The following is a 55,885-nucleotide window of genomic DNA, read 5'->3' on the forward strand; positions in this document are numbered from 1 at the left end:
ACCGGTACAGCGCCGTACCATCGTCCTATGGCTACGGAAGACGCGGTGCGCGAGGCACTGGCGACGGTGAACGACCCCGAGATCCACAAGCCCATCACCGAGCTCGGGATGGTCAAGTCGGTGGAGATCGGCGCGGACGGGGCGGTCGGGGTCACCGTGTACCTCACGGTCTCGGGCTGCCCGATGCGGGAGACGATCACGCAGCGCGTGACCGACGCGGTCTCCGCGGTCGAGGGCGTCACCCGCGTCGACGTCACGCTCGACGTGATGAGCGACGAGCAGCGCAAGGAGCTGGCCAGCGCCCTGCGCGGTGGCCAGACCGAACGCGAGGTCCCCTTCGCCAAGCCGGGCAGCCTGACCCGCGTCTACGCGGTCGCCTCCGGCAAGGGCGGCGTCGGCAAGTCCTCGGTGACGGTCAACCTGGCCGCGGCGATGGCGGCCGACGGCCTCAAGGTCGGTGTCGTCGACGCCGACATCTACGGCCACTCCGTGCCGCGCATGCTGGGCGCCGACGGCCGTCCCACCCAGGTCGAGAACATGATCATGCCGCCGTCGGCGAACGGCGTGAAGGTCATCTCGATCGGCATGTTCACCCCGGGCAACGCCCCGGTCGTCTGGCGCGGCCCGATGCTCCACCGTGCCCTCCAGCAGTTCCTCGCGGACGTGTACTGGGGCGACCTGGACGTGCTGCTCCTGGACCTGCCGCCCGGCACCGGCGACATCGCGATCTCCGTCGCTCAGCTGGTTCCGAACGCGGAGATCCTCGTCGTGACGACGCCTCAGCAGGCGGCGGCCGAGGTCGCCGAGCGCGCGGGCTCCATCGCCGTCCAGACCCACCAGAAGATCGTCGGCGTGGTCGAGAACATGTCGGGCCTGCCCTGCCCGCACTGCGACGAAATGGTCGACGTCTTCGGCACGGGCGGCGGTCAGACGGTCGCCGACGGCCTGACGCGCACCACCGGCGCGAACGTCCCGGTCCTCGGCAGCATCCCCATCGACGTCCGCCTGCGCGAGGGCGGCGACGACGGCAAGCCGGTCGTCCTCACGGACCCCGACTCCCCGGCGGGCGCGGCCCTCCGGGCGATCGCGGGCAAGCTGGGCGGCAGGCAGCGCGGCCTGTCGGGCCTGTCCCTGGGCATCACCCCGAGGAACAAGTTCTAGATCGAAACGCCCTTGGGGGCAGCCCCCTCAGGAACGCCCTTGGGGGCAGCCCCCTCAGGGGCGCGGGGAACTGCGCGACCGGCCACATCGCACCCGCAGCCGCAACCGCCCACGAAGCGAGGAACCCACGGCGAAGGGGCGCCGAAAACCCGGCGCCCCGGGGGAACTCACGCGTAAGCGGCGATGTCCTTCACCACGGCGAACCCGAGCCCGTACGCACTCATGCCCCTGCCGTACGCCCCGACGTGAACCCCCGCCGACGTGGACCCGGCGAGCACCCAGCCGAACTCGGACTCCCGGTAGTGGAACGCCGTGGGCACCCCGTCCACGGGCAGCGACAGCGTCGACCAGTCGGCCCCGTCCAGATCGTCCGCCAGCACCCACGCCGTCTCGGTCTGCTGCTCCAGCCAGTCGTCCCGCAGCGCGTGGTCCATCTGCCCCGGCCAGGTGAAGGACAGCAGTCCGACGCCCGCGAGCCACGCCGCGGAGGACACCGAGGTGGCCTCGAGGAGCCCCGTCCCGTCCGACGTGCGCCGTGAGGGATTCGCCGCGACGGTCACGACGACCGCGAACTTCTCCTTGGCGTCCGGATCGCCCCCGGCCGCGTGCTCGTTGCGAATGGTGGGTTCGTCCCCGTGCCCGATCGACCCGTGTTCCACGGCCCCGTCGGCCGTCGTACCCACCTGCATCAGCCGGCGCGGTCCCGTGAAGGCCTCGTCGAGGCCGTACCACGGGAAGGGCGCACGCAGGTAGTCGTCGACCGTACGCCGGGCGAAGGGGGCCTGTTGTCCGCCCTCCGCGGCCGGCGTCTGCGCGACAGCCCGACTCGTCGTCTCCATGTGCCCGGACGCCTCCTCGCTCTAGTCGGACCGGAACGGCCCGCCCCCCTTCGGGCGTACTCGTCACGGTCCGCACAACAACTCGGCAGCATAGCCACACCGCTGCGAGCAGCAGGGAAACCGCCCGGCGCGTGGGCCGCACGGGCGCCCGGATCGGGCCGTACACAGCCCGACCGGAGTATGAAACGCGTCACGCACCCGGGGCGTACGCCCCTGGGCGTGTCCCTCAGGTGGCGTCCGCGTCGAAGGGCGGCCGGTCGTCCGGGTCGGGCGTCTCGGGCTTCTTCGTCATGTCGATGCGACCACCGGACGAACCGGCGGCACCCCCGGCCGCAGCGGAGGAGGTGTCGGAGTCACGGCTGTGGACGGCGTCGGTGACCTCGGCCATCTCCTTCTTCAGGTCGAAGCCGTTGCGGATCTCCTTGAGCCCCAGGTCCTCGTTGTCCAGCTGCTTGCGGATGAACGTCTTGGGGTTGAGGTCCTCGAACTCGAAGTCCTTGAACTCCGGGCCGAGTTCCTCCCGGATGTCGTTCTTGGCGCTCTCCGAGAACTCACGGATCTTCCGGATCGTGCGCGTCACGTCCTGGATGACCTTGGGGAGCTTGTCCGGACCGAAGACGAGCACGGCAAGGACGATGAGCGTCACCAGCTCGAGTGGTCCTATGTCATTGAACACCTGAAGCTCCTAGCGATGTCCTCGGTCCTCGGCCCTCGTGGTCGGTGCGGGTCTTGCCGTGGTCCGGGCCGGATCCACGGTACCCGGCGATCCTGTCCGACCGGTACTGTCCCGGGACCTCCGCGTGCGGGAGGTGGGAGCGCTTTCCCGATCGTTTGCCTCGCCGGTCCGTTGTGAGGCCTGATGAGACGCCCTCCCGGGGCCCGGACCTCATGTCTCAGCCATCCGACGACCCGAGGACGAGCGAGACCTTGCGCTCCTTGCCGCCGCGCTCGACGGTCAGCTCCAGCCGGTCGCCGGGGCGGTGCGCCCGGGTCTTGACGATCAGTTCCTCGCCGGAGTGCACCCGCGCGCCGTCGACCTCCGTGATGACGTCGCCCGACTTGATCCCCGCCTTGGCGCCCGGGCCGCCGGCGGTGACGGGCGGTCCGCCCTCGCTGCCCTCGGCGGCGACGCGGGCGCCGTCGCCCGTGTAGTCCATGTCCAGCGTGATGCCGATGACCGGGTGGGTGGCCTTCCCGGTGTTGATCAGCTCCTCGGCGACGCGTTTGCCCTGGTTGATGGGTATGGCGAAGCCGAGGCCTATCGAACCGGACCGGGCGCTGTCCTGTGTGGAGCCGCTGTCCGCCGAGCGGATGGCCGAGTTGATGCCGATGACCCGGGCCCGGGCGTCGAGCAGGGGCCCGCCGGAGTTGCCGGGGTTGATGGGCGCGTCGGTCTGCAGCGCGTCGACGTACGACACGTCGCTGCCATCGCCCTTCTCGCCGCCGGCCGTGATGGGCCGCTGCTTGGCGCTGATGATGCCGGAGGTGACCGTGCCGGCCAGATCGAAGGGGGCGCCGATGGCCACGACCGGGTCCCCGACCTGCACGTTGTCCGAGTTGCCCAGCGGCAGGGGGGTGAGTCCGCTGACGCCCTTCACCTTCACGACGGCGAGGTCGTAGCCGCTGTCCCGGCCGACGACCTCGGCCTTTGCGGTCTGCCCTCCGTTGAACGTCACGGTGATCTCGCCGCCGGATCCGGCGGGCTGTACGACGTGGTTGTTGGTGAGGATGTGCCCGCGGGTGTCGAGCACGAAGCCGGTGCCCGTGCCCTGCTCGCCGGCGCCGCTGACATGCAGGGTGACCACGCTGGGCAGGGCCCGTCCGGCGATCCCGGCCACGCTGTCGGCGTCCCGCGCGGAGGCCTCCTTCCCGGCCTGCGGCAGCTCGACGGTCCCGACACCCCCGTTGCGCTCCAGATACGTCCCTACGGCGCCTCCGAGCCCCCCGGACACGAGCGCGAGCAGTACGGCACCGAGCACGAGGGACTTCCTGCCCCGCCTGCGCCGCTGCTGCGTGCTGAGCACGGCGGCGCCGTTCTGCTGGAAGGGTCCCTGTCCCCCGGCGGGGCCGATGGCCGCCCAGGGGTCGTAGCGCTGCCAGGGGTCGGGGACGGGGGCGGCTGCTGGAGCACCGGCGTGAACCGGCACGGTCGGCATGGGCTCTGGGTCGCCGAGGGCGGCGGGGGCACCGGGAGCACCGGAAGACGCACCGGGAGCACCGGAAGACCCACCGGGGACGCCTGGGGCACCGGGGTGCGGCGTCTCGGCCGACGGGTGAGCGGGAGGCGCGGGATCGCCGGTGGCCGGGGCGGACGGTGTGCCGTGCGGCTCGGGCGGCGACGGCACGACTGCGGTGCCCGGCACGGCCGGCTGCCCCGGTATCGCCACGCCTTGCACGGGGAGCGTCGCCGGGTGCTGGACGGGCGGCGCGGGCGCCCAGGGGCCGGGTTCGCCATAGGGCGGGGTGCTGTACGGGTCGGGGTCGTGCAGCGGCCGGGGAGCATCCTGCACCGGCCCGGCGGGCGGGTGCACCGGCCGGGAAGCATCTTGCACCGGCCCGGCGGGCGGGTGCAGCGGCCGGGGAACATCCTGCACCGGCCCGCCGGGCGAGGCCGGGGCAACGGGGACGCCCGGTCCCCCGGGCGCCGACGCCGTCGGCTCTCCGGCGCTCTCGGTCACAACCGCCTCGGGGCGCCTCAACTCGTAGTCCCCGTCTCCGTCGTGCCGAGGCGCGGGACGGGGCAGCTCGAAGTCCCCGTCGGGGCCGGTCGAGGCCGGGGCCGTCACCGGCCCGGGCACACCGTTCCCGCCCGGGTCCTCCGCCACGACCTGGTCCCTACCCTCCGGCTCCCCCGCAAGATCCTGCGGCCGTGGACGGCTCCACCACTTCGCTTTCGTGGGCTTCCCCTCGTTCATGCTCTCCCCACAGCCGCGGCACGGCTCGTCGCGTTGGCCGCAGTTCCTCGAACCGGCGCCCGGCCACACCTCGGCCGCGGGCGACAACCCCCGGATTCAATCAGGTTCGCGGGCCGGTGCGCAGAGGCCGGTCAGTGAGCCGTGCGCGAGGAAACGGGGGAAGAGGGGGACGAGGGGGGCGAGGTCGGGACCGCGAGGGGCACGGCGAGCAGCGGAGCCGTGATCTCGGGGACCGCGGACCACGAGGTCAGGGCGGCGGGAGTGGCCGCCTCGAGCGGACGTATCAACGGGGACATGACGGCGGCTCCGGCCACCACCGGGGCGGTCAGCGCGTGGAACGCGTGGTGCCGGGCGGCGGACGGCACTCCGGGCAGCAGCGGGGCCGAGACCTCGGTCGGGGCGACCGGGGCGCGGCCGAGCATGCTCTCGCCGTGCACCGGCCCGAGCTGCGGCGCCGTCCGGCGGCGCTGGGACTCGGGCGTCGTCGCGGCGCCGGTGCCCTGGGTGCGCATCGGTGTGACGTTGCTCCCCGTGCCCTGGCCACCGCGGGCCTCCGCGTCGGCCGGGGTGCCGGTGGTGATGCCGCCCAGCGCGATCGCCGCCAGGGACACGGCACCGGCGGCCACGAACGCGAATCGCAGCCGCGAGGACGACCGGTCGCCGTCGTGCCGGCCCACGTCGTGGATGCGGAAGCCCCTCTCCGGGGACAGGCCCCGGTGGCCGGGCAGGAGGCCGCCGGTGTCGGAGGGGAGGCCGGGGTTTCCGCCCGGGGACCCGGGCACCACGGGCAGGTGCGACCGGGACGGGGCGTACCCGAACTCGAACCGCTCGCCGCGTTTCACACCGAAGGCCCCGGACGATCCGAACCGTCCGGACAGTCCTCCGGGCAGCCCTCCTCCGCCCGGCGGTGTGATCTCACCGTCCGGGCCGCCGCCCGCGGGTAGTCCCTGCAGGCGGGCCAGGAAACTCTCGGAAGGGGGCGGCGGGGCCGCCTCCGCGAAGACGTTCTTCAGCCGGCGCTGGGCGTCCACCTCCGCCTTGCACTTCGGGCAGGTGGCCACGTGCGCCAGTACGCGCTCACGCGCGTCATGACCGAGCTCTCCGTCCACCAGGGCGGAGAGTCGGTCTCCCAGATGCTGCTCTGCGAGGTGACCCTCGGAGGCTTTCGGCCGAGATCCGCTCACGCGCTCGCGCCCCCTCCTCCCAGGGCGGGAACACGGGGCACGAAGGAGCGGCGCTCGGCGCGGGCCTCCGGGGAGCGGTGCGCGAGAGCCTTGCGCAGCTGGGAGCGTCCGCGGTGGATCCGGGAGCGGACCGTGCCGAGCTTGACGCCGAGGGTCGCCGCGATCTCCTCGTACGACAGTCCTTCGATGTCGCACAGGACGACCGCGGCGCGGAACTCGGGAGCGAGGGTGTCGAGGGCCTGCTGGACGTCCGCGTCGAAGTGCGCGTCGTTGAAGATCTGCTGCGGCGTGGGCTCCTTGCTGGGCAGGCGCTCGGCCGCGTCCTCGCCGAGCGCGTCGAAGCGGATGCGCTGCTTGCGGCGGACCATGTCCAGGAAGAGGTTCGTGGTGATGCGGTGCAGCCAGCCCTCGAAGGTGCCCGGCGTGTAGGTCGACAGGGAGCGGAAGACGCGGACGAAGACCTCCTGCGTGAGGTCCTCCGCGTCGTGCTGGTTGCCGGTCAGACGGTAGGCGAGCCGGTAGACCCGGCCGCTGTGCGTGCTGACGATCTCCTCCCACGTGGGCGGAGTCCACGCCTGCCCGTCCGCGTCGGTGGTGAAGGTCGCGGTCTGGGCGAAGTCAGCGGCGTGACTGTGGTCAGCAGCGGTGTCGTTCACAGATGTCGGCCTGCCTGCCGGTCCGAGGAAGCGCCGGAGCACTCCTCCGCGATCCACAGGCGCAGCCGCACCTCCCCTGTCAGCTCTGGTGGTGTCCAGTGGAGCCCCTACCATAGCCACCTCGCCCGTTAGGACCGGATAAGTGGTTTTACGAGAGTTTGATCTGGGCTGATACGCCTCGTACTGCTGCGTGGGCCCTCGCTCGGCGTCCTGATCCACTGCCCGTCCCCCCGTCCCGGCGCACGCCGCTCGCTCTTCCCTTTAAACGACCGGTCCCATCTGCGGGTTCCCGTGCCCAACGGATACAGTCACGCCCAGGCATTCACGGGGACAGGAGAGGGTCATTACCGGCAACCGGCAGACGAGCTGGGCGTTCGCCGACGCCTATGTCGCCGAGGACGAAACGCTGCACTGGGCCCGGGACCGGGCCCGTGAGGCAGGGTTGCGCTCGGTGACGCCCGGCACGGGCGCCGCGCTGCGGTTGCTGGCCGCGTCGGTCGACGCGAAGGCCGTCGCGGAGATCGGGACCGGCTGCGGTGTCTCCGGAATCCATCTCCTGCACGGTATGCGGCCGGACGGTGTCCTGACGACCGTGGACCCCGAGCCGGAGCACCAGCAGTTCGCCCGTCAGGCCTTCCGTGCCTCCGGCTTCGCCAGCAACCGGGCCCGCTTCATCCCGGGCCGCGCCCTGGACGTGCTGCCCCGCCTCGCGGACGCCGGTTACGACCTGGTCTTCTGCGACGGTGATCGCCTGGAGGTCATGGACTACCTCGCCGAATCGTTGCGCCTGCTGCGTACCGGCGGGCTGGTCGTCTTCGAGGGCGCCTTCGCGAACGGCCGCACGGTGGATTCCGGTCCGCAGCCCACGGAGGTGCTGCGGCTGCGGGAGCTGCTGCGCGCGGTGCGCGAGAGCCAGGAGCTGGTGCCGTCGCTGCTGCCGGTGGGCGACGGGCTGCTGTGCGCGGTGAAACGCTAGCCGGGCCGCACGTTATCGGAGCGGGAGCCGGGGCAGGCGAGTGTCATCGGCGGGAAAACAGCCGCCCCGGCACCGAGGTGATGCCGGGGCAACTGAAAGGGTATGGTCGCTTCCGCGTCAGCCGACGACCTTCTTGAGGGCGTCGCCGAGCGCGTCGGCCTCGTCAGGGGTCAGCTCGACGACGAGCCGACCGCCGCCTTCGAGCGGAACGCGCATGACGATGCCCCGCCCCTCCTTGGTCACCTCGAGCGGGCCATCACCCGTTCGCGGCTTCATGGCCGCCATGCTCGTTCCCCTTCCTGAAACCCAGCTCATCGTCAAAGCCGACGGCCCCTGAGAAGGGCACACGTGCGGCCCTTGTGGCAGGACACGCGACACCGGCATCGAACACATTGCTTCCAAGCCATTATCCCGCATCTCAGGACCCGATGACCAACATCAGTCGGCATCGCTTGGGCAACGCACGCGAGCAAAACCACTCAATTCGGCGATGAGGCTGCGATACTCCGCCACCGCACACACTTCCGCCGAACCAATCCGGACGAGAATTGTTTGACGCAGGTCACACGTCCGGTCAGGTTCCCGGCCCGCGATCTCCGTCATGCTGTCCTGCAGACCCGGGGCGTACCGGCCGGTACGTCCCCGTTCCGCGACCCGGAGGGGATACGCCATGGCCGACACCGTGCTCTACGAGGTGAGCGACGGACTCGCGACGATCACGCTGAACCGCCCGGAGGCGATGAACGCGCTGAACGTGGAGACCAAGGTCGCCCTGCGGGAGGCGGTCGAGTCGGCGGCGGGCGACGCCGCGGTGCGGGCGGTGCTGCTGACCGCCGCCGGTGACCGGGCGTTCTGCGTCGGGCAGGACCTCAAGGAGCACATCGGGCTGCTGGCCGCGGACCGGGAGGCCGGGTCGGGGCAGACCATGAGCACGGTGCGGGAGCACTACAACCCGATCGTGCGGGCGCTGGCCGGGGCGGCGAAGCCGGTCGTCGCCGCCGTGAACGGGGTCGCGGCCGGGGCGGGCTTCGGCTTCGCGCTCGCCGCGGACTACCGGATCGTGGCGGACTCGGCGGCGTTCAACACCTCGTTCGCCGGGGTCGCGCTGACCGCCGACTCGGGCATCTCCTGGACGCTGCCGCGGGTGGTCGGCCCGGGGCGGGCCGCCGACCTGCTGCTCTTCCCGCGCAGCATCAGTGCGCAGGAGGCGTACGAGCTGGGCATCGCCAACCGGCTCGTGCCGTCCGCCGAGCTGCGCGCGGAGGCCGAGAAGGTGGCGCGGGCGCTGGCCGAGGGCCCGACGGTGGCGTACGCGGCGCTGAAGGAGTCGGTGGCGTACGGGCTGACGCACTCCCTGGAGGAGGCCCTGGAGAAGGAGGACGAGCTCCAGACCAGGGCCGGCTCCTCCGAGGATCACGCGATCGCGGTGCAGGCCTTCGTCAACAAGGAGAAGCCGAAGTACTTGGGCCGGTGAGTTCGGGGCGGTCGCGCCGTGGGGCTGCGGGTCCTATGTGGTTGATCGCGCCCCCGCGGCGGAGCCGCACATCGACTCAGCCCCGCGTCCCGGCGAGGCCCTTCTGGCCACGCAGGACTGCAGGTGATCGTCCACCAGGCCGCACGCCTGCATCAGGGCGTACGCCGTCGTCGGCCCGACGAAGCGCAGGCCCCGCTTCTTCAGGGCCTTGGACAGGGCCGTCGACTCGGGAGTGACGGGCGGGACGTCGGACAGGGTCTTCGGAGCCGGGCGGCCGACCGGATCGGGGGCGTGGGACCAGATCAGTCGGTCCAGTTCGCCCGGGGTCCATTCGGTCAGCGCACGCGCGTTGGCGAGGGTCGCGTCGATCTTGGCGCGGTTGCGGATGATGCCCGCGTCGGCCAGGAGGCGCTCGCGGTCCTCCTCGGTGAAGGCGGCCACCGAGGCGATCTTGAAGTCGGCGAAGGCGGCGCGGAAACCGGGCCGGCGGCGCAGGATGGTGATCCACGACAGGCCGGACTGGAAGGCCTCCAGGCTGAGCCGCTCGAAGAGCGCGTCGTCGCCGTGGACGGGGCGGCCCCACTCCTCGTCGTGGTAGGCGACGTACTCCGGGGCGGAGAGGGCCCAGGGGCAGCGCAGTGAGCCGTCCGGGCCGGCCAGGGCGGCGCCGTCGCTCACGGCCGGTCCTCCCGCTTCGGCTTGTCCATGGAGACGTGGTTCTCCTCGGCGGCGGGCACCGGCCCGTGGGCGGAGGCCGACCGGGCACCGGCCAGGGCGGACTCCAGGTCGGCGATGCGGGCGTCGCGCTCGGCGAGCTCGGCACCCAGGCGGCTGAGGGCGTCGTCCACGTCCGCCATGCGGTAGCCGCGGGCGGCCGGAGGGAAGCGCAGGCCTTCGACGTCCGCACGGTTGACCGGCCGGTCCGGGGGCAGCGGGTCCCGCAGCCGCTCGGGGGCGGCCTCGGGCAGCGGGCTGTTCTCGCCGCCGCCCACCACGGCGAGCGTCACCGCGGCGACCACGACGGCGAGCGCGACGACCAGGAACAGGAACATAACCATCGCGGGGCCCCCACGGTCGGACGGATCGGACGCTGCGGACGTCCTTCGAGTCGGATGTTGTCAGGCTCCGATCGTGCCATGCGAGTCCGACGGTTAGGGTCGCAGGCGGCGGAAGACGGGACGTACCCAGGAAAGGTCACAGGGGATGCTCAGGCTGGGCAAGCGGGAATTCGGACCACAAGAGCCGGTGATCATGGCGATCGTGAACCGCACCCCGGACTCCTTCTACGACCAGGGCGCCACCTTCCGCGACGAGCCGGCCCTCGCGCGTGTCGAGCAGGCGGTGGCCGACGGGGCCGCGATCATCGACATCGGCGGGGTCAAGGCCGGACCTGGCGAGGAGGTCACGGCCGAGGAGGAGGCCCGGCGGACGGTCGGGTTCGTGGCGGAGGTGCGGCGGCGGTTCCCGGACGTGATCATCAGCGTGGACACCTGGCGGGCCGAGGTCGGCGAGGCAGTGTGCGAGGCCGGGGCCGACCTGCTGAACGACGCGTGGGGCGGGATCGATCCAGGGCTCGCGGAGGTCGCCGCGCGCCATCGGGTGGGGCTGGTGTGCACGCACGCCGGCGGAGCGGAGCCGCGGACGCGGCCGCACCGGATCGAGTACGACGACGTCATGGCGGACATCCTGGGCGTGACGGTCGGCTTGGCCGAGCGGGCGCTCGCGCTGGGGGTGCCGCGAGAGTCGATCATGATCGATCCGGGGCACGACTTCGGGAAGAACACCCGGCACAGCCTGGAGGCGACGCGGCGGCTGGACGAGATGGTCGCCACGGGGTGGCCGGTGCTGGTGTCGCTGTCCAACAAGGACTTCGTCGGGGAGACGCTGGACCGGCCCGTGAAGGAGCGGGTCGTGGGGACGTTGGCGACGACGGCGGTGTCCGCGTGGCTGGGGGCGCAGGTGTACCGGGTGCACGAGGTCGCCGAGACGCGCCAGGTGCTGGAGATGGTGGCGACGATCGCGGGGCATCGGGGTCCTGCCGTTGCCCGGCGCGGGTTGGCCTGACTGAGGTACCAGGGGGCTCCGCCCCCTGGACCCCCCCGGGCCTGTGCCCACCCGCCGCCCGACACGGCCGGACAGGAGGCCGGGCTCGAAAAGACCTCTACCTGCCCGCCTCCTTCGACACGAGGGCCACCGCCTCGTCCACGTCGTCCGTCACGTGGAACAGCAGCAGGTCCTTCTCCGCCGCCTTGCCCTGGGCGATCACCGTGCCGCGGAGCCAGTCGACCAGGCCGCCCCAGTAGTCGCTGCCGAACAGGACGATCGGGAAGCGGGTGACTTTCTGGGTCTGGACCAGGGTGAGGGCCTCGAAGAGTTCGTCGAGGGTGCCGAGACCGCCGGGCAGGACGACGAAGCCCTGGGCGTACTTGACGAACATCATCTTCCGGACGAAGAAGTAGCGGAAGTTCAGGCCGATGTCGACGTACGGGTTCAGGCCCTGCTCGAACGGCAGCTCGATACCGAGGCCGACGGAGATGCCCTTCGCCTCGAGGGCGCCCTTGTTGGCCGCCTCCATCGCGCCCGGGCCGCCGCCCGTGATGACGGCGAAGCCCGCGTCGACCAGGCCCTGCCCCAGCCGCACGCCCGCTTCGTACTCGGGTGAGTCCGCCGGGGTCCGGGCCGAGCCGAAGACGCTGATCGCGGGCGGGAGTTCGGCGAGCGTGCCGAAGCCCTCGATGAACTCCGACTGGATGCGCAGCACGCGCCAGGGGTCGGTGTGGACCCAGTCGGAGGGGGCCCGCTCGTCCAGCAGCCGCTGGTCGGTGGTGCTGGCCTGTACCTGGTCCCGCCGCTGGAGGACCGGGCCCAGGCGCTTTTCCTCCGGCGGCTGCTTCTTCCCCTCGGGGTTGCCGGTCGCCATGTGCGCTCCCTCCGTCGTGCCTGTCTTTCCACCTCAGCGTAGATCTACGCGGGTTACGAACGAGGGACGTGAGCATGTCCGCGATGGAGCGCCGTAAACCCGAGGGGCGTCCGGCAGGCTCAGGCGGTCAGCCAGTTCCGCAGCCGCTCCTCGCCCGCGAGGATCTTGGCGATCTCCACGCGCTCGTCCCGCTTGTGCGCCAAGTGGGGGTTGCCGGGGCCGTAGTTGACCGCCGGGACGCCGAGCGCGGAGAAGCGGGAGACGTCCGTCCAGCCGTACTTCGGCATCGGGGTGCCGCCGACCGCCTCGATGAACGCCTTGGCCGCCGGGTGGGACAGGCCGGGCATCGCCGCGCCGCTGTGGTCGACGACCTCGAACTCGGCGACTCCGCAGTCCGCGAAGACCTCCCGGACGTGCGCGACGGCCTCCTCGGGCGTGCGGTCGGGTGCGTAGCGGAAGTTGACGGTGACGACGCACTCGTCGGGGATGACGTTGCCGGCCACTCCCCCGCTGATGCCGACCGCGTTCAGGCCCTCGCGATACTCCAGGCCGTCGATGACCGGCCAGCGGGGTTCGTAGGAGGCCAGCCGGGCGAGGATCGGGGACGCGGCGTGGATCGCGTTGGAGCCCATCCAGCCGCGCGCGGAGTGGGCCCGCTCGCCGGTGGTCTTCAGCAGGACCCGCAGCGTGCCCTGGCAGCCGCCCTCGACCTGGCCGTCCGACGGCTCCAGGAGCACCGCGAAGTCGCCCTCCAGCCACTCGGGGTGCGCCTCGGAGACGTGCTTGAGGCCGTTCAGCTCGGCGGCGACCTCTTCGTTGTCGTAGAAGACGAAGGTCAGGTCGCGGTTGGGGGCGGGGACCGTGGCCGCGATGCGCAGCTGCACGGCGACGCCCGACTTCATGTCGCAGGTGCCGCAGCCCCACAGGACGCCGTCCTCGTCGAGCCGGGAGGGGACGTTGTCCGCGATCGGGACGGTGTCGATGTGCCCGGCCAGGATCACCCGCTCCGAGCGGCCGAGGTTCGTGCGGGCCACGACGTTGTTGCCGTACCGGTCGACCGTCAGATGGGGCAGCGCGCGCAGTGCGGTCTCGATCGCGTCGGCGAGTGGCTTCTCGGTGCCGCTCTCGGAGCGGAAGTCGACGAGCCGGGCGGTGAGCTCCGCGGCGTCCAGCGTGAGGTCAAGCGAGGTGTCGGCCATGCCGTCGACCCTAACGCGCCAGACCGTGGCCTCACCGTCCCCACCCTGCTCATGCCACCCCGTACTCTCCAGTACCTTGTACGGCGTGCCAGAGCCGTCCTCTCCCAAGCGTCGTGGCCGCCTCTTCCGATGCGGAGCCGCCTTCATGGCCCTGCTCGCGGTCGCCGGTTACCTCGTCGTGCAGTACGTCACCGGCGGCTCGGGCGGACCGGGCTGCAAGGTCGTCTCCGGCAAGGGCGACGGGGCGTCGTACGAGTTCACGCCCGAGCAGGCGGTGAACGCGGCGACGATCACCGCCGTGGGGACCGGGCGCGGTCTGCCCGAGCGGGCCGTGACCATCGCGCTGGCGACGGCGCTGCAGGAGTCGGCCCTGCGCAACATCAAGCACGGCGACCGGGACTCCCTCGGCCTGTTCCAGCAGCGGCCCTCGCAGGGCTGGGGAACGCCGAAGGAGATCATGGACCCGACGTACTCGGCCGGTGAGTTCTACGAGCATCTGGTCAAGGTGCCCGGCTACACCCGGCTGCCGCTCACGGTCGCCGCGCAGCGCGTGCAGCGCAGCGGTTTCCCGCAGGCCTACGCCAAGCACGAGCCGGACGCCGCGCTGCTGGCCGCGGCCCTCACCGGGCAGTCCGCGGCCACGCTCACCTGCGACGGCCGCCCGGCCGCGACCCGGGCGTCGGGCCCGGACGGGGTGCGTGCCGCGCTCGTGCGTGACTTCGGGCGCGTCGTACTGGACCCGGCCGGCGCCGAGGTGGGCGGTGCGCCGAGGGGCACGCCCACGCCGTCCCCGAGCGCCACGGACGGGGACGGCGGGCGGACCGTGACACTGCCGGTGACCGCCGACACCACTGCGGCGACCGGGCGGAGCCCGGGCCTGCGCGGCTGGCAGCTGGCGCACTGGGCCGTGGCCAACGCCTCCGAGCTGCACATCGCGCGCGTCACCTACGCGGGGCGGGAGTGGGTGGCGGGGAACACCGCCAGCCAGTGGCGCAGCGCCACGGAAAAGGGCACCGCGGGTGCGGAACGCGCCGCGGACGCCGTCCGTATTGTCACGATGCAGTAGATCGCGCAGGGGTACGGGAACTCACCCTTGGGCGTTATGCGTGCGCCTGTGAACCGAGGGTGTGCGCAGGTTTTCGCAGCCTCACCCGGGAACTCCTGAAAACCCTTGGGCGCACAGGGCCGGAAGGGATGGGGCGGCCTTTCCGGCGGGGGCCTTTTCGCCCGTTTGTCCGCAGCCGATTATGCGACGCATTACCAACTCTTTACGTTCCCTCGCCGCAACCTTCGCGGGTTTCAAGCGGTAGTCACTGCGTCCGAGCCGGGGGTCGATCACAGCCAGTCGATCAACGCCCGGTGCCGGTCGGACACTTCACGAACCTCTGTTCTCTCCCGTTGAAGGAGCACCATGTCCCTCCCCCTGACCCGCCGTATCGCCCGTGCCGCGCTGATCGTCGCTGCGGGAGCGGCTGCCGGGGTCGGTGCGGCCGGCTCCGCCAGTGCGGCCCCCGAGCTGCCGGCCAACCCGAACCTCGGCGGACTGACCGCCCTGGACGGGGCGAATGTCGGCAGGACCGTCGACGGCGCGACGACGGACGTCTCCAAGTCCGCGGGTGACACCGGCAGCAAGACCGTCAAGAAGGCGGTGCCGACCGCGGGCAAGCTCGGCGGCAAGACGGTCAAGAAGGCCACGCCCGTCGCACAGAAGGCGGCCGGTGCGGCGGCGGGCTCCGCCGGGAAGCTCGTCGGTGAGGCAGCCGGTTCGGCCCAGGGCGGTCTGCCGACGGACTCCCTGACGAAGGGCGGCGTGCCCTCCACGGGCACCCTGCCGACGAAGGGCCTGCCGGTCGGCTGACGCCAAGCCCCACGTCCGAGGCCTGAGGGGCCCGGGGAAGCTTCCCGGGCCCCTCAGGCCTGTACTCACCGCGGCAGCGGTCACAGACGCCGTACCGCCGCCGCCACCCTCTCGTCCGTCGCCGTCAGTGCCACCCGGACGAACTCCGCGCCGGCCGGGCCGTAGAAGTCGCCGGGGGCCACGAGGATGCCCCGCTTGGCGAGGTGGTCGACCGTGTCCCAGCAGGACTCGCCCCTGGTGGCCCACAGGTAGAGGCTGGCCTCGCTGTGCTCGATGCGGAAGCCGTGGGTCAGCAGGGCCTCGCGAAGCAGCTCGCGGCGGGACGCGTAGCGCTCGCGCTGGACACGGACGTGCTCGTCGTCGCCGAGGGCCGCGATCATCGCCGCCTGCGTCGGGGCCGACGTCATCATGCCGCCGTGCTTGCGGATCTCCAGCAGCGGGCCGAGGACCGCCGGGTCACCGGCCAGGAAGGCCGCGCGGTAGCCGGCGAGGTTCGAGCGCTTGGAGAGCGAGTGGACGGAGACGATGCCGTCGTAGGAGCCGCCGTTGACGTCCGGGTGCAGGACCGAGACCGGGTCGGCCTCCCAGCCCAGCTCCAGGTAGCACTCGTCGGAGAAGAGCAGGACGCCGTGCGAGCGGGCCCAGGCGACGATCCGGGTCAGCTCTTCCTTGGAGAGGACCTTGCCCGTGGGGTTCGACGGGGAGTTCAGCCAGAGGAGCTTCAGGCCGTCGGGGTCCAGCTCCGTCGGGTCGTCGTAGGCCTCGTGGTCGGCGCGCGCCAGCCGGGCGCCGACCTCGTACGTCGGGTAGGCCAGGCGCGGGTAGGCCACCCGGTCGCCGGGGCCGAGGCCCAGCTGGGTCGGGAGCCAGGCGACGAGTTCCTTGGAGCCGACGATCGGCAGCACGTGGCGGTGGGTGACGTCCCGGGCGCCGAGGCGGCGCTCGACCCAGCCGGTGATCGCGTCGCGCAGTTCGGGCGTGCCCCAGACGGTCGGGTAGCCCGGCGAGTCGGCAGCGGCCACCAGTGCTTTCTGGATCCGCTCGGGCACCGGGTCGACGGGGGTGCCGACGGACAGGTCGACGATGCCGTCCGGGTGGGCGGCCGCCGTGGCCTTGTACGGGGTCAGCTTGTCCCAGGGGAAGGTGGGCAGGCGGTCGGAGACTGCGGACACGGGTTCTGGCTCACTTTCTGGTACGTACGAGCCGGTGACGGCAAACGCCTCGGCCCCGTACGGCGATCACGGGGTGATCAGGCCGTACGGGACCGAGGCGGCACGGAGTGCGGGCCGCTCTTACTGGTTCTGCGGCGGCAGCGCGGCGACGAAGGGGTGGTCGCGCTCGATCAGCCCCAGCTTGCTGGCTCCGCCGGGCGAACCGAGCTCGTCGAAGAACTCGACGTTCGCCTTGTAGTAGTCCTTCCACTCCTCGGGAGTGTCGTCCTCGTAGAAGATCGCCTCGACCGGGCAGACCGGCTCACAGGCACCACAGTCGACGCATTCGTCCGGGTGGATGTACAAGGACCGCTGGCCCTCGTAGATGCAGTCGACCGGGCACTCCTCGATGCACGCCTTGTCCTTGACGTCGACACAAGGCTGCGCGATGACGTAGGTCACGCTGTCGTTCCTCCTCGATAGGGCGCTGGCGGGCCTCCTCAGGCTCCGCCGCCTGGCGCGCGGGAGCGCGGCGTCGTCGATGCCCGCCCCTAGTATCTCCGTTCCTGGGCATGATCCGAACAGGAGGGGTGAACTGACCTGTGGAAATCTCTGCCGCCGGGCGACTCGAGGTCCGCATCACCACTGCTGACGTGGGCAAACGGGTCTCCGTACGGAGCTTGATCGAACATGGCGCTCCGGGTGAGAAGTTCACCGACACGGTCGGTGTTCTCACATCATGGGACAACGGTGTGCTGCTCATCACACGGAAGAGCGGCGAAAGCGTCCGTATCGCGGAATCGGCGCTGGTCGCGGGCAAGACCGTGCCCGCCGCACCGGCGCGTCGCCGCGGTCCCGCCGCCTCCTACGAGGAGCTGGCCCGGGTCGCCGCGCGGGCCTGGCTGCCCGTGGAGAGCGAACGGCTCGGCGAGTGGGAGCTGCGGGCCGCGTCCGGGTTCACGCGGCGGGCCAATTCGGTGCTGCCGCTGGGTGAGCCGGGCGTGCCGCTGGACGAGGCGCTGGACGCCGTGCGGCAGTGGTACGGCGAGCGCGGACTGCCCGCCTACGTGCAGACCGCGACCGGGGCCGAGGGCACGCAGGAGCTGCTCTGCGCCGAGCTGGAGGGGCGGGGCTGGGTGCGGGAGGTGACCGCCGAGCTGTGGGTCGGACCGCTGGCGTCGATCGCCGACCGGGGTGATCCGGCGGGGGTCGTGCTGTCCCGGGAGGCCGATGAGGCCTGGCTGGGCCGGTATCAGCGCAAGGGCGTGAGCGGGGTGGCGTTGCGGGTGCTTCAGGGCGGGCCCTCCGTGTGGTTCGCGAGCATGCCCGGGCCGACGGGGCCCACCGCCATCGGGCGGTGTGTCGTCGACGGGCGGTGGGCCGGCTTCGCCGCCGTCGAGGTCGATCCGGCGCTGCGGCGGCAGGGTCTCGCCACGGCCGTGATGGCGGCGCTGGCCCGCCGGGCGCTCGACGAGGGCGCGTCGGCCGCGTGGCTCCAGGTCGAGGCCGAGAACACGGCAGCGCGGGCGCTGTACGCCCCCATGGGCTTCGCCGCGCACCACGCCTACCACCACTACCGGGCGCCGGACGCCGACGGCACCGGCCGGTAACCGATCGTCGCGAGAGGGCACGAGCCAGCCATGCGTCCCCCGTATCCCCCGTCCCCCGAGCGTTCCGCCGAGCTGCGTCGGCGGTTCGCCGAGGAGGCCCGGTCCGAACGGCCCGATCTGTCGACGCTGTGCCTGCTGGTGGGTGCGGAGGCGGACGGGGAGCTGGACGAGGCGGGTCTGGACGCCGCACAGGTCGAACTGGACCGGCTGGCCGGGCTGCTGCCGTACCGGCCCGCCGGGCCGCGGGCCTGGGCGGTCGCCCTGCGGGAGCTGCTCGGCGACCGGATGGGGTTCCACGGCACCCCGGGCGACTACCAGCGTCTGGAGTCCTCGCTGCTGCACGAGGTACTGGTGCGGCGCAGGGGGCTGCCGATCCTGCTGTCCGTGGTCTGGATGGAGGTCGCCAGGCGGGCGGGGGCACCGGTGTACGGGGTGGCCCTGCCGGGGCACTTCGTGGTCGGGTTCGGGCCCGACGAAGGGCAGGTGCTCGCCGATCCGTTCGGCGGGGGGCGGGTGCTCAGCGGGACCGACGCGGAGTTGCTGGTGGCCGGGGCGACGGGGGCGCGGCTGGATACGGCGATGTTGCGGCCGGCGGATCCGCTGGAGGTGGTGCTGCGGATCCTGAACAACGTGCGGGCGTGGGCCGCGGCCCGTCCCGAGCGGTCCGATGTGGCGTTGTGGGCGGTGGAGTTGTCGTTGCTGCTGCCTTCGCATCCGGCGCGGTTGCGGTACGAGCGGGCGCAGTTGCTCGTACAGCGAGGGGAGTTCGTGGCCGGGGCCGTGGAGTTGGAGGCCTATGCGGAGGTCGTCTCGGCGGTGGACGAGGGGGCCGCGGAGCGGGTGCGGGGGGAGGCTTTCGCGGCTCGGGCGATGTTGAACTGACGCCTTCTCGCCTCACGGGGTTCCCGTGATCTCGCGTGTGCGGGTGCGTGCGGGTGCGGGTGCGTGCGGGTGCGGGTGCGGGTGCGTGGAGGCTGGTCGCGCAGTTCCCCGCGCCCCTTCGGGGCCCGGTCCACAGCGCGAGTGCGGGTTGTTCGTGGCCGGTCGCGCAGTTCCCCGCGCCCCTTCGAGACCCGGTCCACAGCGCGTGCGCAGGTTGTTCGTGGCCGGTCGCGCAGTTCCCCGCGCCCCTTCGGGGCCCGGTCGACGGCGCGTGCGCGGGTTGTTCGTGGCTGGTCGCGCAGTTCCCCGCGCCCCTTCGAGACCCGGTCCACAGCGCGAGTGCGGGTTGTTCGTGGCCGGTCGCGCAGTGCCCCGCTGGATGGCCGAGCAGCAGATCGAGGGTGGTGGACTTGCCGGCACCGTTGGGGCCGAGCAGTGCCACGGTCCCCCCGGGCCTGAGGTCGAGGGTCAGCCCGGCCACGGCCCGGACGGCGTCGAGCGCCTTGCTCACCTGGTCGAACGCGACCACCGAAGCTGTCGTCGTCATGGGGACATCGTGGCTTCGGGGGTGTCGGCGGGGGCAGTGCCGGGTGTCCGGAGTGCCGCATGACGGTTGTCATGCCCGAGAGGTGACGGCGAGAGCCCCCGGCCCTCATCCCTCATCGGGCGGGGGCTCTCGTGCGGCGGGTGGCCGGAGGTCAGTTCGGCTTGGTGTCGATGACTCCGACGCGCTCCGCGGGCGTCTTGCCGCGCAGGGCCTTGCGCAGGGCCGTGACGACGTCCTGCGGCGTGACGTCGCGCTTGCCGCTCGCGCCCTCGATCTGCACGCCGTCGAAGGTCGTGCCGTACGCCTCCTTGAGCGCCTTGAGGTTGTACGTGTCCACGAGCTTGCCGTCGACGGCCTTGAAGCTGAGGATCTTCGGCAGCGACAGCGCACCGAACGGGATGCTGTGCGCCGGGTCGGTCTGCACGAAGGCCTTGGCCGACATCGCGGGCTGCGCGAAGTCCTTCAGCACCCGGTCGACCTCGGCGTTCGAGACGGTCGGCTGCCGGGTGGTGGTCGGGAGGTTCACCGTGCCGGGCGTGCCGGTCTCCACCTGGGTGCGGTACGCCTCCTCCACCACCGTCGTCGACTTGGCGAGGTCGATGCCCTTGCCGGTCTTGCCGTACACGGGGACGGCCTTGCCGCCCTTGAACTCGATCGTGCCGTCGGTCGACGCGCCGGAGCCACCCGCCGCCTCCTCCAGGGACGCGTGCAGCTTCTCCTCGTCGACCGGCATGACCGGCGTGACGGCACGGTGGTTGCCGAAGACCGAGCCGATCACGGAGACCGGGTTGTAGTCGCTCTTCGCCGCCGCGTCGGCCGTGGCGTCCATGTCGAACTGCAGGCCCGCCTTGTCCGGGTCGAGGGCGACGGTCTTGCCGCCCACCGACAGCTTCAGCGGCGTGCCGACGCGGTCGTCGAAGGCCTCGTCGAGCTTCCTTACGGCGCCGTCGCGGGTGGTGCCGCCGATGTCGACGCCGAGCACGGTGGTGCCCTTGGGCACGTCGGTGCGGTTCATCAGCAGACCGGCGCCGTACACGCCACCGGCGAGGACGACCACGCCGACGGCCACCAGCACGAGCTTGCTGCGCCCCTTCTTCTTCGGCGCCTTCGAGGAACTCGCCGGGGGCGGCGAGACCGGCTCGGGCAGCTTCGGAGCGGCGTGGGGCACCGGGCCGTCACCGGGGGCGCCCGGGGCGAACGGCGAGACCCCGCCGGACGGTACGACGGGAATGCCGCTGGTGACGGTGTGCCCGGAGACGTTGTCGTGCCGGGGGCCGTAGCCCGGGCCGTCCGACGGCTCGGGGGCCGGCTTCTGCGGGGTCAGGATGGCGGTGTCGTCGCTCATGCCACCGCCGGGGCCCGCGGTGCCGGGAGCAGGGGTGCCGGCGAGCGGGCCCTTGCCCGCGGGGCCGCCAGGCGCTCCGGGGGCGCCGGGGCCGCCGCCCATGGCACCGGGGCCGCCGGGAGCACCGGGGCCACCCGGTCGGCCGGGCTCGTGGAAGGCACCGGGGGCTCCGGGGCCGCCGGGCCCACCGGGGCGGCCGGGCTCGTTGAAGGCACCAGGAGCTCCGGGGCCGCCGGGCCCGCCGGGCTCGTTGAACGCCTCGGGGCCACCGGACCTGCCCGGGGCACCGAAGCCACCGGGGCCGGATGCGCCAGGGCCGCCGGGGGCAGTGGGGGCGCCGGGGCGGCCGGGCTCGTTGAACGCCTCGGGGGTGCCGGGCCTGCCCGGGGCACCGAAGCCGCCGGGGCCGGATGCGCCAGGGCCGCCGGGGGCGTTGAAGGCGTCCGGACCGCCGGGTCCGCCCGGCGCGTTGCCGAAGCCGCCAGGAGCGCCAGGAGCGTCGAAGCCGCCGGGGCCACCCTGCCCGCCGGGTGCGTCGAAGCCGCCCGGGCCGCCGGCCGACGGCACCGTCGGGCCGTCGCCGGTGACCGGTCCGCCGGTCGGGCCGGTCGGGCCCTGCGACCCGGGACCGCCGGACGGACCGCCGTAGCCACCCTGCCCGTTCTGCCCGTTCTGCCCGTCGCGGCCGTTCTCGGAGAAGTACGGCAGGTCGTCGCGGCGCGGTTCGCCGCCGCCCGGGGCGGGACGCGAGCCGTTGCCCAGCGGGCCCGCCGCGAGGGCCTCGGTGACGTCGAAGGAGCCGGTGCCGCCGCCGTGCCCGGGCGCGACGGGGCCGCCGGTCGCGCCGCCCGGAAGCCCGGCACCGTTCGTACCGCCGGACCGGGAGCCGCCCGGCGCGCCCATGGAGCCGACCACACCTCCGGGCCGCCCGGTACCCGGCCGCGTCCCACCGGACGCACCGGCACCGGAACCCGGCGCATCGGCACCAGGACCGCCCGCCGCCGGGCGCGAACCGCCCGGCATCCCGGCTCCGTTCGTGGAGCCGCTGCCCGGACCGCCCTTGCCGCCGCCCGACTTGCGCGGCGCGAACCAGTCGCTGGCCGGCTTGTCGTCGCCCGGCTGGCCGGGCTCGGCGGGAGGCTCGACCGGTGCCGGGGACGGGGCGGTGCCCGGTGTCGTCGGCGCCTCACCGCGGGTGTCGGCGTCGGCCGTGCCCTCCGCCTCAGCGACGGGCTTGCGCACCACCACGGGCGGAATGGGCCGCGACCCGGGGATGTTGATCCGGATCCGGGTCGTCAGCGTGGTCTCGGTCTTGCGTTCCTCCGGCCGCGTGGCGGAACGGCCCGCGTCCGCACCGGCGTCGGAGACCGTCGGGGTCCCGTACGGCGGCGTACCCGACGGGTAGGCGGCTCCGCCGCGCCCGTTGGGCCCGGAGGACGGAGTGTCAGTTTCACGACTCAAGGCAGGTTCTCCCGGTTGGCTCCGCCGCCCGACACAACCTCACGCGGGCAGCTCGGCGGCGCGCACCACCATACTGGCCACTTCTCGCCCGTATCCCGTGACCGTCGTGGAAACCCACACCGGACCCCCACGGCCACGTCCTGGCGAAGTGGTACGTCACTCGGCAAGTCGGACGGGACCGCCGTCCGGTTGCCGCCCCGGGGCGAGGGTGGCACAGATCACAGCCACGGCGATGCCTCCGAGCAGGAAGAGATAGGAGCCGCTCCCCGCGGCGAAGACGAAGTCGCCCTCGGGACGGCTGGCGGTGAGCAGGACGACGGCGAGCATCCAGCCGGCGGCGGCCGCGACGCCTCCCGCCCGGCCGCGGACGACCCATGAGGCGCCCAGGACGGCTCCGGCCTCTCCGGCCAGGGCGAGCAGCAGCCCGCCCGGGAACCACCCGGGCTGCACCAGGGCCCCGGCGACGCCGACCACGGCGCCGAGCACGAAGAAGCCGAGGCAGGCGCCGACGCGTCCGGCGGTGGGCGGGCGCATCGGCTGGGCCAGCATCGGCGTCCGGCCGCTCATGAGGCCTCCTCGAGACCGGCGAACAGGTCCGTCTCCCGCTCGCCGGGGCCCGCCTCACCGCGCACCAGCTCGTAGTACTCGGTGGTGAGGATCGGCTGGGCGAGTTCGTTGGACAGCACGAAGTACGGCCCGTCCACGGTGATCTGGGTGGCGTGGGCGCGCATCGCGGCGGCCTTGGCGGCGGCGTGGGCGGTGCCGTCGATCACGGTGGTGATCCGCTCCTCGGGCACGACACCCGGGACGTCGTCGGCGTCGGCCGCCTTGGTGAAGGCCGTGCCGGGCAGGTCCTCCCTCAGCCGCGCGAAGGACTCCTCCACAACCGGCCGGGGAACCCGGTTCCAGTAGACCTTGGGGATCGGCAGGCCGGCGTCGGCGGACAGTTCCGCGGCGCGCATGGCGACGCGGTGGGCCTGGATGTGGTCGGGGTGACCGTAGCCGCCGTTGTCGTCGTAGGTGACGAGAACCTGGGGGCGTACCTCGCGGATCACCTCGACGAGGTGCGCGGCGGCCCCGTCGACGTCGGCCTGCCAGAAGCAGCCGGGGTCGTCGTTGTCGGGCAGGCCCATCATCCCGGAGTCGCTGTAGCGCCCGGCACCGCCGAGCAGGCGGAAGTCCGTCACGCCGAGCTCGGCCATGGCGGCGGTGAGCTCACGGCGACGGTGCCGGCCCAGGGCGGCACCGCTCAGGTGGGCGAGGTCCGGTGGAATGACCTCGCCGCGTTCGCCGAGGGTGCAGGTGACCAGGGTGACGTGGGCACCCTCGGCCGCGTACCTGGCCATCGTCGCGCCGTTGTTGATCGACTCGTCGTCCGGGTGCGCGTGCACCAGCAGCAGACGCCGGTCGGGCAGTTCCGTCATGGGACCAGCCTACGAGGTCCCACGACGCTCAGAACTTGATGCTGCCGATCATGCCCGCGATGTTCGTCGTCAGCTCGCTGATCGTGGGAGCGACGGTCGAGGAGGCGAGGTAGAAGCCGAGCAGCATGCAGACGATCGCATGCCCCGCCTTCAGTCCCGACTTCTTGATCAGCAGGAAGACGATGATCGCCAGCAGCACCACCGCCGAAATCGAGAGTGCCACGGCGGTTCACCTCCAAAGATCCACGAGGGCGCGAGGGGGTCGGACTATGGGGGCATCAAATCCGTACAGCAGCCAGCAGGTTCATACCCACTATGCGACATTGATCATAACTATCCCTCTGCGCGCATCGATCGGCGCACGGCCGCACAAGGGGGCGCATGGCCAATATGGTCAGGGCATGACGACCGAGCCTCACTCCTTCCCCCGACGGCACGCCCGTACCCAGCGCTTCACGCTCGGCGCGCCCCGTTCGTTCACCGTGGCGCCCGACGGTTCGCGTGTCGTGTTCCTGCGCTCCGGTTCCGGTACGGACCGGGCGAATTCGCTCTGGGTCCTCGACACGGAGGAGGGCTCGGAGCGCGTTGCCGCCGACCCGCGTGCCCTGCTGGGCGGTGCGTCGGAGGACCTCTCACCCGAGGAACGGGCCCGGCGCGAACGCAGCCGCGAAGGCGGGGCCGGCATCGTCGGGTATGCCACCGACACGGCCGTCGAGTTGGCCTCTTTCGCCTTGTCGGGGCGGCTGTTCGCGGCCGAGCTGCGGGCCGGGACGGCGCGTGAACTGTCCGTGCCGGGGCCCGTGATCGACCCGCGTCCGTCGCCCGACGGGCGGCACGTCGCGTATGTCGCGCAGGGCGCCCTGCGGGTGGTGGGCGCCGAGGGAGAGGACGACCGGGCGCTCGCCGAGCCGGAGTCGGAGAATGTCTCATACGGACTGGCCGAGTTCATCGCGGCCGAGGAGATGGGGCGTTCGCGGGGCTTCTGGTGGGCTCCGGAGTCGGACCGGCTGCTCATGGCGCGGGTGGACGACACGCCGGTGCGGCGCTGGTGGATCGCCGACCCCGCCCATCCGGAACGGGAGCCGCAGCGGGTGCCGTACCCGGCGGCGGGCACCGGCAACGCGGAGGTGCGGCTGTTCGTGATCGGCCTGGACGGGCTGCGGACGGAGGTCACCTGGGACCGGGTGCGCTACCCGTACCTGGCACATGTCCACTGGTCAGCGGCGGGCGCGCCGCTGCTGCTGGTACAGGCGCGCGACCAGCGCAGCCAGCTGATCCTGGCCGTGGATCCGGACTCGGGCGCGACTCGGATGGTGCACGCCGATGAAGATCGAACATGGCTTGATCTTTTCCCCGGGGTGCCGTGCTGGAGCCCGTCCGGTCAGCTGGTGCGGATCGCCGACGAGGGCGGGGCGCGCGTGCTGGCGGTCGGGGACCGGCCGCTCACCGGCGCTCAGCTGCACGTCCGGGCCCTGCTGGACGTCTCCGCCGACGACGTGCTGATCTCGGCGTCGGCGGGCGCGGAGGCCGCCGGGGAGGCGGAGACGGGCGAGGTGCACGTGTACCGGGTGAACGAACTCGGCGTGGAGCGCGTCTCGCGGGAGCCGGGCGTGCACGCGGCGGTGCGGGCCGGGGAGGTGACGGTCCTGGTCTCGGCGGCACTGAACCGGCCAGGTTCACTGGTGCAGGTCCTGCGCGACGGAAAACCGACCAGGACTGTCCCTTCGTATGCCGAAAATCCTGGTATGTCCCCCCGCGTGACGCTCACCGAGGGGGGCGCACGGCGCATCCCGTGCGCCGTGCTTATGCCTCGGGACTACGACGGTGACACCCCACTGCCGGTGCTCATGGACCCGTACGGAGGTCCGCACGGCCAGCGGGTGGTGGCCGCGCACAACGCCCACCTCACCTCGCAGTGGTTCGCGGACCAGGGCTTCGCGGTCGTGGTCGCGGACGGCCGCGGCACCCCGGGCCGCTCCCCCGCCTGGGAGAAGGCGATCCATCACGACTTCACGCTGTCGCTGGACGACCAGGTGGAGGCCCTGGAGGACCTCGCGAAGCGCCACCCCCTGGACCTGTCCCGGGTGGCCATCCGCGGCTGGTCCTACGGCGGCTGGCTCGCGGGCCTGGCGGTGCTGCGCCGCCCGGACGTCTTCCACGCCGGCATCGCGGGCGCACCGGTGACGGACTGGAGCCTGTACGACACCCACTACACGGAGCGCTACCTGGGCACTCCGGCGGAGCACCCGGAGGCGTACGCGAAGAGCTCCCTCGTCACCGCCGAGGGTCTGTCCTCCCCCGCCGAGCCGCACCGCCCCCTGATGGTCGTGCACGGCCTCGCCGACGACAACGTCGTGGTCGCCCACGCCCTGCGCCTGTCCTCGGCCCTGCTGGCCGCCGGCCGCCCCCACGAGGTGCTGCCGCTGTCCGGCGTCACCCACATCACCCCGCAGGAACAGGTCGCCGAGAACCTGCTCCTCCTCCAGGTCGACTTCCTCAAGCGCTCCCTGGGCATCACGACCCCCTGAACACGGCGACGGGCCGGAACGCCTCCCGGCGTCCCGGCCCGTCTACGGCACCCGCACGGCCGTACGCTGACCAGCCTGACGTGTCCGTATATCGGAACAGGGTCGGCGAAGTTGCCTGCGTGTTAACGCAGTTGGCCGGGATCGCCGGGCCGTGGGACGAGGCCGGACGGCACCGTTCCCGGCACCCCAGGGGGATGCCGGGAACCAAGGTGACGAGGTCAGGCCGCGTGGACCACGTCCTTTTCCTCTGCGAAGTGGCAGGCCGACTCGTGGGCCGCCGGGGTGTCCGCGCCCTGAAAGCGCTCGGGGATGGCCAGGAGCGGGATCTCCTGGGCGCACTTGTCCTGGGCCTTCCAGCAGCGGGTGCGGAAGCGGCAGCCCGAGGGCGGGTTGGCCGGGGACGGGACGTCGCCGGTGAGGATGATCCGCTCGCGCCCCTCGCGGGACTCCGGGTCGGGGACCGGGACGGCCGACAGCAGCGCCTGGGTGTAGGGGTGCGTCGGGTGGTCGTAGATCTCCGTGTCCGAGCCGATCTCGGCCATCTTGCCGAGGTACATCACACCCACGCGGTCCGAGATGTGCCGGACGATCGACAGGTCGTGCGCGATGAAGAGATACGAGAGGTTGAACTCGTTCTGCAGCTTCTCCATCAGGTTGATGACCTGCGCCTGGACGGACACGTCCAGCGCGGAGACCGGCTCGTCGCAGATGATGATCTCGGGGTTCAGGGCCAGGCCGCGGGCGATGCCGATGCGCTGGCGCTGACCGCCCGAGAACTGGTGCGGGTAGCGGTTGATGTACTCGGGGTTGAGGCCGACGACGTCCAGGAGGTCCTGGACCTTGCGCCGGCGGTCGCCCTTCGGCGCCACCTCGGGGTGGATGTCGAAGGGCTCGCCGATGATGTCGCCCACCGTCATACGGGGGTTGAGCGAGGTGTAGGGGTCCTGGAACACCATCTGGATGTTCCGGCGGACCGCCTTCAGCGCACGCCCGGACAGCTTGGTGATGTCCTGGCCCTTGTAGAAGATCTCGCCCGCGGTCGCCTTCTCCAGCATCATCAGCAGCTTGGCGACGGTGGACTTGCCACAGCCGGACTCGCCCACGATGCCGAGCGTCTCGCCCTGGTAGAGGTCGAAGGAGACCCCGTCCACGGCCTTGACCGCGCCGATCTGACGCTTGAACAGGATGCCCTGGGTCAGCGGGAAGTGCTTGACCAGGTTGCGCACCTGCAGGATCGGCTCACCGCGCTCGACCGGCGCCTCGATGGCGGCGACGGCCTCCTCGTCGGTGGCCGCGTCGACCGTCTCGACCTCGGTGACGTTGGGGGTGGCGTCCATGGACTCGTCCTTCTTGTCCGGCTCAGCCATGGATCGTCTCCTTCCAGAAGTGGCACGCGCTGCCGCGGCCGACCAGCTCGCCGCCGTCCCGCTCGGTGACCGGGTGCAGCGGCGGGATGTCCGTACGGCAGATGTCCTGCGCCTGCGGGCACCGCGGGTTGAAGGCACAACCGGACGGGATACGCGTCAGGTTGGGCGGCAGGCCCTTGATCGCGTACAGGTCCTGGCCCTTCTGGTCCAGGCGCGGGATCGACTCGAGCAGACCCTTGGTGTAGGGGTGTGCGGGCCGCTTGTACAGCTCGTGCACGGGCGCGGTCTCCACGATCCGGCCCGCGTACATCACGGCGATCTTGTCCGCGACGTCGGCGACCACGCCGAGGTCGTGGGTGATCAGGATCAGGCCCATGTTGTACTCGCGCTGCAGCTCCGCGAGCAGGTCCATCACCTGGGCCTGGACCGTCACGTCGAGGGCCGTCGTCGGCTCGTCGGCGATGATCAGGTCCGGCTCCAGGGCGAGCGCCATCGCGATCATGATGCGCTGGCGCATACCGCCGGAGAACTGGTGCGGGTAGTCGCCGACGCGCTCCTTGGCGGCCGGGATCTTCACGCGGTCCATCAGCTCGATGGCCTTGGCCTTGGCGTCCTTCTTGCTCAGGCCCTGGTGGACGCGGAACATCTCGCCGAGCTGGTAGCCGACGGACAGCACGGGGTTCAGCGCGGACAGCGCGTCCTGGAAGATCATGGCGATCTTCCTGCCGCGGATCTTGCGCCGGGCGTCAGCCGACATGGTGAGCATGTCCTCGCCCCGGTACAGGATCTGACCCTGCGGAATCCGCCCGGGCGGCATGTCCAGGATGCCCATGATCGCCTGGGCGGTCACGGACTTGCCGGAGCCGGACTCGCCGAGCACGGCGAGGGTCTCGCCGGAGCTCACGGTGTAGTTGACGCCGTTGACGGCCTTGGCCACACCGTCACGGGTGTGGAACTCGACGTGCAGGTCGCGCACTTCGAGCAGGGGGACGTCACCCTCGGCCGCGCCGCGCGGCTCGGGGACGTTCCGGGTCTTGTCGATGGTGGTCACGTACGCCCTCCTCAGCGCAGCTTCGGGTCAAGGGCGTCGCGGACCGCGTCGCCGAGCATGATGAACGCGAAGACCGTGAGGCTGAGCATGCCGGCCGGGAACAGCAGCGTGTGCGGGTTGTCCCGGATCACCTTGCTGCCCTCGGAGATGTCGATGCCCCACGAGATCGTCGGGTCGCTGAGGCCGAGGCCCAGGAAGGACAGCGTAGCCTCCGCGGAGATGTAACCGCCGAGGGCGATCGTGGCCACGACGATGGTCGGCGCGACGGCGTTCGGCATCACGTGGCGGAACAGGATCCGCGTGGTGCCGGCGCCGAGCGCCCGGGCCGCAGTCACGTAGTCCGCCTGCTTCGCCGTGATCACCGAGCTGCGCATGACGCGGGCGATCGAGGTCCAGCCCAGGAAGGCCAGGGCCAGGATGACCACGTACACCTTGCGCTCGGTGAAGGCGTTCAGGACGACCATCGTGCCGAGCAGGAACGGCAGGCCGAAGAAGATGTCGACGACCCGGGAGATCACCGAGTCGATCCAGCCGCCGAAGTAGCCGGCCAGCATGCCGAGCAGACCGCCGAGCAGCGTGACGGCCGCGGTGACGCAGACGCCGACGAGGATCGAGGCACGGGTGCCGTGGATGACGCGCGAGTAGATCGAGCGGCCCTGCTGGTCGTAGCCGAACCAGTCGGGCTGGAAGAAGTGCCCCAGCTCCGGCTTGCCCAGGTAGTGGTGGACGAGGTCGCCGTCGCGCGGGTCGACGCTGGTGAACAGGCCGGGGAACGCGGCGATCACGAGCAGAAGGACCAGCAGCACCGAGGAGATCCAGAACATGGGCCGATGCCGCAGGTCGTACCAGGCGTCGCCCCACAGGGAACGGGGTTTCTCCCTCTTCTGCGTGGTCTCCTTGCCGGGTGCGTCGACGGCCGGCGGGGCGATGGCGTCCACGGCCGCGGCGTCGGTGGTCTGGGCCTTGGTCACGTCAGGCATACCGGATCCTCGGGTCCAGGACCGCGTACAGCAGGTCGATGAGCAGGTTGATCAGGAGGATGACGAGGACGAGCACCGTCACCACACCCGTGACCGTCGAGCCCTCGCTCGTCTGGATCGCCCTGTAGAGGAGGTTGCCGACACCCTGGATGTTGAAGATGCCCTCGGTGATGACCGCGCCGCCGATGAAGCCGCCGACGTCCGTGCCGACGAAGGTGACCACCGGGATCAGCGAGTTGCGCAGCAGGTGGACACCGATGATGCGGCGCCGGGGCAGGCCCTTGGCGAGCGCGGTGCGCATGTAGTCGGCGCGCAGGTTCTCGGCGAAGGTCGTCCGGGTCAGCCGGGCCACATAGGCCATGGACAGCATGGCCAGGACGAACGCGGGCAGGAACAACTGCGAGTAGCTCGTGGAGTCCTGGACGTTGGGCGGCAGCCAGCCGAGTTCGTCGGCGAAGATGAACCGGGCGATGAAGCCGAGCACGAACACGGGGATGGAGATCACCGTCAGGGTGAAGACCAGCACGCCGGTGTCGGCGGCCTTTCCGGCCCGCAGACCGGCCCACGCGCCCAGACCGACACCGATGATGATCTCGATGGTGATGGCGAGCAGCGTCAGCCGCAGGGTCACCGGGAAGGCCTCGGCCATCAGGTCGGCGACCGGGCGTCCGGCGAGGTTGCTGCCGAAGTCTCCCTTGAGGAGATTCAGCATGTAGTGGAAGTACTGCTCGAGGACGGGCTTGTCGAAGCCGTACTCGCGCTTGATCTGCGCGATCTGTGCGGGATCGGGAGCCTTGTCCCCGTAGATGGCCCGGACCGGGTCGCCCGGAAGGATGTGGACCATCAGGAAGATCAACAGAGTTGTCCCGATGAAGATCGGGATCATCTGGAGCAGTCGCCTGGCGGCGTAGCGCCCCATCTTGCGCCTCCATGCCGTGAGGGGTCGGCGAGGCCTGCGCACTCATCTACCGCAGGTGAGGGGGGTGAGGTGGAGGCCTGTGCCTACGGACCGGCGCCGCCGCTCCCCTTGTGCGGGAGGGACGGCACCGGTCTGCGGTGGTCTGGTTACTTCTGCTTGACCTGGATGGTGTCGAAGATCGGGTCACCGTCCTGGCCGTACTCGATCTTGCCCAGGATGTTCTTGGACTGACCGCTGTTGACCTTGTAGAACCAGAGCGGAATCGCCGGCATGTCCTTGGCGAGGAGCTGCTCCGCGTTCTGGTACAGCTTCACGGTCTCGTCGATCGAGCTGGCCTTGTCCGCCTCGGAGCTCAGCTTGTCGAACTCCTTGTTGGAGTAACCGCTGGTGTTGCCGGCCGCCGTGGAGCCGTACAGGTCGCGCATGAAGTTCGAGTTGACCGGGTAGTCGAGCACCCAGCCACCGCGGTACATGGACTTGACCTGGTCCTTGTCACGGGCGTCGAGGTCGGCCTGGAAGGTCGGCTTCGGGTCGCCGGTGCACTCCACGCCGGTGGACTTGCGGATCGAGTTGCAGACCGCGTCGACCCAGGGCTTGTGGTCCTGGTCGGCGTTGTACTGGATCTGGATCTTGTTGCCCGGGACGCCGCCACCCTCCTGGATGAGCTTCTTGGCCTGGGCCGGGTCGAACTTGACGATGTCGCCGAGCGCGCCCTCCTTGTAGCCGAGGACGCCCGGGGCGACGTAGGAGTCGGCCGGGGTACGCGTGCCCTGGAGGACGGTCTTGGTGATCGTCTGGCGGTCGATCGCCATGGACAGACCCTGGATGACCTTGGGGTCGATGTCCTTGAACTGCTTGGTGTAGAAGGCCGGGACGATCGACTGGACGGCCGAGTAGGGCTCGTCGATGGCGCGGTCGCCGAGGTCCGACTTGTAGTTCGTCAGCGCGGTGGTCGGGACCTGCTCGATCCAGTCCACGTTGTCCGAGCGCAGGTCCGAGTACGCGGCGTCGGCGGTCGTGTAGTTCTTGAAGTCGATGCCGCCGTTCTTGGCGACGTTCGGGCCCTTGTAGCCCGCGAACTTGCGGACCTTGATGAGCTTGTTGTGCTCCCAGGACACGAACTTGTACGGGCCGTTGCCGACCGGCTTCTCGCCGTAGCCCTTCGGGTCCTTGAAGAAGGCCTCGGGCAGCGGCGCCCACACGTCGTAGCCCAGCTTGTACGCGAAGTACGAGACCGGCTGCGTCAGCTTGATCGTGAAGGTGTTTTCGTCGACGACCTTCAGACCCGACATCTTGTCGCTCTTCGGGTCACCCTTCTCCGGGTGCACGTCCTCGAAGCCGACGATGTCCGCGAACCAGCTGGAGTTGGTCTGGTTGTTCTTGATGTTGGCGGACCAGTTCCAGGAGTCCACGTAGGACTTCGCGGTGACCGGGGTGCCGTCGTGGAACTTCCAGCCCGGCTTGAGCTTGACGGTCCACTCCGACGAGTCCTTGTTCGGCGTGACCGACTCGGCGTTGACGTACTCGAGCTTGCCGGTGCCGGGCTCGTAGTCGACCAGACCCGCGAAGATCGTGCGCAGGACACGGCTGCCCTGGCTCTCCTTGGCGTTGGCCGGCTGGAGCGGGTTCTGCGGTTCGCTCAGCTGCGCAGTGACGATGCCGTTCGGGTCGGCCTTCCCCTTGTTCATGTCGTCGCCGGCACTGTCGTCGCCGCCGCCGCAGGCGGTGGCGGCCAGGGCGACGACTATCGCCCCCGCGACCCACTTGGCGCTCTTGGCACCGCGCATGGGTTCCTCCTATGAAGTCATTGGTTCACCGCGAAGGGAGCACACGACACATCACGGCCCCCGCCCGTCGCCGGTGCCGGAATTCGTCGAGTGCCCCCGCGCTCGTGAGTCGCGCCGCTGCCGGCTACTGACCCGTACATCCGAGCTCTACGCGCCTAACTATCTGCCAAACGCCAGGACCGAACCACACTCTCGAGGTCTCGGTTCGATCACAGCTCTCGCCTACATCTTCCAAAATCCGGACAAAGGGTTTGGTGAAAGATCCCTGCGAAACGGACTTGTTACACATCTATCGGTGTCGGCTGTCCGCATTCCGGACGCGAGAGTGAGATAAACCGCTTGCGACGTACCGTGGGTCCCGTGCAGGGTGCCAGCGGAGTCTGTCGCGCGCTCAAGAAGCTTGTGCGGCAAGGCCGTTGCGCGTTCCCCGGGGTCGGGGAGGCGTGGCGCTTCCGGAGCAGGGTAGTGGGAGAAAACCGCCCCTGACGGCTGTCACCGGCAAATCGAGGGTTTTCCCTACCCCTTCCCTTCTCGTTCCCCCTCCTTTACACAACGGCACCGGGCACCCCGCTCATGCGGGGTGCCCGGTGCCGTGGTGAAGGGCGTCAGCCGTGCTTGGCGCGGCTCGCGGCGCGGGCGCGCTCGCGGGCGTCCAGGTTCACCTTGCGGATGCGCACGGCCTCCGGGGTGACCTCGACGCACTCGTCGTCACGGCAGAACTCCAGGGACTGCTCCAGCGACAGCTTGCGCGGCGGGACGATCGCCTCGAACGAGTCGGCCGAGGAGGACCGCATGTTCGTGAGCTTCTTCTCCTTGGTGATGTTCACGTCCATGTCGTCGGAGCGCGAGTTCTCGCCGACGATCATGCCCTCGTACACCTCGGTGCCGGGGTCCACGAAGAGCACGCCGCGCTCCTGAAGGTTCGTCATCGCGAAGGCGGTGACGGCACCGGAGCGGTCGGCGACCAGCGAGCCGTTGTTGCGGGTCTGCAGGGTGCCGAACCAGGGCTCGAAGCCCTCGTGGATGGAGTGGCCGATGCCGGTGCCGCGGGTCTGCGTCAGGAACTCGGTCCGGAAGCCGATGAGACCGCGGGACGGCACCACGAACTCCATGCGGACCCAGCCGGAGCCGTGGTTCGACATGTTGTCCATGCGGCCCTTGCGGACGCCCATGAGCTGCGTGACCGCGCCCATGTGCTCCTCGGGCACGTCGATCGTCATGCGCTCGACGGGCTCGTACGTCTTGCCGTCGACCTCCTTGGTGACGACCTGCGGCTTGCCGATGGTCAGCTCGAAGCCCTCGCGGCGCATCTGCTCGACCAGGATGGCCAGCGCCAGCTCACCGCGGCCCTGGACCTCCCAGGCGTCCGGCCGCTCGGTGTCCAGCACCCGGAGGCTGACGTTACCGATCAGCTCGCGGTCGAGGCGGTCCTTGACCTGGCGGGCGGTGACCTTGCGGTCCTTGACGGCCGCCTTGTTGTCGGCGCCCTTGCCGGTGGCGCCACGGCCGACCAGCGGGGAGGTGTTGGTACCGATGACCATGGAGATCGCGGGCTCGTCGACCGTGATCAGCGGCAGCGCCACCGGGTTCTCCGGGTCGGCCAGGGTCTCGCCGATCATGATGTCCGGGATACCGGCGACCGCGCAGATGTCACCGGGGCCGGCCATCTCCGCCGGCTTGCGGGTGAGCGCCTCGGTCATCATCAGCTCGGAGATGCGCACGTTGCTGACGGACCCGTCGCGCTTCATCCACGCGACCGTCTGGCCCTTGCGCAGCTCGCCCTGCTCGACGCGGAGCAGCGCGATACGGCCGAGGAAGTTGTCGGCGTCCAGGTTGGTGACGTGGGCCTGGAGCGGGGCGTCCTCGTCGTAGGTCGGGGCCGGGATGTGCTCCAGGATCGTGGAGAAGAACGGCTCCAGGCTGGTGGAGTCGGCGGGGACCGTGCCGTTGTCCGGCTTGGTCAGCGAGGCGATGCCGTCGCGGCCGCAGGCGTAGACGATCGGGAACTCGATCTGCTCCTCGTCGGCGTCCAGGTCGAGGAAGAGGTCGTACGTCTCGTTGACGACCTCGTCGATCCGGGAGTCCGGGCGGTCCGTCTTGTTGATGCAGAGGATGACGGGCAGCCGCTGCTGGAGCGCCTTGCGCAGCACGAAGCGGGTCTGCGGGAGGGGGCCCTCGGAGGCGTCCACGAGCAGGACGACACCGTCGACCATCGACAGACCGCGCTCGACCTCGCCGCCGAAGTCGGCGTGACCGGGGGTGTCGATGATGTTGATGGTGATGACGTCCCCCCCGTCCTTCGGGTGGTACTTCACCGCCGTGTTCTTGGCCAGGATCGTGATGCCCTTCTCACGCTCCAGGTCGTTCGAGTCCATCATGCGGTCGTCGACGCCCTCGAGCTGGTGCGCGGCGAAGGCGCCGGCCTGCTTCAGCATGCCGTCGACGATGGTGGTCTTGCCGTGGTCGACGTGGGCGACGATGGCGACGTTGCGGATGTCGTGGCGCGTGGCCATAAAAGGCGTACTCCCGGAGTGGTGAGGAATGCCCTGCGCGGACGTCTGCGGTGCGCGGGCCCTGCCGGGCTGAACGTGCCACGGCCTCACCCCATGGTACGGGTGCGCTGCCGCTGGGACGTGCCGGGAGGCATATACGCAGGTGGCGAGGGTTCCACGGCCTCCTCCAAGGCACGCGGCGGCCCGAGCGGGCCGCCGTCGCCGCTCGGGGACGGCTCGGCTCAGTCCGCTGCCCTCGCGGCCGGGGAGTCCGCCGGGCACAGTTCACCGGCCGCCGCACGGCCGGCCACGCCTTCGGGGGGCTCCTCGGAACAGGGCATGAAGCCGCTGCCAGTGCCCTCCCAGGTCAGCACCTGTCCCTTGACGGGATCGCCGTGTCCGCAGGTGTAGGTGTAGTCGGCCGTGACCAGCCTGACGTAGCCCCAGGAGTAGTACTCGCCCTTGAGGTCGCCGGTCGCCACATCGAAGTAGTGGTCCTCCTCCGGGACTTCTCTCTCGGACGGGCCGGCGAGCGGTTCCTCGACCTTCAGGTGCCTGCCCAGGGCCGTGATCACGGCGGCCGCGCCCAGGCCCCGGGGAGCGCCGGTCACCGAGGGCCGGTAGACCCTGTCATCCACGGGCTCGAGCTTGGCCGAGTAGGAGGCGGTCCGCTTCTCGAAGGTGATCGGGTCGCTCATCGCGGTCAGCTTCTGCGTCCGCCGCACGCCGGACCAGGCATAGGAGCCGTCCGTGCAGGCCGCGCCCTGGTCGGTGCTGCGCTCGTCCGAGTCCCCCGTGCAAGCCGTCAGCCCCGTCGCCAGGGCCGCGGCGATCACTCCCGCTGTGCAGGAGCGCCGTACCGTGCCGCGCATCGTCGGCTTCCCTCCCCCGTGCACGGACGCCCGGCGTCCGCACCATGATCACTGCTGATCTCATGGTGCGGACGCCGGGCGCGGCATGGCAAGGCGCTTGAGCGTTCCCAGAGCTACGGGGCGGTCGAGCCCTTCACCGACGGGCCCGCCGCGGGCTTCGCGCCCTTCTTCAGGAAGCCCATGTCCTCGTAGACCGGCGTGCCGAAGCCGAAGGCGCCGGTGTTGACCAGGTTCTTGCGGGCCGCCAGGAGCTGGGGGCGCTGGAAGAGGGGGATCGAACCGGCCGCCGCCCAGATCCGGGAGTCGGCCTTGCGGAGCAGCGAGCGGGACTCGCTCTCGTCGAGGGTGGCCACGGCCTCGTCGAAGAGCTGGTCGACCTGGTCGGTGCCGACGCGGGTGTAGTTCTGCTCGACGTTCAGCGAGCCGTCGGCGGCCGGGACGGGCTTGGCGTAGACGGGGCGGGCGTCGGTGGCGGGGAACGCCGTGGCGGGCCAGGAGTACAGGGCGAGGTCGTACTGGCCGGAGGCGATGTGGTCCTTGAAGTAGGACTCGTCGGAGACCTTGGAGATCTCGGTGGTGATGCCGACGCGCTCCAGCATGCGGGAGATGCGGTCCGCGACCGTGCGCAGGGTCTGGGAGCCGGGCCCGGAGGGGAGCACGAAGCGGAGCGTGAGGGGCTTGCCGTTCTTGGCGAGCGGGGCGGACTCCTGGTTCGCCGGGGCGGCGGTGCCGCGGGGGGCGTAGGCGCCGGGGGCACCGCCCTGGTGCGGCTTGTACTGCTTGCCGTCCTGGGCGAGGTGTTCGGCCGGGTCCGGTCCGCGGTGTGCCTTGTTGTCCTCGGCCCCGGTGCCGTCGTCGTCCGACGCCTTCCGGGAGTCGGCGTCGGCCTTCTCGCCCTCGGAGCCGGCCGCCTTCTCCTTCTTCTTCTCCTCCTTGACCGGACCGCCGCGCACCCACCCGGCGTCGGCGAGCAGCGCCTGGGCCTCCTTGGTGTCCTGGCCGCCGAGGGCGCCGCTGTTGTCGGCGTAGGCGGCCTGGCCGGACAGGGCGAGGTGGCTGCCGACCGGGACGGCGGGCAGGCCGAGGGGCTTGAGGACGACCCGGGCCAGCTCCTTGCGGTCCAGGGCGCGGGCGACGGCCCTGCGGACGCGCTCGTCGGTGAGCGGGCCCTCGGCGCCGTTCAGGGCGAGCTGGGTGTAGGCGGGCTCCAGGGACTTGCGGACCTCGAAACCGCTGAGGGCCTGCTGCTGCCGGGCGTACTTCACGGCCGCCTTGCGCAGCTTCTTGCGGGCGACGATCTCCTCGTCGGCGACGTCCTCGTCGGAGCCGTTGGCGCGGGCCCAGGACTCCAGGGAGTCCGCGGCGGTCCGGTCGGCGCCGGGACCCATCAGTGCGCTGGCGGAGCTCTGCGGGCGAGCGGCGACGGTGATGCGGCGGGCCGCCGTGGGGTCGATCTCGGCCAGGTCGAGGTTGCCGGCGGCCAGCTCGGCGGCCCGCTTGTCGCGCGGGACGGTGCGCAGCACGATCTCGGAGAGCTTGGCCGGCTTGCCCCACCAGCGCGGGCTGCGGGCAAGGGTGACCTCCTCGCCCTTGCGGTCGACCTTCTTCACCGTGAAGGGTCCGGCGGAGATCTTGAGCTTCTTGCGGGCCCCGTCGTTGAAGGAGTCGGGGGTGCCCATGACGTCCTTCGGGTACAGCGGGGAGAACAGCGAGCGCCAGTCCGCGTAGGGGCGGCCGAAGGTGACCCGGACCTCCAGGGCGTTGTCGCCGCGCTCGATCTTCTGGATGCGGTCGTAGCCGGCGTTGCGGGCGGTCCAGTAGGCGGTGTTCCTGCCGGACAGGGCGCGCCACTGGGCGGCGAAGTCCGCGGCGCCGATCTCGCGGCCGTCGCTCCAGACGGCCTGCTGGTTGAGCTTGTACAGGACGACCTGCTTGGGCTCGGTGTCGACGACCTCGGCGGACTCCAGATAGGCGGGGTTGCGCTCCGGGCGGCCGGAGGCGTCCATGCGGAACATCGACGGCAGGACGGCCTGGGCGACGCGGGCGGTGGTGGCGTCGGCGTCCGACTGGAAGGTGTTCAGCGTGTCGGGTACGGAGTCGACGGCCCAGCGCAGGGTGCCTCCGTCGGTGATCCGGTCGCGGGGGGCGGGCTGGATGTCCTGCCCGGCGAGCGGCTTGCCGGACGGGTCGTCGGAGCTGCATCCGGCGAGCGCGGGCACCGCGAGCACTCCCGCGGTGAGGAAGGCGACCGAGCGCATGACCGCGCGCGGGCCGACGCCGTGCTGGGACATCTGTGCTACCTCCGGGAAGCCGCGGGCGTTATGATCACTTTTGGCGGTATTTGGATTTCATCTGATGTATGCGGCCACTGAAGAGGAAAGGGTTCGGCAACACAGGGCGACACGGCGGTCACGGACGGGAAGCCACCCGTGCGGCGCAACGCACCGCGCAGTGCACCCGCACGCCTCGGCCAATCGATGCACATCCCTTCACAGCACAAGGTGTGACGCGCAACACTCGCAGGCGCATGAGCGTTGCCGCCTTGGGCCATGAAGGACCCGCGGAAGTGAGGGCAAGTCATGTCCGTTCACGACGAACTGACGTCAGTCCAGCGCAGTCTCGACGAAGTGTTCCGATCGCTGGGACGTCTGGAGAAGCAGCTCGGCACCGGCGGCCTGGAGATGCGCCGTGTCCGTGCCGACGCCAACCACCTGCGTGAGAGCGTCGCCCTGCTGCGCGACGCCGCCGCGTCACCGGCCGCGCCGACCCGCCCCGAGCTGGTCACCATCTCGGACACGCCGTACGACTCCGCGCTGTGGAGCGACTCGGACGACGAGGGGCTCGGCGCCCGGGACCGGCGCGCTCCCTGATCCGGGGAGGAGTCGAGCGCGACCGGCACCTCCCCCGAACCCGACCGGAGTCGTCACGTGGCCACTGGTACGCAACCCCCTGCCACCGAACCCAGACCTGAGAGCGGCGGTGTCCGGGGCGCTGCGCGCGCCGCGATCACCGCCCCGCACCTGCGCACCGACCGCTGGTGGCTGGCCCCGGCCGGCACCGCCGCGGGCCTGCTCGCCTTCATCGTCTACTCGACCTGGCGGGCCTTCGCGAACACCGACTACTACGCGGCGCCCTACGTCTCGCCCTTCTACTCCCCGTGCCTGGCGGAGAACTGCGAGCCGATGAGGTCCGGCCCGAACTGGGAGATCTTCGGGAGCTGGTGGGGCATCTCCCCCGCGATCATCATCCTGATCTTCCCGCTCGGCTTCCGCCTGACCTGCTACTACTACCGCAAGGCCTACTACCGGGGATTCTGGGCGTCCCCGCCGGCCTGCGCGGTCGCCGAGCCGCACAAGAAGTACACCGGCGAGACCCGCTTCCCGCTGATCCTGCAGAACATCCACCGGTACTTCTTCTACGCCGCGATCGTGGTCGCCGGGATCCTGACCTACGACACCGTGCTCGCCTTCCGCGACGAGAGCTACGCCTGGGGCCACATGGGTCTCGGCACGCTCGTGTTCCTGGTCAACATCGTGCTGATCTGGGCGTACACGATCTCCTGCCACTCCTGTCGGCACATCGTCGGCGGCAAGCTCAAGCACTTCTCCAGACATCCCGTGCGCTACCGGATGTGGCAGTGGGCGGGGAAGCTCAACGCCCGGCACATGCAGCTCGCCTGGGCGTCGCTGGTGAGCGTGGCGCTCGCCGACTTCTACGTCTACCTGGTCGCGTCGGGCGCCTTCGACGATCCGCGCTTCTTCTAGAGGGATGAGGCCTTACTGATGTCCGTGGTCGACCGGCAGGAGTGGGACGTCGTCGTGGTGGGCGCGGGCGGTGCCGGGCTGCGCGCCGCCATCGAGGCCCGCGAGCGGGGCGCCCGTACGGCCGTGATCTGCAAGTCGCTGTTCGGCAAGGCGCACACGGTGATGGCCGAGGGCGGCATCGCCGCGGCGATGGCCAACGCCAACGAGAACGACTCCTGGCAGGTGCACTTCCGCGACACCATGCGCGGCGGCAAGTTCCTCAACCAGTGGCGGATGGCCGAGCTGCACGCCCAGGAGGCACCGCAGCGGGTGTGGGAGCTGGAGACCTGGGGCGCGCTCTTCGACCGTACGAAGGACGGCCGGATCTCCCAGCGCAACTTCGGCGGCCACGAGTACCCGCGCCTCGCCCACGTCGGTGACCGCACCGGCCTGGAGCTGATCCGCACCCTCCAGCAGAAGATCGTCTCCCTCCAGCAGGAGGACTACAAGGAGACCGGCGACTACGAGTCCCGGCTGAAGGTCTTCCAGGAGTGCACGGTGACGCGGGTCCTGAAGGACGGACAGCGGGTCAGCGGAGTCTTCGGCTACGAGCGTGAGTCCGGCCGTTTCTTCGTGCTCGAAGCCCCGGCCGTGGTGATCGCCACCGGCGGCATCGGCAAGTCCTTCAAGGTGACGTCGAACTCCTGGGAGTACACCGGCGACGGCCACGCACTGGCCCTCCTCGCGGGCGCTCCCCTGCTGAACATGGAGTTCGTGCAGTTCCACCCGACCGGCATGGTCTGGCCGCCGTCGGTGAAGGGCATCCTCGTCACCGAGTCCGTGCGCGGCGACGGCGGGGTGCTGCGCAACTCCGACGGCAAGCGGTTCATGTTCGACTACATCCCCGACGTCTTCAAGGACAAGTACGCCGAGACGGAGGAGGAGGGCGACCGCTGGTACGACGACCCGGACCACAACCGGCGCCCGCCCGAGCTGCTCCCCCGTGACGAGGTCGCGCGGGCCATCAACGCCGAGGTGAAGGAGGGGCGCGGCTCCCCGCACGGAGGCGTGTTCCTCGACGTGTCGACGCGGATGCCCGCCGAGGTCATCAGGCGCCGGCTGCCGTCGATGTACCACCAGTTCAAGGAGCTGGCGGACGTCGACATCACGGCGGAGGCGATGGAGGTCGGGCCCACCTGCCACTACGTGATGGGCGGGGTCGCGGTCGAGTCCGACACGGCGGCGGCGCGCGGGGTGCCCGGGCTGTACGCGGCCGGTGAGGTGGCCGGCGGCATGCACGGGTCCAACCGGCTCGGCGGCAACTCCCTTTCCGACCTGCTGGTGTTCGGCCGCCGGGCGGGCTGGCACGCGGCCGAGTACGCGGCCGGTCTGGCCGGGGCGCGGCCCGTCGTGGACGACGTCCAGATCGACGCGGCCGCAGCCGAGGCCCTGCGGCCCTTCTCGGCCGAGGCGGAGACCGAGGAACCGGCGGGCGGCCCGCCGGAGAACCCGTACACCCTGCACCAGGAGCTCCAGCAGACGATGAACGACCTGGTCGGCATCATCCGCCGTGAGCCGGAGATGGAGCAGGCCCTTCGGAAGCTGGCCGAGCTGCGGCTGCGGGCGCGCCGGGCCGGGGTCGAGGGCCACCGGCAGTTCAACCCGGGCTGGCACCTCGCCCTGGACCTCAGGAACATGCTGCTGGTCAGCGAGTGCGTGGCGCGGGCCGCGCTGGAGCGCACCGAGTCGCGCGGCGGACACACACGCGAGGACCATCCGGGGATGGACCGCGCATGGCGCCGGATCAACCTGCTGTGCGCGCTCACCGACCCGACGGGCGGCCTGGCGGCGACGGACCCGGTCCGCGGCCAGATCACCCTCACCCGCGAGACCACCGAACCCGTCCGTGCCGACCTGCTCGCCCTGTTCGACAAGGAGGAGCTGGTCAAGTACCTCGCCGAAGAGGAGCTGTACGAATGAGCGGCTACACGGCCCACTTCAAGGTGTGGCGCGGGGACACGGGAGGCGGCGGCCTGGAGGACTTCGAGGCCGAGGTCAACGACGGCGAGGTGGTGCTCGACATCATCCACCGCCTCCAGGCCACCCAGGCACCCGACCTCGCCGTGCGCTGGAACTGCAAGGCGGGCAAGTGCGGTTCCTGCTCGGCGGAGATCAACGGCCGGCCGCGGCTGATGTGCATGACCCGCATGTCGGTGTTCGGCCGGGAGGAGATCATCACGGTGACGCCGCTGCGGGCGTTCCCGGTCGTCCGCGACCTGGTCACCGACGTCGGCTTCAACTACGAGAAGGCGAGGGAGGTGCCGGCCTTCGTCCCGCCGGCCGGTGTCGCACCGGGCGAGTACCGCATGATGCAGGAGGACGTGGACCGTCCACAGGAGTTCCGCAAGTGCATCGAGTGCTTCCTGTGCCAGGACACCTGCCATGTGGTCCGCGACCACGAGGAGAACAAGCAGGCGTTCGCCGGGCCGCGTTTCCTGATGCGGGTGGCGGAGCTGGACATGCACCCGCTGGACGCGGCGGCGGAGTCGGGCCTGGACCGCAAGACCACCGCCCAGGACGAACACGGCCTCGGCTACTGCAACATCACCAAGTGCTGCACGGAGGTCTGCCCGGAAGGCATCAAGATCACGGACAACGCGCTGATCCCCCTGAAGGAGCGGGCGGTCGACCGCAAGTACGACCCGCTGGTGTGGCTGGGCTCGAAGATCAGGAGACGCTCCTCGGCAGGCTGAGCCCTAGCCGGCCCAGCCCTCTTCGTAGGCACGCCAGTCCGCCTCGGTCGCGGCGAAGTCGATGTACAGCGCGACACCGAAGCGGGCCCGGTCCGCGTCCGTGCGGGACAGGCCGAGGCGGACGCCGCGTACGGCGGCGGGGACGGTTTCGGCGTGGTTCCAGTGCCCGAAGCGGTTCTCGTGGAAGAAGGGCAGCCCCATCAGCAGGTCCGTGGACGGCGGAGTGACCTCCAGCGCGAGGGAGGTCTGCTGGGCGACGTAACCTCCGTAGGTGCTCTGCAGGGGCTGCATCGTGTCGTACGACATCACGGCGATCTGGTCGACGCGGCGGGCGACCTGGCCGAAGAACTCCTGCGACCACCACTTGGGGTGCCCGGTGATGCCGCCCCAGACGGTGTGGAAGGCCGGGAGCGGGTCGATCTGGTGGGCGGCGACGGACAGTTGCGCGTCCCGGGAGCGGGTCTCGCGGCGCAGGGCGTCGAGGAGGGTGAGGTAGTCGCGGTCGCCGGAGTGCATGGGCTCCAGGTCCAGGTGGATGCCCTCGTAGCCGGTGTCCAGGACCTGGCGGGCGGAGCGGACGACTGCGGTGCGGGTTTCCGGCTGCTCCAGGCGCATGCCGTCGGGGCTCTCGGTGGCGAGGACATCGCCGAGGAAGGCCTGGACCCGGACGCCGGGCAGCTTCTCGTGGACGGCGTCGATGAACCAGCGGGCCCTGGGATACACGGACTCGGGGAGCGTGCCGTCGTGTTCCAGCGGGCCCGAGTGGACGTACAGGTCGCGGATGCCGGTGCCTTGCAGACGACGGGCGAGGGCGGTGACGTCGGCGTCCTTCTTGCGGCCGTCGACCCAGGCGTGGCCCAGCCAGAGGGCGTCGCGGTCGCGGGTGCGGGTGCCGTCGGCCGGGTCGCCCATGTAGCTGATCCGGAGGGCTGTCAGTACGGAGAGGAGCGGGAGCAGGAGCAGCAGGGGGAGGCCGATGGCCGTGCGTCTGACCCAGCGCCGGCGCCTGGTACCGCTGTCCCGGCCGGGTTCCAGATCCCCTTGGGGTGGTGCGGAGTTCTCGCTGTCGGCGCCTTCCGCGCGGCCCATGCCGTCTCCCCCGGTGGTGTGGTTGATGGTACCGGGGAAGACGATCAGCACCTTTGTTCGGTTGCGGGTCAGAACAGGCTCAGGAGGGCCTCCGCCGGATCCGTGAGGCTCGTGTCGCCGCCGGGCAGGGGCAGTTCGAACCACACCGTCTTGCCCCGAGGCGTGCGGCGGGAGCCCCACGCCGCGCTCAGGAGCCCGACGAGCTGGAGGCCGCGGCCGCCCTCGTCGGTGTCGCGGGCCCGGCGGCGCCGGGGCTGGACCAGGCCGGAGTCCCAGACCTCGCACACCAGGGTGCGGTCGAGCAGGAGGCGCAGGCGGATCTCGCCCTCGCCATAGCGCAGGGCGTTGGTGACCAGTTCGCTGACCAGGAGTTCCGTGGTGTCGACCAGGGGCTCCATGTCCCAGGCCAGCAGCTGGGCGCGCGCGTACTCGCGGGCCCGGCCCACGCTGCGCGGCTCGCGCGGCAGGGTCCAGTCACCGACGGAGTCCGTGGGCAGCCCCTGTACACGTGCCATCAGCAGCGCGATGTCGTCCTCGCCGTGATGGGTGTCGAGGGTGTTGAGGACGTGGTCGCAGACGTCCTCCAGCGGCTGGGACGGGTCGGAGAGGGCGCTGACGAAGGCCTGGAGGCCCTCGTCCAGGGGGTGGTCGCGGCTTTCGACCAGTCCATCCGTGTAGAGCGCGAGCAGGGCGCCTTCGGGCAGTTCGACCTCGACCTCCTCGAAGGGCTCCCCGCCGACACCGAGCGGCATGCCCGGCGGCACGTCGAGCATCAGGGCCGCCTCACCCGGCTCGACCAGCACCGGCGGCAGATGGCCCGCGTTGGCGAAGGTACAGCGCCGGGTGACGGAGTCGTAGACGGCGTAGACGCAGGTGGCGAGGTACACCTCCGACAGGTCCGCCTCGCGGGGCCGGCGGGCCGCCCGCGTCGCCTGCTGCACACCGCCGGGGGCTCCGAGGTTGCGGGCGATCTCGTCCAGCTGGGAGAGCACCTCGGCCGGTTCGATGTCGAGCTGGGCCAGGGTGCGGACCGCCGTGCGGAGTTCACCCATGGCGACGGCGGCGCGCAGACCGCGGCCCATGACGTCGCCGACGACCAGCGCGGTGCGGTGCCCGGGCAGTTCGATGACGTCGAACCAGTCGCCGCCGACCTCGCTGGGCCGGCCGGTGTTGACGTTGCCGGGCAGATAGCGACAGGCGATGTCGAGGCCGGAGGCCTCCGGGTCGCCGGGCGGAAGCAGGGACCGCTGCAGTATCAACGCGCGTTCGTGCTCGCGGCGGTAGAGGCGGGCGTTGTCGATGCAGACCGCGGCACGGGCGGCGAGTTCGACGGCCAGGTCCCGGTCACGGTCGCCGAACGGCTCGCTGCCCTTGGTGCGGGCGAACTGCACCAGTCCCACGACGGTGTCGTGGGCGACCATCGGCACGGCGAGCGTGGACTGCACGAGCCCGCCGTCCTCGCCCGGGACGGTCTGGGGCCGGGCGGTGCGCAGGGCGTCCGCGCAGGGCGAGTTGAACGGGTAGTGGTGGACGGCGCCGACCGCGACGGGCACGCCGGCGCCCGCGAAGGGCGCGTCGGAGACGGCGCTGGCGAAGGCCACCCGGCGCAGCTCGGCGCTGCCGTCGGCGAGCCCGGGCGGCGTCTCGTCACCGGCCAGCAGGCCCTGGTAGAGGTCGACGGTGGCCAGGTCGCAGAAGCCGGGGACGACGACGTCGAGGAGCTGCCGGGCCGTGGTCTCCAGGTCGAGGGAGTTGCCGATGCGGGCACCGGCCTCGTTCAGCAGGGCGAGGTTGCGCCGGGCCGCGGCGGCCTCGCGGGCGGCGGCGCGACGGGCGGTGATGTCGGTGCCGAGCCAGGCGACGCCGATGGGGCGGCCCGAACCGCTGTGCACGCGGTAGAGGTTGACGGACCAGTGGCGGCGCTCGTCGGAGCCCGGGACGAAGCCGGTGACATGCATGTCCGTGATGGAGTTGCCGGTCTCCAGCACACGGCGCAGGGTCGCGGCCACCCGCTCGGCCTCGCCGCGCTGGAGGTAGTCGTGGACGCCCTTGCCGCGGTGGTCGTCGGGCGTGCCGCCGAAGATGGACGCGAACCGCTGGTTGGCGCGGCGGACCCGCAAGTCGGCGTCGATCAGCAGGAAACCGAACGGGGATTGACTGAAAATGGCCTGCGAGGCGGCGAGGTCGGTCTCGATGCTGCGCAAGGTGCGCACGTCGACGACGATGCAGACGGCGGCCTTCTCGCCCTCCTCGGTGCGCGTCGGCATGACGTACACCTCGGCGAGTCCCTCGTGGCCGCATTCCCCCTCGGCGCCGCTCGGCATCCGGAAGGGCACCACGCCGGTCCACTCGCGGCCGTCGAGGATCTCGGCCATCTTGCGCATGCCGCGTTCACGGTGGCGCGGGTCGATGAACGCCTCGATGGGGTCCATGCCCACGGCGCGGTCGGCACGGATGCCGAACAGGTGCTCGGCGCGCAGGCTCCACTGGTCGACGAGCCCGTCGGGGCCGATGGAGAAGGACGCGACCTTGATGTAGTCGTAGATGGATCCGGGGGGACTGCTCTGCCACATGGCGTCCCCGGGCCGCACACCGTCGGCGGCGAGCGCGCCTCCCACCGCGGAGGCCAGGCCGTCGGCAGCCCTTGCCCTCGCGCCCTCCGACGGGTCCTCGGACTCCGTGGCCTTCGCTGGTATCTCGCTCACGCGAACCGTCCCCTCCAGCTCACCGCGTCCGGCACCGGTCACCGGGGGCGGCTGCCCGCAGTATCCAGCACTACGGTGCCGCACAACACGGTGTTCACGATCACAGCACGGTCCCGATGGTTTTCGGTCCGGACCGTGACAACACTTCCAGTCTTCTAACCAGGGGACACGCCGTCGAACCCCGTCCACCGGCAACCGCCACTGGCCTGAACCAATCGCTCTACAGCGGCAGGCCGCACGTACACCGGATATTCACTCCGGCACCGCGAGTTCGAACCACACCGTCTTGCCCGTGGCGCCGGGCCGGGTACCCCAGCGACGTGAGGAGGAGGCCACCAGATGCAGTCCGCGGCCGCTCTCGTCCTCGAGTCGGGCGGTGCGCTCACGGGGCGGGTCCGGCAGCGGGTCGGAGACCTCGACCAGGAGGGCGCCGTCCAGGCTCGAGCCGCGCACCAGGCGGACCCCGATGGGGCCCGTGGCGTGCCGCAGGGCGTTGGTGACCAACTCGCTGACCAGCAGTGCCGCGAGGTCCGCGAGGCTGTCGAGGCCCCAGTCGCGGAGTTGGCAGCGCACGGCATGGCGAGCGTCGCGCACGGCGCCCGGTTCGGCGGGGAACGTCCAGTCGGCGCAGCCGTCCTCGGTGTCGATCACGCCGATCACTTCCCAGGCAGGATCCCCACCCATGTCCGGTTTCATGGGGTTAATGGGCACATACCCGATATCCGGGGCGGAGTATCGCGCGGGGCGGCGCACTGTGGCACGAAAGGCGTAGAGGGCGCTGGTGCGGCGGCGAGATGAGGGGCGCACGCCCCGGGTCGGCTTCAGGCGCCGGGCTCTTCCGGTTCAGGCACCGGGCTCTTCCGGTTCAGGCTCCGGGCTGGTTCAGGCTCCGGGCTGGTTCAGGCTCCGGGCTCTTCCGTTCAGGCGCCGGGCTCTTCCCGCCGGCCGGGGCCGCGAGAGGCCGGGCTCTGCGCGACTCCCAGGTGCGCGAGAGCTTGCTGTACGGCCGGGACGTCCTGGTCTCAGGCGCCGGGCTCTTCCGGCCGGCCGGGGCCGCGAGAGGCCGGGCTCTGCGCGACTCCCAGGTGCGCGAGAGCTTGCTGTACGGCCGGGACGTCCTGGTCGAGCCAGGGCACGTCCCAGATCTCGTCGGGGCCGAGCCAGCGCAGTTCGTCGTGGTCCTGAAGGGGCCGGGGAGCGGCTGAGCCGGGGCGCAGCCGGGCGGTCCACACGTGCAGGACGTAGGGCGCCCTCAGGGGCCACTCTCCCGGAACGCGCTCGCTGACCTCGGCGTCGACGCCGAGTTCCTCGCGCAGCTCCCGCGCGAGCGCCGCGTCGGCCGTCTCCCCGGGCTCGACCTTGCCACCAGGCAGCTCCCAGCGTCCGGCCAGCTCGACGGGCGCGCTGCGCCGGGCGGCAAGCAGCCGCCCGTCCTCGACCAGCGCCGCCCCCACGACGATCCGCTCACTCATGCGGGGAGCCTACGGGAGCCCCGCCGATCTCCGGGACCCTCCCCGGGGCGCCCCCGTGACGGTCAGTCGTGCGCCACGGCCGGGCCGTTCTGGCCGAGCCGCTCGACCCAGTACAGCTGCTTGTGGCCGCGACCGTCGAGGCTGTCCGCGATCTTCTGGGCCTCGGCCCGGGTCGCGTACCGGCCCACTCGGTAGCGGTTGCCGTTGTCGTCCTCTCGTATCACGAGCCAGGGGAGAGTGACCGTGCTGTCGTTCATCGCGCCCCTCCACTTCCCGCCCGCGGCCTGTGCCGTGCCCCACCCGCCAAGGAAACCGCAATGCGCATATGCCCGAGCCTACGCCTAACCTTCACGGAGCGAATACGGGTTTTCACGAAGAGGTACGCAACCGGCCAGGACGCAGGGGGCGCACGCCGCTGAACGCGCCGCCCGCGTGCCTCTGCGCAACCAGGCGCAGGCATACCGCATACACGGGCGTCGACCTGCGTGAACGACGGTCGGCCACGGGCCGCGCGGCGCCCCGGCCCAGGTCGGTCCTTACGGCAATCGGGTGAGCGGGGCGCGCGAGGAGCGCGCCACGGGGCGGATGGGAGCGTGCGCTACTTGACCGGAAGGTGGTAGGCGACCCGGTACCGATCGGCCGGAATGACCACGTCGGCCGTCTCCACCGGACGTCCGGAGGCGTAGAAGGTGCGCTGGATGACCAGGACCACATGCCCCGGGACGCCGCCCAGGACGAGCAGTTCCTCGGCGAGGCCGGGCCGGGCGCCGACCTCCTCCGTGACGTTGTCCACGACCACGTCGATGGCGCGCATGCGCTCGACGACGCCCATGCCGCCGACCGGCCCCTCCTCCGGCAGCATCACGGGCGTACGCCCCGTGACGGTGAGGGGCTCCCAGGACGTGGAGAGCATCATCGCCTCGCCACCCTCGCGGTAGAGGTACCGCGTGCACATGACCCGCTCGCCCGGCTCGACGCCCAGCCGCTCGGCGACCGCGACACTCGCCTCGGACTGCTCGCTGCTGGACTCCCAGGTGCCGCGCCCCTCGCCGTCGGCCTGCTCCTGGCGGAACGGCGTGGCCCCGCCGGACGGGCGGTAGCCGGAGCGGGAGATGCGCCGGGGCACGGGCCGCTCGCGCACGTAGGTCCCCGAGCCGGAACGGCCCTCGACCAGGCCCTCCGCCATGAGCACCTTGCGGGCCTCCAGCGCGACCGTGTCCGAGACCCCGTACTCCTGGCGGATTCTGGCCTGGGAGGGGAGGCGGGTGTGCGGTGGCAGCTGACCGTCGACGATCTTCTTGCGGAGATCACCCGCGACGCGCAGGTACGCCGGCTGCTCACCGAATGTCACTGGCCGCTCCCATCAGGTTGTACAGACAGCAACAGCGTGGCAACCGTAGGTTGTGCGGTGCAAGCAAAGGCCAGAGAATCACTCGATGTGATGACATGAAGGGGTGGAGGGCTTTACGCAGGCACTTTCTCCCCGCTATAGCCGCCGTCACACCTGCGCTTCGGACTCTTTCCTCTCGTCCTCCCCCGGGGTCGGCGGGGTCGCCGCCAGGCCGAGGGCCTTGCGCGCCGTGACGGTCGCCGGCCCGTCCACGAAACCGTAAGCCTTGGCATAGTGCGCGTAGTAGGTGTCCGCCTCGCCCGCGGTGCTCGCCCTCCTCCACTCCGTCCGGGCGTCCTCCAGCTCCGCGACGAGGTCGGCGACGGGGGTGCGGGCGCCGGCCGGCCAGGGGTGCCCGCGCAGGGCCTCGATCTGCTCGCCGAGCACGTCGTGGACCCGGGCGGCCCAGGCCCGGTGGGCGGCGAGGTCCTCCTCGGGGGTCTTCTCGGGCTCCTCGTAGAGCGCCGCATCGAGGGCGTTGGCCGTGGACAGGAAGGCGACCTGATGGGTGTCGAGCGTGGTGGGGTCGCCGCGCAGGGAACCGGTCAGCCCGGCCTCGGCCTCGGTGTTGCCGAAGATGCAGGTGATCGCGCGGTCGCCGTAGCGCCAGCTCTCCCGTGACGGCATCAGGTAGTACACATCGACATCTGCCGGCATCGCCCAGGTGTCCATCGCGTACTGGTCCTGCAGGGCGTAGCACTTCTCGTCGGCGACGTCGGTGATCCGGGCGTCGCCCGGGAAGGCGCCGCCGGGCAGGGTGACGACCGCGAACACCTCGCCGTCGTGCCCGCCCCGGCACGGCACCCGGTCGACGTCGACGGTGTCTCCCTCCAGCCCGCCTGGCGCGTCGAAGCAGTCGCCCTTCTGCAGCGACAGACTCTCGTTGCCCTGCGCGCCGTCCTTGAACCCCTCCCAGGCCTTGGACGCGGCGCCCGTGGACAGCAACACCGCCCACAGCACGATCCCGGCGAACGACAGCACCGAACCCGCGATCGCCATGCCCCGCCCGCTCTGCCCGGACCGCCGGATCTGCCGCAGCGCGATCAGCCCCAGCACGAGCCCCGCGGCGGGCAGGAAGCAGAGCACACCGAGGACCAGCGCGGCCACGGCGAGCGCGTTGACGGAGACCGGAGTGCCGTAGGGGCGGCCGGCAGGGCCGAGTGGACCATAGGGGCCGTACCCCGGGGCTCCCTGGGCCCGGTTCGCCATGGGCGGGCCGAACGGGTCCTGGGGCTGCTGGTGCCCAGGGGGCGGGGGTATCGACACGGGTACGGTGCTCCTGGCTGAGGCGGTGAGAGAGCGGCCGTCCGGAACCGACGACGTACGGCTGGGCGCATCGTAAGCGGCGGGACAACGGGGGCGGAATGCGGGCGACGAACGAGGCAATACGGGCGGCGAAGGCCCCCTACGTCCTGGACACGTCGGGAAGGTGACGGCCGGTCGGTTCGGAGCGGGTGCGCCTCATCCCGTGCGGCGGCCCGTCACGCGGCGGCAGGCCTGCGCATACGCCCGCACCAGGGGCCGCTGCCCGTCCTCCCGTCTCCAGGCCAGGACGTAGCGGCTGGGGGTGACGCCGTGCACCGGGCGGGCCGTCACGCCGCCCAGGGTGAGCAGGGGGACGTTGCCCTCCGCCACGAGGCAGACGCCGAGACCGGCGGCCAGGGCCTCGTACGTCTCCTCCGTGCTCGCGATCTCGGCTCCGATGCGGGGCGGCCGGCCACCGCGCGCGTCGAGGGCGAGCCAGTAGTCGCGCAGCGGACCCGTGCTCTCGGGCAGGGCGAGGAACGGCTCGTCGAGCAGGTCGGCGAAGTCGATCGCGGCGCGCCCGGCGAGCGGGTGGGTGTCCGGGAGGGCGACCATGAGCGGTTCCTCGGCGACGACCGTCCAGTCGTAGCGGTCCTGGCCGGGCAGCGGCAGCCAGACGAAGGACAGGTCGGCGGTGCCGTCGGCGAGGCCGGCCGTCGGGTCCTCCCAGTTCACCTGCCGGAGCCGGACGGCGGCCTCCGGGTGGGCCGCCGTGAAGCGGGAGCGGATCGCGGGCAGCAGACCGCCGCGGACCGGGCTGGTGCTCATGCCGACGACCAGCGTGCTGCGCCGCGCCGACCGGACGGCGTCCACCGCGGTGGCACCCTCCTCCCATGCGCCCAGCACCCTGCGCGCGTGCGGCAGCAGCACCGTACCGGCGTCGGTGAGGGCCACGCCGTGCCGGTCGCGTCCGAACAACTCGACTCCCAACTGCCGCTCCAGCGCCCGGATCTGCTTGCTGAGCGCGGGCTGCGACACGTAGAGGCGCTCGGCGGCCCGGGTGAAGTGCAGTTCCTCGGCCACCGCAACGAAGTAGCGCAGGTCCCTCAGATGAACGTCCATGGTCATAACCATCGGCTATCACCGAATGTCTTGGACGGGCCGTCGCCGGGGGCGAGAGGGTGACGGAGACAACGACACGAGACGGGGAGCTGTCATGAACAAGGTGTGGCTGATCACGGGCGCGAGCAGTGGGTTCGGGCGGGCGATCGCCGAGGCGGCGCTCGCGGCGGGCGACGTGGTGGTGGCCGCGGCCAGGCGCCCCGAGGCGCTGGACGAGCTGGTCGCCGCCCACCCCGACCGGGTGGAGGCGCTGCGCCTGGACGTCGCCGACACCGGCGCCGCCGAGGCCGCCGTACGGGACGTCGTCTCGCGGCACGGGCGGATCGACGTCCTGGTCAACAACGCGGGCCGGACGCATGTCGGGGCGTTCGAGGAGACCACCGAGGAGGAGCTGCGGGCCCTGTTCGACGTGCACGTCTTCGGTCCGGCCGCGCTGACCCGGGCCGCGCTGCCGCACATGCGCGAGCGGCGCTCGGGCGCGATCGTGCAGATGAGCAGCATGGGCGGGCAGCTGTCCTTCGCGGGTTTCTCGGCCTACAGCGCGACGAAGTTCGCCCTGGAGGGCATGTCCGAGGGACTCGCGGACGAGGTCGCCGAGTTCGGCGTCAAGGTGCTGATCGTCGAGCCGGGCGCCTTCCGCACCGGCCTGTTCGAGACCGGGCGGGCCGGGACGAGTGCGGACAGCGGGGTGTACGGCAAGGTGAGCGAGACGCGTGGTGCCGTCGCCGGCGGTGACGGCACCCAGCCCGGCGATCCGGCCAAGGCCGCCGCCCTCATCCTGGCCGCCCTGGACGCCGAGCGCACGCCCCTGCGCCTGCCCCTGGGCGACGACGGTGTCAGCGCGGTGCTCGGCCATCTCGACCAGGTGCGGGACGAGGTCGTGGCGTGGGAGAAGCGCGCGCGGGACACCGGGTTCGACGACTGACGGGCCGTCGGCGCGCTCCCTGCACCGAGGGGTCAGCCCCGGCCTGGCCGGGCCAGCCAACGGGCGACCGCTTCCGAGATCGGATGCCCGGTCTCCAGCTCCACGAAGCCGAACTGGCCGTTCTGGTTGCACTCGAGGAACCACCAGAAGCCGTCCTCGTCCTCGGCGAAGTCGAAGGCGGCGTAGGCCAGTCCCGCCAGGTCGACGTAGTCGTGCACCGACTTGCGGATGCGGTCGGGCACCGGCACCGGCTCCCAGGTGTGCTCGGTGTCGCCGTAGCGGCCGTCCACCTGGTCCGGCTCGGCCTTCTTCCGTGCCGCGAACAGCCGGCTGCCGACGCAGGTCAGGCGGATGTCCGCGTGCTTGGGGACGTACCGCTGGAGCAGCGCGGGGCCGGCCGCAACGCCCGAGAAGTCCGCGTCGGATCCGATCAGGGTGGTGGGCAGGGCCATCGAGGGCTCGCCGGGCGGCGGCCCCGAGGCGGACTTCACCACCACCTGCCCGTACTCATCGGCGAACTGCCGTGCCAGGCGCGGGACGGTGGTGACGACCGTCGGCGGTACGGCGAAGCCGCTGAGGTGGGCGGTTCTCAGCTGCCACGGTTTCAACCGGGCCCGCTCGGCTTCGCGCGGGTGGTTCATCCATCGGGCGGAAGCCGAGTAGAGCATGCCGAACAGGGCCTGGCGGGTCTCGGCGGTCAGCCATGCGGAGGGCTCGTCCGCGTGTGCGGCGGGCTCGCCGGGCCTGCGCACCCACACGGATCGCAGGCCTCCCATGCTGACCACGTGCCCGTTCGCCGACAGGAGCCCCTCGAAGTCACCGTGCGCGTAGTGGGCGGACAGCAGGGTGTTGACGGGCAGGTCTGCGGGGTCGAGGCGCATGACCGGCACCGCCTCGTCGTGCAGTCTGGTCACGACCATGTCGGCGGTGACGTCGTCCTTGGACGTGAGGATCAGTACGGTCATGCGGTCACGGGGTCAGTCGTCGAAGTGCGTCTTGGAACCGGCGGTGGACGCCGTGGTCCCGACCGCCAGGAGGAGGTCCGGGTCGCTGACCGCCGGGCGGCCGTCGGGAAGCACGTTCAGCTGGAGCGAGTCGTCGAAGCGGTAGGGCGGTAGCGCCGTCGGTAGTGACGTGGGCCGCGCGTAGTTGAGGGTGAACGGTCGCACTCGAAGCCTCCAGGGTCGCGCACTGCCTGCGTGCGGTGCCGTGCGCGTACCCCGCACGAGGAGTCGCTCGTCACACATCGCCCACATCACCGGCATCACTGCGTCCAATTCCTTCACTACTTACACACCGGAAGTGACGCCGGAATCGTCACAGGGGCACGACCGAGGGCGCGGCCGGGCTGTGTGTCGGCGCGGCCGGGCGAGGGGCATTCGGGTCCTTGGTCCGGTCGGGCCCCGGGGGCAGGGCATGTGGTTGCGAGGCCCGGTCGGGCGCCCGGGGGCATGCGGCTGGGAGGCCCGGTCGGGCGAGGGGCATTCGGGTCTCGGTCCGGCCGGGCCCCGGGGGCAGGGCATGTGGTTGCGAGGCCCGGTCGGGCGCCCGGGGGCACGCGGCTGTGAAGCCCGGTCGGGCGCCCGGGGGCGTGCGGCTGTGCTGGCCCTGCCCGTGTGGCTGCGGCCGGGCGCCCGGGGGCGTGCGGCTGTGCTGGCCCTGCCCGTGTGGCTGCGGCCGGGCGCCCGGGCGAGGTCTCATGGCGGGGTCACTCACCCCTGCGGCCGCCCGGGCGGCCGCCCTCGGGGTTTCCCTTCCCCGTCGCGCTCCTGCTGCCGGCCGGGTCCGTTCCCGCGCCGGGGTTCGCGGCGACGTCTCCGGGCCTGCCCGAGGGGCCGGACCGTCCGGGCGCGGGCGTGGACCGGGCCGGCAGCCCGGCGCAGTACGCGTCGACCTCGTCCTCGCCGCCCGCCGCCGCGACGAGCCGCTGCCAGGCGGTCGCGTCGAGCGCCGTTCCCCGGCCGGCGACCCGCTCGTAGGCGCGGCACTGGGCGTCGGTGTCCTGGGCGGAGGGCGGGCCGTCGTCCCGCCCCGGGCCGTCCGAGGGGGCCGGTGAGACGTGACCGCCCGACCGGGCGGGGGCGGGAGGCGAGGAGCGTGTCGTCCCACCGGTGCCGTTCGCGGTCGAGCCGACGGAACCGATGGCCGCGACCGCGACTCCCCCCAGAGCGATGCTGGTGAACACGGCGGCGATCGTGGCTTTCACCTGACGGCCCGTACGCCCCGGCGCGGGCAGCCGCCAGTCGTCCCGGTGCCGGGTACGCGCTGCGTGCGCTCCCGTGTCGCGTGCGGTCCGGAAGGCGGCCACGGCCCGGCGCTCGGCCTCGGGCCCGGGGTCGTCCTCGAGCAGGGCGGCAGCCAGGGCCGCTCGCAGCGCGGTGTCGTCACGCGGGTCCCCCGGCCCGGGCGCGGCAACACCGGGATGCGCACGCCGACGGCCCGTCGCCCGGTCGCGGCTCAGCCGATCACCCATGCCCGTTGTCCATTCCTGCCCGAGCTGTTCGACGGGTCCGCGATGCCGGCCCGTGACACCGGTCTGTCCGGCCGTTGGCGTCGTGGCGACCGGTGTCCGCCTTCCAGCGTCCGGGGCGCGTCGTCCGTCATACGCTCGCCGCCCTCCGGGCCGAGACCCAGCTGGCGGGCGAGGCGCTTCAGACCCCGGTGCGTCGCGGTGCGCACCGCGCCGGGGCGCTTGCCGAGGACGCGCGCTGCGGCGGGGCCGTCCAGGCCGACGACGACGCGCAGGAGCACGGCCTCGGCCTGGTCGCGCGGCAGCCCGCGGACCAGTTCCAGGGCCCGCTCGGTGGAGATAGTCTCCAGTGCCTGCTCCGGGGTGCTGTGCGGGCCGGGCAGGTCGAGGAGGTCCTGTTCGATCACGCCCGGCCGGGGGCGGGAGCGCTGGCGGCGCACATGGTCCAGTGCCCGGTGCCGGGCGATGGTGGCCGTCCAGCCGCGGAAGCCGCCCCCGTCTCCCTTGAACCGTCCGAGGTCCCGGGCGATCTGCAGCCAGGCGTCGGACGCCACGTCCTCCGCGTCGTCGCCCACGAGTCCGCGCAGATAGCCGAGCAGGCCCGGCTGCACGAGCCGGTAGGCGACCGCGAAGGCCGCCTCGTCGCCCTGCTGGGCCCGCGCCACGGCCTCGCCCAGCTCGTCGTCGTGGGCCCGCGGGTAGCGCGAATGCCGTTCCTGACCCAAGACCGTCCTCGTTCGCACCGGGGTTCATGGCGAGTCCGTGCCGACCGACGCACCCCGTTCGCTGCGGCACCCTCATGGAGTCAAGCGCGCGTGCGCACAGAAGTGTCACAGCGCACCAGGCGTCCCTCACATCACACGCCCCCAGGCACCGGCCGGTCGTCGCGCAGTCCGGCGAAGAGCCGCCGCGCCTCCACCTCGTCCCACCGCAGGGCACTCCTGCCGGCCGGGCCGGGACCGGCCCCGGACACGGGGACGTTCAACTGCCCGCCGCCGCCTCCCGACCCGCTCTTCATCGCCCTGAACAGCGAGAGAAGGCCGAACAGTTGCATGTCCTTGTCCACAACCAGCGTGTCCAGTCCCGCATTCAGGGCGGGGTACCCGCGAAACGGATCGAGTGCGACGCCCGGCGCCGCGGCCTTGCGGGCCAGAGCCGAGAGGAACGCGCGCTGGTTCCGGGAACGCCCCAGGTCGCCGTCCGCCTCCTGATGCCTCTGGCGCACGAACGCCAGCGCCTGGGCACCGGTCAGATTCTGACAGCCCTTCTTCATCCTCAGGCCCGACTTCGGGTCGTCGACGGCCCGGGGAACGCACATCTCCACGCCGCCGACCGCGTCCACGACACCGACGAAGCCCGCGAAGCCGATCTCC

General features: G+C 71.5%; 52 protein-coding genes and 1 pseudogene (1 of these 53 cut by a window edge). 14 read left to right on the forward strand and 39 right to left on the reverse strand.

The annotated features are described in order from the left end of the window. The first annotated feature begins 27 nt into the window (after positions 1-27). Positions 28-1,161, forward strand: a complete 1,134-nt coding sequence (locus ACZ7EG_RS06420) for an Mrp/NBP35 family ATP-binding protein (protein ID WP_471073148.1) — start codon at positions 28-30, stop codon at positions 1,159-1,161. A gap of 167 nt (positions 1,162-1,328) precedes the next feature. Here the strand turns inward: ACZ7EG_RS06420 and ACZ7EG_RS06425 are convergent, their stop codons facing one another. The 5 genes from ACZ7EG_RS06425 to sigE all read right to left on the reverse strand — a co-directional run bounded on the left by ACZ7EG_RS06425 (position 1,329) and on the right by sigE (position 6,869). Then, positions 1,329-2,000 (reverse strand): hypothetical protein, encoded by a 672-nt coding sequence (locus ACZ7EG_RS06425; protein WP_471073151.1) that lies wholly within the window; start codon positions 1,998-2,000, stop codon positions 1,329-1,331. 226 nt (positions 2,001-2,226) lie between these two features. Further along, a complete protein-coding gene (locus ACZ7EG_RS06430) occupies positions 2,227-2,676 on the reverse strand; it encodes a sec-independent translocase (protein WP_471073154.1) in 450 nt (149 codons plus the stop codon). Between the two features lie 217 nt (positions 2,677-2,893). Continuing rightward, positions 2,894-4,915 carry a S1C family serine protease gene (locus tag ACZ7EG_RS06435; protein ID WP_471073157.1) on the reverse strand — a complete coding sequence of 674 codons (2,022 nt, stop codon included), beginning with the start codon at positions 4,913-4,915 and terminating at the stop codon, positions 2,894-2,896. 131 nt (positions 4,916-5,046) lie between these two features. Further along, a complete protein-coding gene (locus ACZ7EG_RS06440) occupies positions 5,047-6,099 on the reverse strand; it encodes an anti-sigma factor family protein (protein WP_471073160.1) in 1,053 nt (350 codons plus the stop codon). Further along, on the reverse strand, positions 6,096-6,869 hold the full coding sequence (gene sigE, locus ACZ7EG_RS06445; protein WP_344458630.1) for an RNA polymerase sigma factor SigE: 774 nt from the start codon (positions 6,867-6,869) through the stop codon (positions 6,096-6,098). The genes ACZ7EG_RS06440 and sigE overlap by 4 nt, the downstream gene beginning before the upstream one ends. Before the next feature lie 163 nt (positions 6,870-7,032). On the opposite strand from sigE, the gene ACZ7EG_RS06450 reads away from it, so the two are divergent. Continuing rightward, positions 7,033-7,731: an O-methyltransferase gene (locus ACZ7EG_RS06450; RefSeq protein WP_324614290.1), complete on the forward strand. Its 699-nt coding sequence runs from the start codon at positions 7,033-7,035 to the stop codon at positions 7,729-7,731. 117 nt (positions 7,732-7,848) lie between these two features. Here ACZ7EG_RS06450 and ACZ7EG_RS06455 read toward each other — a convergent pair whose 3' ends face one another. Both ACZ7EG_RS06455 and ACZ7EG_RS06460 read right to left on the reverse strand, forming a co-directional pair. After that, the gene (locus ACZ7EG_RS06455; RefSeq protein ID WP_003966491.1) at positions 7,849-8,016 is read right to left on the reverse strand and encodes a DUF3117 domain-containing protein; all 168 of its coding nucleotides are present in this window, start codon (positions 8,014-8,016) and stop codon (positions 7,849-7,851) included. Between the two features lie 153 nt (positions 8,017-8,169). Beyond that, on the reverse strand, positions 8,170-8,334 hold the full coding sequence (locus tag ACZ7EG_RS06460; protein WP_159030577.1) for a hypothetical protein: 165 nt from the start codon (positions 8,332-8,334) through the stop codon (positions 8,170-8,172). Between the two features lie 67 nt (positions 8,335-8,401). Between ACZ7EG_RS06460 and chcB the strand changes: the two genes are divergently transcribed. Continuing rightward, entirely contained in the window at positions 8,402-9,205 is an 804-nt protein-coding gene (gene chcB, locus ACZ7EG_RS06465; protein ID WP_471073165.1) for a 2-cyclohexenylcarbonyl CoA isomerase, read from the forward strand. Between the two features lie 33 nt (positions 9,206-9,238). On the opposite strand, the gene ACZ7EG_RS06470 is transcribed toward chcB, so the two are convergent. Together ACZ7EG_RS06470 and ACZ7EG_RS06475 are read right to left on the reverse strand one after the other, a co-directional pair. After that, complete coding sequence (locus ACZ7EG_RS06470; RefSeq protein WP_471073167.1) at positions 9,239-9,883, reverse strand: DNA-3-methyladenine glycosylase I; 645 nt, start codon at positions 9,881-9,883, stop codon at positions 9,239-9,241. Continuing rightward, positions 9,880-10,263, reverse strand: a complete 384-nt coding sequence (locus ACZ7EG_RS06475) for a DivIVA domain-containing protein (protein ID WP_471073170.1) — start codon at positions 10,261-10,263, stop codon at positions 9,880-9,882. Before ACZ7EG_RS06475 ends, ACZ7EG_RS06470 begins: the two co-directional genes overlap by 4 nt. A gap of 145 nt (positions 10,264-10,408) precedes the next feature. Here ACZ7EG_RS06475 and folP point away from each other — a divergent pair, with 145 nt between their 5' ends. Continuing rightward, positions 10,409-11,269: a dihydropteroate synthase gene (folP, locus tag ACZ7EG_RS06480; RefSeq protein WP_471073173.1), complete on the forward strand. Its 861-nt coding sequence runs from the start codon at positions 10,409-10,411 to the stop codon at positions 11,267-11,269. A gap of 97 nt (positions 11,270-11,366) precedes the next feature. Here folP and ACZ7EG_RS06485 read toward each other — a convergent pair whose 3' ends face one another. Next, positions 11,367-12,125, reverse strand: coding sequence for an LOG family protein (locus tag ACZ7EG_RS06485; protein WP_062928917.1), 759 nt, complete (start codon positions 12,123-12,125; stop codon positions 11,367-11,369). A gap of 119 nt (positions 12,126-12,244) precedes the next feature. Next, complete coding sequence (gene dapE, locus ACZ7EG_RS06490) at positions 12,245-13,324, reverse strand: succinyl-diaminopimelate desuccinylase (RefSeq protein ID WP_471073177.1); 1,080 nt, start codon at positions 13,322-13,324, stop codon at positions 12,245-12,247. Positions 13,325-13,409: 85 nt separating this feature from the next. On the opposite strand from dapE, the gene ACZ7EG_RS06495 reads away from it, so the two are divergent. Continuing rightward, positions 13,410-14,390 (forward strand): VldE C-terminal domain-containing protein, encoded by a 981-nt coding sequence (locus ACZ7EG_RS06495; protein WP_471073180.1) that lies wholly within the window; start codon positions 13,410-13,412, stop codon positions 14,388-14,390. Between the two features lie 345 nt (positions 14,391-14,735). Continuing rightward, complete coding sequence (locus ACZ7EG_RS06500) at positions 14,736-15,182, forward strand: ATP-binding protein (protein ID WP_471073183.1); 447 nt, start codon at positions 14,736-14,738, stop codon at positions 15,180-15,182. A gap of 80 nt (positions 15,183-15,262) precedes the next feature. Here ACZ7EG_RS06500 and ACZ7EG_RS06505 read toward each other — a convergent pair whose 3' ends face one another. Continuing rightward, complete coding sequence (locus ACZ7EG_RS06505; protein WP_471073185.1) at positions 15,263-16,354, reverse strand: bifunctional succinyldiaminopimelate transaminase/glutamate-prephenate aminotransferase; 1,092 nt, start codon at positions 16,352-16,354, stop codon at positions 15,263-15,265. A 120-nt stretch (positions 16,355-16,474) separates the two neighbouring features. After that, entirely contained in the window at positions 16,475-16,795 is a 321-nt protein-coding gene (fdxA, locus tag ACZ7EG_RS06510; protein ID WP_003973842.1) for a ferredoxin, read from the reverse strand. Between the two features lie 140 nt (positions 16,796-16,935). Between fdxA and ACZ7EG_RS06515 the strand changes: the two genes are divergently transcribed. Together ACZ7EG_RS06515 and ACZ7EG_RS06520 are read left to right on the forward strand one after the other, a co-directional pair. Next, complete coding sequence (locus ACZ7EG_RS06515; protein WP_471073188.1) at positions 16,936-17,943, forward strand: GNAT family N-acetyltransferase; 1,008 nt, start codon at positions 16,936-16,938, stop codon at positions 17,941-17,943. 30 nt (positions 17,944-17,973) lie between these two features. Then, positions 17,974-18,825 carry a transglutaminase family protein gene (locus tag ACZ7EG_RS06520; RefSeq protein WP_471073191.1) on the forward strand — a complete coding sequence of 284 codons (852 nt, stop codon included), beginning with the start codon at positions 17,974-17,976 and terminating at the stop codon, positions 18,823-18,825. A 382-nt stretch (positions 18,826-19,207) separates the two neighbouring features. On the opposite strand, the pseudogene ACZ7EG_RS06525 reads toward ACZ7EG_RS06520, so the two are convergent. The 5 genes and pseudogenes from ACZ7EG_RS06525 to ACZ7EG_RS06545 form a co-directional block, all read right to left on the reverse strand. After that, a pseudogene (locus ACZ7EG_RS06525) lies at positions 19,208-19,372 on the reverse strand (ATP-binding cassette domain-containing protein); the annotation flags it as partial. A 151-nt stretch (positions 19,373-19,523) separates the two neighbouring features. Further along, positions 19,524-22,178, reverse strand: coding sequence for a hypothetical protein (locus ACZ7EG_RS06530; protein WP_471073194.1), 2,655 nt, complete (start codon positions 22,176-22,178; stop codon positions 19,524-19,526). A gap of 156 nt (positions 22,179-22,334) precedes the next feature. Next, positions 22,335-22,745 carry a DUF6113 family protein gene (locus ACZ7EG_RS06535; RefSeq protein ID WP_471073197.1) on the reverse strand — a complete coding sequence of 137 codons (411 nt, stop codon included), beginning with the start codon at positions 22,743-22,745 and terminating at the stop codon, positions 22,335-22,337. Next, complete coding sequence (gene mshB / locus ACZ7EG_RS06540) at positions 22,742-23,602, reverse strand: N-acetyl-1-D-myo-inositol-2-amino-2-deoxy-alpha-D-glucopyranoside deacetylase (protein WP_471073200.1); 861 nt, start codon at positions 23,600-23,602, stop codon at positions 22,742-22,744. Before mshB ends, ACZ7EG_RS06535 begins: the two co-directional genes overlap by 4 nt. Before the next feature lie 28 nt (positions 23,603-23,630). Then, positions 23,631-23,825, reverse strand: a complete 195-nt coding sequence (locus tag ACZ7EG_RS06545) for a hypothetical protein (RefSeq protein ID WP_003992731.1) — start codon at positions 23,823-23,825, stop codon at positions 23,631-23,633. Positions 23,826-24,003: 178 nt separating this feature from the next. Between ACZ7EG_RS06545 and ACZ7EG_RS06550 the strand changes: the two genes are divergently transcribed. Next, positions 24,004-26,130, forward strand: coding sequence for a S9 family peptidase (locus ACZ7EG_RS06550; protein ID WP_471073204.1), 2,127 nt, complete (start codon positions 24,004-24,006; stop codon positions 26,128-26,130). A 218-nt stretch (positions 26,131-26,348) separates the two neighbouring features. On the opposite strand, the gene ACZ7EG_RS06555 is transcribed toward ACZ7EG_RS06550, so the two are convergent. From ACZ7EG_RS06555 to ACZ7EG_RS06590, 8 genes are all read right to left on the reverse strand, one after another. Continuing rightward, entirely contained in the window at positions 26,349-27,497 is a 1,149-nt protein-coding gene (locus ACZ7EG_RS06555; protein WP_471073207.1) for an ABC transporter ATP-binding protein, read from the reverse strand. Next, on the reverse strand, positions 27,490-28,548 hold the full coding sequence (locus ACZ7EG_RS06560) for an ABC transporter ATP-binding protein (protein WP_471073210.1): 1,059 nt from the start codon (positions 28,546-28,548) through the stop codon (positions 27,490-27,492). Before ACZ7EG_RS06560 ends, ACZ7EG_RS06555 begins: the two co-directional genes overlap by 8 nt. 11 nt (positions 28,549-28,559) lie before the next feature. Further along, entirely contained in the window at positions 28,560-29,528 is a 969-nt protein-coding gene (locus ACZ7EG_RS06565; protein ID WP_471073213.1) for an ABC transporter permease, read from the reverse strand. Beyond that, positions 29,521-30,447 carry an ABC transporter permease gene (locus ACZ7EG_RS06570; protein ID WP_185014064.1) on the reverse strand — a complete coding sequence of 309 codons (927 nt, stop codon included), beginning with the start codon at positions 30,445-30,447 and terminating at the stop codon, positions 29,521-29,523. Before ACZ7EG_RS06570 ends, ACZ7EG_RS06565 begins: the two co-directional genes overlap by 8 nt. 146 nt (positions 30,448-30,593) lie before the next feature. Then, positions 30,594-32,234 carry a peptide ABC transporter substrate-binding protein gene (locus ACZ7EG_RS06575; protein ID WP_471073216.1) on the reverse strand — a complete coding sequence of 547 codons (1,641 nt, stop codon included), beginning with the start codon at positions 32,232-32,234 and terminating at the stop codon, positions 30,594-30,596. 605 nt (positions 32,235-32,839) lie between these two features. After that, a complete protein-coding gene (typA, locus tag ACZ7EG_RS06580) occupies positions 32,840-34,747 on the reverse strand; it encodes a translational GTPase TypA (protein WP_452858862.1) in 1,908 nt (635 codons plus the stop codon). Between the two features lie 221 nt (positions 34,748-34,968). Then, positions 34,969-35,598, reverse strand: a complete 630-nt coding sequence (locus tag ACZ7EG_RS06585; protein WP_471073219.1) for a hypothetical protein — start codon at positions 35,596-35,598, stop codon at positions 34,969-34,971. Positions 35,599-35,711: 113 nt separating this feature from the next. Further along, positions 35,712-37,889 carry an ABC transporter family substrate-binding protein gene (locus tag ACZ7EG_RS06590; protein ID WP_471073222.1) on the reverse strand — a complete coding sequence of 726 codons (2,178 nt, stop codon included), beginning with the start codon at positions 37,887-37,889 and terminating at the stop codon, positions 35,712-35,714. Between the two features lie 288 nt (positions 37,890-38,177). Here ACZ7EG_RS06590 and ACZ7EG_RS06595 point away from each other — a divergent pair, with 288 nt between their 5' ends. The 4 genes from ACZ7EG_RS06595 to ACZ7EG_RS06610 are packed head-to-tail and all read left to right on the forward strand — an operon-like array spanning position 38,178 to position 42,094. Next, positions 38,178-38,468, forward strand: a complete 291-nt coding sequence (locus tag ACZ7EG_RS06595) for a hypothetical protein (RefSeq protein ID WP_062928894.1) — start codon at positions 38,178-38,180, stop codon at positions 38,466-38,468. 57 nt (positions 38,469-38,525) lie between these two features. Then, positions 38,526-39,362 (forward strand): hypothetical protein, encoded by an 837-nt coding sequence (locus ACZ7EG_RS06600; RefSeq protein ID WP_471073225.1) that lies wholly within the window; start codon positions 38,526-38,528, stop codon positions 39,360-39,362. Between the two features lie 18 nt (positions 39,363-39,380). Next, positions 39,381-41,321, forward strand: coding sequence for a fumarate reductase/succinate dehydrogenase flavoprotein subunit (locus ACZ7EG_RS06605; RefSeq protein ID WP_471073228.1), 1,941 nt, complete (start codon positions 39,381-39,383; stop codon positions 41,319-41,321). Beyond that, positions 41,318-42,094 carry a succinate dehydrogenase/fumarate reductase iron-sulfur subunit gene (locus ACZ7EG_RS06610; RefSeq protein WP_471073231.1) on the forward strand — a complete coding sequence of 259 codons (777 nt, stop codon included), beginning with the start codon at positions 41,318-41,320 and terminating at the stop codon, positions 42,092-42,094. Before ACZ7EG_RS06605 ends, ACZ7EG_RS06610 begins: the two co-directional genes overlap by 4 nt. 3 nt (positions 42,095-42,097) lie before the next feature. On the opposite strand, the gene ACZ7EG_RS06615 is transcribed toward ACZ7EG_RS06610, so the two are convergent. From ACZ7EG_RS06615 to ACZ7EG_RS06650, 8 genes are all read right to left on the reverse strand, one after another. Further along, positions 42,098-43,183, reverse strand: a complete 1,086-nt coding sequence (locus ACZ7EG_RS06615; protein WP_471073234.1) for a glycoside hydrolase family 18 protein — start codon at positions 43,181-43,183, stop codon at positions 42,098-42,100. A 68-nt stretch (positions 43,184-43,251) separates the two neighbouring features. Then, positions 43,252-45,888: a SpoIIE family protein phosphatase gene (locus ACZ7EG_RS06620; protein WP_471073237.1), complete on the reverse strand. Its 2,637-nt coding sequence runs from the start codon at positions 45,886-45,888 to the stop codon at positions 43,252-43,254. Positions 45,889-46,140: 252 nt separating this feature from the next. After that, complete coding sequence (locus ACZ7EG_RS06625; RefSeq protein ID WP_471073240.1) at positions 46,141-46,572, reverse strand: ATP-binding protein; 432 nt, start codon at positions 46,570-46,572, stop codon at positions 46,141-46,143. Between the two features lie 338 nt (positions 46,573-46,910). Further along, positions 46,911-47,360, reverse strand: coding sequence for a (deoxy)nucleoside triphosphate pyrophosphohydrolase (locus ACZ7EG_RS06630; protein ID WP_471073243.1), 450 nt, complete (start codon positions 47,358-47,360; stop codon positions 46,911-46,913). A 62-nt stretch (positions 47,361-47,422) separates the two neighbouring features. After that, entirely contained in the window at positions 47,423-47,617 is a 195-nt protein-coding gene (locus ACZ7EG_RS06635) for an SPOR domain-containing protein (RefSeq protein WP_033311135.1), read from the reverse strand. A 341-nt stretch (positions 47,618-47,958) separates the two neighbouring features. Then, positions 47,959-48,711: a GntR family transcriptional regulator gene (locus ACZ7EG_RS06640; RefSeq protein WP_471073247.1), complete on the reverse strand. Its 753-nt coding sequence runs from the start codon at positions 48,709-48,711 to the stop codon at positions 47,959-47,961. A 147-nt stretch (positions 48,712-48,858) separates the two neighbouring features. Further along, entirely contained in the window at positions 48,859-50,016 is a 1,158-nt protein-coding gene (locus ACZ7EG_RS06645; protein WP_471073250.1) for a DUF4190 domain-containing protein, read from the reverse strand. Between the two features lie 195 nt (positions 50,017-50,211). After that, complete coding sequence (locus tag ACZ7EG_RS06650) at positions 50,212-51,123, reverse strand: LysR family transcriptional regulator (protein ID WP_471073253.1); 912 nt, start codon at positions 51,121-51,123, stop codon at positions 50,212-50,214. Positions 51,124-51,211: 88 nt separating this feature from the next. On the opposite strand from ACZ7EG_RS06650, the gene ACZ7EG_RS06655 reads away from it, so the two are divergent. Beyond that, positions 51,212-52,042, forward strand: a complete 831-nt coding sequence (locus ACZ7EG_RS06655; protein WP_471073256.1) for an oxidoreductase — start codon at positions 51,212-51,214, stop codon at positions 52,040-52,042. A 32-nt stretch (positions 52,043-52,074) separates the two neighbouring features. On the opposite strand, the gene tgmB is transcribed toward ACZ7EG_RS06655, so the two are convergent. From tgmB to ACZ7EG_RS06680, 5 genes are all read right to left on the reverse strand, one after another. Next, positions 52,075-53,007 carry an ATP-grasp ribosomal peptide maturase gene (gene tgmB, locus ACZ7EG_RS06660; RefSeq protein WP_471073259.1) on the reverse strand — a complete coding sequence of 311 codons (933 nt, stop codon included), beginning with the start codon at positions 53,005-53,007 and terminating at the stop codon, positions 52,075-52,077. Positions 53,008-53,019: 12 nt separating this feature from the next. Beyond that, positions 53,020-53,211, reverse strand: a complete 192-nt coding sequence (gene tgmA / locus ACZ7EG_RS06665; RefSeq protein WP_471073262.1) for a putative ATP-grasp-modified RiPP — start codon at positions 53,209-53,211, stop codon at positions 53,020-53,022. Positions 53,212-53,750: 539 nt separating this feature from the next. Then, positions 53,751-54,515 (reverse strand): hypothetical protein, encoded by a 765-nt coding sequence (locus tag ACZ7EG_RS06670; RefSeq protein ID WP_471073265.1) that lies wholly within the window; start codon positions 54,513-54,515, stop codon positions 53,751-53,753. Continuing rightward, positions 54,500-55,237, reverse strand: a complete 738-nt coding sequence (locus ACZ7EG_RS06675; RefSeq protein WP_471073268.1) for an RNA polymerase sigma factor — start codon at positions 55,235-55,237, stop codon at positions 54,500-54,502. The genes ACZ7EG_RS06670 and ACZ7EG_RS06675 overlap by 16 nt, the downstream gene beginning before the upstream one ends. Positions 55,238-55,368: 131 nt before the next feature. Beyond that, positions 55,369-55,885, reverse strand: partial view of an LCP family protein gene (locus tag ACZ7EG_RS06680; RefSeq protein ID WP_471073271.1) — the 3' portion only. Its footprint extends 446 nt past the window's final position; only the last 517 of its 963 coding nucleotides appear in the window; its start codon lies beyond the right edge, outside the window — the gene reads right to left on this strand; the stop codon is at positions 55,369-55,371.

The organism is Streptomyces sp. NPDC037100, from assembly GCF_055606225.1.

What these genes read in the sequence shown, in the direction of transcription:
- ACZ7EG_RS06420 (WP_471073148.1), top strand. Translation starts at nt 28, where the DNA reads ATGGCTACGGAAGACGCGGTGCGCGAGGCACTGGCGACGGTGAACGAC.
- ACZ7EG_RS06425 (WP_471073151.1), bottom strand. Translation starts at nt 2,000, where the DNA reads ATGGAGACGACGAGTCGGGCTGTCGCGCAGACGCCGGCCGCGGAGGGC.
- ACZ7EG_RS06435 (WP_471073157.1), bottom strand. Translation starts at nt 4,915, where the DNA reads ATGAACGAGGGGAAGCCCACGAAAGCGAAGTGGTGGAGCCGTCCACGG.
- sigE (WP_344458630.1), bottom strand. Translation starts at nt 6,869, where the DNA reads ATGGTAGGGGCTCCACTGGACACCACCAGAGCTGACAGGGGAGGTGCG.
- ACZ7EG_RS06455 (WP_003966491.1), bottom strand. Translation starts at nt 8,016, where the DNA reads ATGGCGGCCATGAAGCCGCGAACGGGTGATGGCCCGCTCGAGGTGACC.
- ACZ7EG_RS06460 (WP_159030577.1), bottom strand. Translation starts at nt 8,334, where the DNA reads ATGACGGAGATCGCGGGCCGGGAACCTGACCGGACGTGTGACCTGCGT.
- chcB (WP_471073165.1), top strand. Translation starts at nt 8,402, where the DNA reads ATGGCCGACACCGTGCTCTACGAGGTGAGCGACGGACTCGCGACGATC.
- ACZ7EG_RS06475 (WP_471073170.1), bottom strand. Translation starts at nt 10,263, where the DNA reads ATGGTTATGTTCCTGTTCCTGGTCGTCGCGCTCGCCGTCGTGGTCGCC.
- folP (WP_471073173.1), top strand. Translation starts at nt 10,409, where the DNA reads ATGCTCAGGCTGGGCAAGCGGGAATTCGGACCACAAGAGCCGGTGATC.
- ACZ7EG_RS06485 (WP_062928917.1), bottom strand. Translation starts at nt 12,125, where the DNA reads ATGGCGACCGGCAACCCCGAGGGGAAGAAGCAGCCGCCGGAGGAAAAG.
- dapE (WP_471073177.1), bottom strand. Translation starts at nt 13,324, where the DNA reads ATGGCCGACACCTCGCTTGACCTCACGCTGGACGCCGCGGAGCTCACC.
- ACZ7EG_RS06500 (WP_471073183.1), top strand. Translation starts at nt 14,736, where the DNA reads ATGTCCCTCCCCCTGACCCGCCGTATCGCCCGTGCCGCGCTGATCGTC.
- ACZ7EG_RS06520 (WP_471073191.1), top strand. Translation starts at nt 17,974, where the DNA reads ATGCGTCCCCCGTATCCCCCGTCCCCCGAGCGTTCCGCCGAGCTGCGT.
- ACZ7EG_RS06535 (WP_471073197.1), bottom strand. Translation starts at nt 22,745, where the DNA reads ATGAGCGGCCGGACGCCGATGCTGGCCCAGCCGATGCGCCCGCCCACC.
- mshB (WP_471073200.1), bottom strand. Translation starts at nt 23,602, where the DNA reads ATGACGGAACTGCCCGACCGGCGTCTGCTGCTGGTGCACGCGCACCCG.
- ACZ7EG_RS06550 (WP_471073204.1), top strand. Translation starts at nt 24,004, where the DNA reads ATGACGACCGAGCCTCACTCCTTCCCCCGACGGCACGCCCGTACCCAG.
- ACZ7EG_RS06555 (WP_471073207.1), bottom strand. Translation starts at nt 27,497, where the DNA reads ATGGCTGAGCCGGACAAGAAGGACGAGTCCATGGACGCCACCCCCAAC.
- ACZ7EG_RS06565 (WP_471073213.1), bottom strand. Translation starts at nt 29,528, where the DNA reads ATGCCTGACGTGACCAAGGCCCAGACCACCGACGCCGCGGCCGTGGAC.
- ACZ7EG_RS06570 (WP_185014064.1), bottom strand. Translation starts at nt 30,447, where the DNA reads ATGGGGCGCTACGCCGCCAGGCGACTGCTCCAGATGATCCCGATCTTC.
- ACZ7EG_RS06575 (WP_471073216.1), bottom strand. Translation starts at nt 32,234, where the DNA reads ATGCGCGGTGCCAAGAGCGCCAAGTGGGTCGCGGGGGCGATAGTCGTC.
- typA (WP_452858862.1), bottom strand. Translation starts at nt 34,747, where the DNA reads ATGGCCACGCGCCACGACATCCGCAACGTCGCCATCGTCGCCCACGTC.
- ACZ7EG_RS06585 (WP_471073219.1), bottom strand. Translation starts at nt 35,598, where the DNA reads ATGCGCGGCACGGTACGGCGCTCCTGCACAGCGGGAGTGATCGCCGCG.
- ACZ7EG_RS06590 (WP_471073222.1), bottom strand. Translation starts at nt 37,889, where the DNA reads ATGTCCCAGCACGGCGTCGGCCCGCGCGCGGTCATGCGCTCGGTCGCC.
- ACZ7EG_RS06595 (WP_062928894.1), top strand. Translation starts at nt 38,178, where the DNA reads ATGTCCGTTCACGACGAACTGACGTCAGTCCAGCGCAGTCTCGACGAA.
- ACZ7EG_RS06605 (WP_471073228.1), top strand. Translation starts at nt 39,381, where the DNA reads ATGTCCGTGGTCGACCGGCAGGAGTGGGACGTCGTCGTGGTGGGCGCG.
- ACZ7EG_RS06610 (WP_471073231.1), top strand. Translation starts at nt 41,318, where the DNA reads ATGAGCGGCTACACGGCCCACTTCAAGGTGTGGCGCGGGGACACGGGA.
- ACZ7EG_RS06615 (WP_471073234.1), bottom strand. Translation starts at nt 43,183, where the DNA reads ATGGGCCGCGCGGAAGGCGCCGACAGCGAGAACTCCGCACCACCCCAA.
- ACZ7EG_RS06625 (WP_471073240.1), bottom strand. Translation starts at nt 46,572, where the DNA reads ATGGGTGGGGATCCTGCCTGGGAAGTGATCGGCGTGATCGACACCGAG.
- ACZ7EG_RS06630 (WP_471073243.1), bottom strand. Translation starts at nt 47,360, where the DNA reads ATGAGTGAGCGGATCGTCGTGGGGGCGGCGCTGGTCGAGGACGGGCGG.
- ACZ7EG_RS06635 (WP_033311135.1), bottom strand. Translation starts at nt 47,617, where the DNA reads ATGAACGACAGCACGGTCACTCTCCCCTGGCTCGTGATACGAGAGGAC.
- ACZ7EG_RS06650 (WP_471073253.1), bottom strand. Translation starts at nt 51,123, where the DNA reads ATGACCATGGACGTTCATCTGAGGGACCTGCGCTACTTCGTTGCGGTG.
- ACZ7EG_RS06655 (WP_471073256.1), top strand. Translation starts at nt 51,212, where the DNA reads ATGAACAAGGTGTGGCTGATCACGGGCGCGAGCAGTGGGTTCGGGCGG.
- tgmB (WP_471073259.1), bottom strand. Translation starts at nt 53,007, where the DNA reads ATGACCGTACTGATCCTCACGTCCAAGGACGACGTCACCGCCGACATG.
- ACZ7EG_RS06670 (WP_471073265.1), bottom strand. Translation starts at nt 54,515, where the DNA reads ATGGGTGATCGGCTGAGCCGCGACCGGGCGACGGGCCGTCGGCGTGCG.